Annotated in this window: 53 protein-coding genes, 1 tRNA gene and 1 other RNA gene (2 of these 55 cut by a window edge); 25 read left to right on the top strand and 30 right to left on the bottom strand. The window is 64.7% G+C overall.

Going from position 1 to position 57,671, the window contains the following annotated elements:
- The 6 genes from CH302_RS16360 to aceE form a co-directional block, all read right to left on the bottom strand.
- Positions 1-1,231, bottom strand: partial view of an acyl-CoA carboxylase subunit beta gene (locus CH302_RS16360; protein WP_037192988.1) — the 5' portion only. 203 nt of this gene lie to the left of the window's left edge; the window shows 1,231 of its 1,434 coding nt (coding positions 1-1,231); its start codon is at positions 1,229-1,231; its stop codon lies beyond the left edge, outside the window.
- Between the two features lie 128 nt (positions 1,232-1,359).
- Positions 1,360-2,610: a KasA/KasB family beta-ketoacyl-ACP synthase gene (locus CH302_RS16355; RefSeq protein ID WP_037192986.1), complete on the bottom strand. Its 1,251-nt coding sequence runs from the start codon at positions 2,608-2,610 to the stop codon at positions 1,360-1,362.
- Positions 2,611-2,618: 8 nt separating this feature from the next.
- A complete protein-coding gene (gene acpM, locus CH302_RS16350; protein WP_045199610.1) occupies positions 2,619-2,963 on the bottom strand; it encodes a meromycolate extension acyl carrier protein AcpM in 345 nt (114 codons plus the stop codon).
- Positions 2,964-3,052: 89 nt separating this feature from the next.
- A complete protein-coding gene (locus CH302_RS16345) occupies positions 3,053-3,961 on the bottom strand; it encodes an ACP S-malonyltransferase (protein WP_037192984.1) in 909 nt (302 codons plus the stop codon).
- 128 nt (positions 3,962-4,089) lie between these two features.
- A complete protein-coding gene (locus tag CH302_RS16340) occupies positions 4,090-5,469 on the bottom strand; it encodes a PucR family transcriptional regulator (RefSeq protein ID WP_230596340.1) in 1,380 nt (459 codons plus the stop codon).
- Between the two features lie 87 nt (positions 5,470-5,556).
- Positions 5,557-8,376 (bottom strand): pyruvate dehydrogenase (acetyl-transferring), homodimeric type, encoded by a 2,820-nt coding sequence (aceE, locus tag CH302_RS16335; RefSeq protein ID WP_037193545.1) that lies wholly within the window; start codon positions 8,374-8,376, stop codon positions 5,557-5,559.
- Positions 8,377-8,634: 258 nt separating this feature from the next.
- On the opposite strand from aceE, the gene CH302_RS16330 reads away from it, so the two are divergent.
- The 4 genes from CH302_RS16330 to CH302_RS16315 all read left to right on the top strand — a co-directional run bounded on the left by CH302_RS16330 (position 8,635) and on the right by CH302_RS16315 (position 10,928).
- On the top strand, positions 8,635-9,057 hold the full coding sequence (locus CH302_RS16330) for a DUF3052 domain-containing protein (protein ID WP_032379129.1): 423 nt from the start codon (positions 8,635-8,637) through the stop codon (positions 9,055-9,057).
- Between the two features lie 31 nt (positions 9,058-9,088).
- Positions 9,089-9,550 carry a peroxiredoxin gene (locus CH302_RS16325; RefSeq protein WP_032394459.1) on the top strand — a complete coding sequence of 154 codons (462 nt, stop codon included), beginning with the start codon at positions 9,089-9,091 and terminating at the stop codon, positions 9,548-9,550.
- Between the two features lie 87 nt (positions 9,551-9,637).
- A tRNA-Val gene (locus tag CH302_RS16320) sits at positions 9,638-9,709 on the top strand.
- 265 nt (positions 9,710-9,974) lie between these two features.
- Positions 9,975-10,928: a helix-turn-helix domain-containing protein gene (locus tag CH302_RS16315; RefSeq protein WP_176460717.1), complete on the top strand. Its 954-nt coding sequence runs from the start codon at positions 9,975-9,977 to the stop codon at positions 10,926-10,928.
- A 61-nt stretch (positions 10,929-10,989) separates the two neighbouring features.
- On the opposite strand, the gene CH302_RS16310 is transcribed toward CH302_RS16315, so the two are convergent.
- The 3 genes from CH302_RS16310 to CH302_RS16300 form a co-directional block, all read right to left on the bottom strand.
- Entirely contained in the window at positions 10,990-11,760 is a 771-nt protein-coding gene (locus tag CH302_RS16310) for an SDR family NAD(P)-dependent oxidoreductase (RefSeq protein ID WP_037192979.1), read from the bottom strand.
- A gap of 26 nt (positions 11,761-11,786) precedes the next feature.
- Positions 11,787-12,218 carry a nuclear transport factor 2 family protein gene (locus CH302_RS16305; protein ID WP_037192977.1) on the bottom strand — a complete coding sequence of 144 codons (432 nt, stop codon included), beginning with the start codon at positions 12,216-12,218 and terminating at the stop codon, positions 11,787-11,789.
- Positions 12,219-12,453: 235 nt separating this feature from the next.
- Positions 12,454-13,845, bottom strand: coding sequence for an LLM class flavin-dependent oxidoreductase (locus CH302_RS16300; RefSeq protein ID WP_037192974.1), 1,392 nt, complete (start codon positions 13,843-13,845; stop codon positions 12,454-12,456).
- 168 nt (positions 13,846-14,013) lie between these two features.
- Between CH302_RS16300 and CH302_RS16295 the strand changes: the two genes are divergently transcribed.
- From CH302_RS16295 to CH302_RS16280, 4 genes are all read left to right on the top strand, one after another.
- Positions 14,014-15,021 carry a methionine ABC transporter ATP-binding protein gene (locus tag CH302_RS16295; RefSeq protein ID WP_037192972.1) on the top strand — a complete coding sequence of 336 codons (1,008 nt, stop codon included), beginning with the start codon at positions 14,014-14,016 and terminating at the stop codon, positions 15,019-15,021.
- An 83-nt stretch (positions 15,022-15,104) separates the two neighbouring features.
- Positions 15,105-15,722 carry a methionine ABC transporter permease gene (locus tag CH302_RS16290; RefSeq protein ID WP_082323754.1) on the top strand — a complete coding sequence of 206 codons (618 nt, stop codon included), beginning with the start codon at positions 15,105-15,107 and terminating at the stop codon, positions 15,720-15,722.
- A gap of 25 nt (positions 15,723-15,747) precedes the next feature.
- On the top strand, positions 15,748-16,635 hold the full coding sequence (locus CH302_RS16285; protein ID WP_037192966.1) for a MetQ/NlpA family ABC transporter substrate-binding protein: 888 nt from the start codon (positions 15,748-15,750) through the stop codon (positions 16,633-16,635).
- Between the two features lie 98 nt (positions 16,636-16,733).
- Complete coding sequence (locus CH302_RS16280) at positions 16,734-17,408, top strand: nitroreductase (RefSeq protein ID WP_037192964.1); 675 nt, start codon at positions 16,734-16,736, stop codon at positions 17,406-17,408.
- Here CH302_RS16280 and CH302_RS16275 read toward each other — a convergent pair.
- Both CH302_RS16275 and CH302_RS16270 read right to left on the bottom strand, forming a co-directional pair.
- Positions 17,389-18,744, bottom strand: a complete 1,356-nt coding sequence (locus CH302_RS16275) for an MFS transporter (RefSeq protein WP_094649983.1) — start codon at positions 18,742-18,744, stop codon at positions 17,389-17,391. The genes CH302_RS16280 and CH302_RS16275 overlap by 20 nt on opposite strands.
- A gap of 283 nt (positions 18,745-19,027) precedes the next feature.
- A complete protein-coding gene (locus CH302_RS16270; protein ID WP_037192962.1) occupies positions 19,028-19,969 on the bottom strand; it encodes an NAD(P)/FAD-dependent oxidoreductase in 942 nt (313 codons plus the stop codon).
- A 104-nt stretch (positions 19,970-20,073) separates the two neighbouring features.
- Here CH302_RS16270 and CH302_RS16265 point away from each other — a divergent pair, with 104 nt between their 5' ends.
- Positions 20,074-21,474 carry an amino acid permease gene (locus CH302_RS16265; protein ID WP_052047845.1) on the top strand — a complete coding sequence of 467 codons (1,401 nt, stop codon included), beginning with the start codon at positions 20,074-20,076 and terminating at the stop codon, positions 21,472-21,474.
- A gap of 6 nt (positions 21,475-21,480) precedes the next feature.
- Here CH302_RS16265 and CH302_RS16260 read toward each other — a convergent pair whose 3' ends face one another.
- Positions 21,481-22,647 carry an iron-containing alcohol dehydrogenase gene (locus CH302_RS16260; protein WP_037192960.1) on the bottom strand — a complete coding sequence of 389 codons (1,167 nt, stop codon included), beginning with the start codon at positions 22,645-22,647 and terminating at the stop codon, positions 21,481-21,483.
- Between the two features lie 29 nt (positions 22,648-22,676).
- Positions 22,677-24,170: a CoA-acylating methylmalonate-semialdehyde dehydrogenase gene (locus CH302_RS16255; RefSeq protein ID WP_037193538.1), complete on the bottom strand. Its 1,494-nt coding sequence runs from the start codon at positions 24,168-24,170 to the stop codon at positions 22,677-22,679.
- A gap of 112 nt (positions 24,171-24,282) precedes the next feature.
- Between CH302_RS16255 and CH302_RS16250 the strand changes: the two genes are divergently transcribed.
- Both CH302_RS16250 and CH302_RS16245 read left to right on the top strand, forming a co-directional pair.
- On the top strand, positions 24,283-25,179 hold the full coding sequence (locus CH302_RS16250) for a LysR family transcriptional regulator (RefSeq protein WP_037192958.1): 897 nt from the start codon (positions 24,283-24,285) through the stop codon (positions 25,177-25,179).
- A 364-nt stretch (positions 25,180-25,543) separates the two neighbouring features.
- Positions 25,544-26,512, top strand: coding sequence for a cobalamin biosynthesis protein (locus CH302_RS16245; protein ID WP_037192956.1), 969 nt, complete (start codon positions 25,544-25,546; stop codon positions 26,510-26,512).
- Here CH302_RS16245 and CH302_RS16240 read toward each other — a convergent pair.
- From CH302_RS16240 to CH302_RS16230, 3 genes are read right to left on the bottom strand one after another with little or no spacing between them, the layout of a single operon-like run.
- On the bottom strand, positions 26,453-27,370 hold the full coding sequence (locus tag CH302_RS16240) for an SURF1 family cytochrome oxidase biogenesis protein (RefSeq protein ID WP_037192954.1): 918 nt from the start codon (positions 27,368-27,370) through the stop codon (positions 26,453-26,455). The genes CH302_RS16245 and CH302_RS16240 overlap by 60 nt on opposite strands.
- 18 nt (positions 27,371-27,388) lie before the next feature.
- A complete protein-coding gene (locus CH302_RS16235; protein WP_170945988.1) occupies positions 27,389-27,862 on the bottom strand; it encodes a low molecular weight protein-tyrosine-phosphatase in 474 nt (157 codons plus the stop codon).
- The gene (locus tag CH302_RS16230) at positions 27,859-28,551 is read right to left on the bottom strand and encodes an HAD-IA family hydrolase (protein ID WP_037192952.1); all 693 of its coding nucleotides are present in this window, start codon (positions 28,549-28,551) and stop codon (positions 27,859-27,861) included. The genes CH302_RS16235 and CH302_RS16230 overlap by 4 nt, the downstream gene beginning before the upstream one ends.
- A 55-nt stretch (positions 28,552-28,606) precedes the next feature.
- On the opposite strand from CH302_RS16230, the gene cobC reads away from it, so the two are divergent.
- The 5 genes from cobC to CH302_RS16205 all read left to right on the top strand — a co-directional run bounded on the left by cobC (position 28,607) and on the right by CH302_RS16205 (position 33,376).
- On the top strand, positions 28,607-29,644 hold the full coding sequence (gene cobC / locus CH302_RS16225) for an Rv2231c family pyridoxal phosphate-dependent protein CobC (protein WP_037193534.1): 1,038 nt from the start codon (positions 28,607-28,609) through the stop codon (positions 29,642-29,644).
- A gap of 14 nt (positions 29,645-29,658) precedes the next feature.
- Entirely contained in the window at positions 29,659-30,780 is a 1,122-nt protein-coding gene (locus tag CH302_RS16220; RefSeq protein ID WP_037192950.1) for a Nif3-like dinuclear metal center hexameric protein, read from the top strand.
- Positions 30,781-30,886: 106 nt separating this feature from the next.
- Entirely contained in the window at positions 30,887-31,624 is a 738-nt protein-coding gene (locus tag CH302_RS16215; RefSeq protein WP_032394446.1) for a zinc ribbon domain-containing protein, read from the top strand.
- Complete coding sequence (locus tag CH302_RS16210) at positions 31,621-32,739, top strand: bifunctional RNase H/acid phosphatase (protein ID WP_037192948.1); 1,119 nt, start codon at positions 31,621-31,623, stop codon at positions 32,737-32,739. Before CH302_RS16215 ends, CH302_RS16210 begins: the two co-directional genes overlap by 4 nt.
- Positions 32,740-32,773: 34 nt before the next feature.
- Positions 32,774-33,376, top strand: coding sequence for a hypothetical protein (locus tag CH302_RS16205; protein ID WP_037192946.1), 603 nt, complete (start codon positions 32,774-32,776; stop codon positions 33,374-33,376).
- Between the two features lie 92 nt (positions 33,377-33,468).
- Here CH302_RS16205 and CH302_RS16200 read toward each other — a convergent pair whose 3' ends face one another.
- Together CH302_RS16200 and CH302_RS16195 are read right to left on the bottom strand one after the other, a co-directional pair.
- Positions 33,469-34,719: an SLC13 family permease gene (locus tag CH302_RS16200; RefSeq protein ID WP_037192944.1), complete on the bottom strand. Its 1,251-nt coding sequence runs from the start codon at positions 34,717-34,719 to the stop codon at positions 33,469-33,471.
- A complete protein-coding gene (locus CH302_RS16195) occupies positions 34,716-35,240 on the bottom strand; it encodes a DUF1697 domain-containing protein (protein ID WP_037192942.1) in 525 nt (174 codons plus the stop codon). The genes CH302_RS16200 and CH302_RS16195 overlap by 4 nt, the downstream gene beginning before the upstream one ends.
- Positions 35,241-35,332: 92 nt before the next feature.
- On the opposite strand from CH302_RS16195, the gene CH302_RS16190 reads away from it, so the two are divergent.
- The 5 genes from CH302_RS16190 to CH302_RS16170 all read left to right on the top strand — a co-directional run bounded on the left by CH302_RS16190 (position 35,333) and on the right by CH302_RS16170 (position 39,436).
- A complete protein-coding gene (locus CH302_RS16190) occupies positions 35,333-35,893 on the top strand; it encodes a TetR/AcrR family transcriptional regulator (RefSeq protein WP_037192940.1) in 561 nt (186 codons plus the stop codon).
- Positions 35,890-37,287 carry an MFS transporter gene (locus tag CH302_RS16185; RefSeq protein WP_037192938.1) on the top strand — a complete coding sequence of 466 codons (1,398 nt, stop codon included), beginning with the start codon at positions 35,890-35,892 and terminating at the stop codon, positions 37,285-37,287. Before CH302_RS16190 ends, CH302_RS16185 begins: the two co-directional genes overlap by 4 nt.
- 31 nt (positions 37,288-37,318) lie before the next feature.
- Positions 37,319-37,760, top strand: an RNA gene (gene rnpB / locus CH302_RS16180) — RNase P RNA component class A.
- A 60-nt stretch (positions 37,761-37,820) separates the two neighbouring features.
- A complete protein-coding gene (locus tag CH302_RS16175) occupies positions 37,821-38,003 on the top strand; it encodes a hypothetical protein (RefSeq protein WP_037192936.1) in 183 nt (60 codons plus the stop codon).
- 2 nt (positions 38,004-38,005) lie between these two features.
- Positions 38,006-39,436, top strand: a complete 1,431-nt coding sequence (locus CH302_RS16170; RefSeq protein WP_037192934.1) for an RNB domain-containing ribonuclease — start codon at positions 38,006-38,008, stop codon at positions 39,434-39,436.
- Here CH302_RS16170 and pip read toward each other — a convergent pair.
- The 4 genes from pip to CH302_RS16150 form a co-directional block, all read right to left on the bottom strand.
- Positions 39,426-40,382 (bottom strand): prolyl aminopeptidase, encoded by a 957-nt coding sequence (pip, locus tag CH302_RS16165; RefSeq protein WP_037192932.1) that lies wholly within the window; start codon positions 40,380-40,382, stop codon positions 39,426-39,428. The genes CH302_RS16170 and pip overlap by 11 nt on opposite strands.
- Before the next feature lies 1 nt (position 40,383).
- Positions 40,384-40,830 (bottom strand): hypothetical protein, encoded by a 447-nt coding sequence (locus CH302_RS16160; RefSeq protein ID WP_052047844.1) that lies wholly within the window; start codon positions 40,828-40,830, stop codon positions 40,384-40,386.
- 41 nt (positions 40,831-40,871) lie between these two features.
- Positions 40,872-41,723, bottom strand: a complete 852-nt coding sequence (panB, locus tag CH302_RS16155) for a 3-methyl-2-oxobutanoate hydroxymethyltransferase (RefSeq protein WP_037192931.1) — start codon at positions 41,721-41,723, stop codon at positions 40,872-40,874.
- A gap of 118 nt (positions 41,724-41,841) precedes the next feature.
- Positions 41,842-43,572 carry an NAD+ synthase gene (locus tag CH302_RS16150; RefSeq protein WP_037192928.1) on the bottom strand — a complete coding sequence of 577 codons (1,731 nt, stop codon included), beginning with the start codon at positions 43,570-43,572 and terminating at the stop codon, positions 41,842-41,844.
- A gap of 80 nt (positions 43,573-43,652) precedes the next feature.
- Between CH302_RS16150 and CH302_RS16145 the strand changes: the two genes are divergently transcribed.
- From CH302_RS16145 to CH302_RS16135, 3 genes are all read left to right on the top strand, one after another.
- Positions 43,653-45,221, top strand: coding sequence for an alpha/beta hydrolase (locus tag CH302_RS16145; RefSeq protein WP_037192926.1), 1,569 nt, complete (start codon positions 43,653-43,655; stop codon positions 45,219-45,221).
- Positions 45,222-45,323: 102 nt separating this feature from the next.
- The gene (glnA, locus tag CH302_RS16140; RefSeq protein ID WP_032379097.1) at positions 45,324-46,664 is read left to right on the top strand and encodes a type I glutamate--ammonia ligase; all 1,341 of its coding nucleotides are present in this window, start codon (positions 45,324-45,326) and stop codon (positions 46,662-46,664) included.
- Positions 46,665-46,793: 129 nt separating this feature from the next.
- Complete coding sequence (locus CH302_RS16135) at positions 46,794-49,841, top strand: bifunctional [glutamine synthetase] adenylyltransferase/[glutamine synthetase]-adenylyl-L-tyrosine phosphorylase (protein WP_037192924.1); 3,048 nt, start codon at positions 46,794-46,796, stop codon at positions 49,839-49,841.
- 12 nt (positions 49,842-49,853) lie between these two features.
- Here the strand turns inward: CH302_RS16135 and CH302_RS16130 are convergent, their stop codons facing one another.
- The 5 genes from CH302_RS16130 to glnA (CH302_RS16110) form a co-directional block, all read right to left on the bottom strand.
- A complete protein-coding gene (locus CH302_RS16130; RefSeq protein WP_037192922.1) occupies positions 49,854-50,837 on the bottom strand; it encodes a glycine betaine ABC transporter substrate-binding protein in 984 nt (327 codons plus the stop codon).
- On the bottom strand, positions 50,837-51,622 hold the full coding sequence (locus CH302_RS16125) for an ABC transporter permease (RefSeq protein ID WP_037192920.1): 786 nt from the start codon (positions 51,620-51,622) through the stop codon (positions 50,837-50,839). The genes CH302_RS16130 and CH302_RS16125 overlap by 1 nt, the downstream gene beginning before the upstream one ends.
- A complete protein-coding gene (locus CH302_RS16120; RefSeq protein WP_037192918.1) occupies positions 51,619-52,815 on the bottom strand; it encodes an ABC transporter ATP-binding protein in 1,197 nt (398 codons plus the stop codon). The genes CH302_RS16125 and CH302_RS16120 overlap by 4 nt, the downstream gene beginning before the upstream one ends.
- Positions 52,808-53,458: an ABC transporter permease gene (locus tag CH302_RS16115; RefSeq protein WP_037192916.1), complete on the bottom strand. Its 651-nt coding sequence runs from the start codon at positions 53,456-53,458 to the stop codon at positions 52,808-52,810. Before CH302_RS16115 ends, CH302_RS16120 begins: the two co-directional genes overlap by 8 nt.
- 187 nt (positions 53,459-53,645) lie before the next feature.
- Positions 53,646-55,082, bottom strand: coding sequence for a type I glutamate--ammonia ligase (gene glnA, locus CH302_RS16110; RefSeq protein WP_032368128.1), 1,437 nt, complete (start codon positions 55,080-55,082; stop codon positions 53,646-53,648).
- Between the two features lie 167 nt (positions 55,083-55,249).
- Between glnA (CH302_RS16110) and CH302_RS16105 the strand changes: the two genes are divergently transcribed.
- The gene (locus CH302_RS16105; RefSeq protein ID WP_037192914.1) at positions 55,250-55,714 is read left to right on the top strand and encodes an RDD family protein; all 465 of its coding nucleotides are present in this window, start codon (positions 55,250-55,252) and stop codon (positions 55,712-55,714) included.
- Positions 55,715-55,754: 40 nt separating this feature from the next.
- Here CH302_RS16105 and CH302_RS16100 read toward each other — a convergent pair whose 3' ends face one another.
- The 3 genes in view from CH302_RS16100 to lipB are tightly spaced (at most 60 nt apart) and all read right to left on the bottom strand, a layout consistent with a single transcriptional unit that may run on beyond the window.
- Positions 55,755-56,510 carry a DUF4191 domain-containing protein gene (locus CH302_RS16100; protein WP_037192911.1) on the bottom strand — a complete coding sequence of 252 codons (756 nt, stop codon included), beginning with the start codon at positions 56,508-56,510 and terminating at the stop codon, positions 55,755-55,757.
- Positions 56,511-56,570: 60 nt separating this feature from the next.
- Positions 56,571-57,584: a lipoyl synthase gene (lipA, locus tag CH302_RS16095; protein ID WP_170945989.1), complete on the bottom strand. Its 1,014-nt coding sequence runs from the start codon at positions 57,582-57,584 to the stop codon at positions 56,571-56,573.
- Positions 57,585-57,594: 10 nt separating this feature from the next.
- Positions 57,595-57,671, bottom strand: partial view of a lipoyl(octanoyl) transferase LipB gene (gene lipB, locus CH302_RS16090; RefSeq protein ID WP_037192909.1) — the end only. Its footprint extends 703 nt past the window's final position; 77 of the gene's 780 nt are visible here — the last part of the coding sequence; its start codon lies off the right edge, out of view; the stop codon is at positions 57,595-57,597.

Here is a 57,671-nt window from a genome sequence, read left to right as displayed (position 1 = left end):
CGAGGGCCTTCTTGTGCAGGATGCCGACGGCTGCCTTCGCGCCCATCACGGCGACCTCGGAGCCGGGCCAGGCGTACACAGCAGTGGCACCGAGTGCGCGAGCGTTCATGGCAATGTATGCGCCGCCGTAGATCTTGCGCGTCACCAGGGTGACGCGGGGGACCTTGGCTTCGGCGAAAGCATGCAACAGTTTCGCTCCGCGGCGGACGACGCCTTCCCATTCCATGCTGACGCCGGGCAGGTATCCGGGAACGTCGACGACCACGATCAGCGGGATGCCGAATGCGTCGCACAGGCGCACGAAACGGGCTGCCTTCTCGGCACTTTCGGAGTTGAGGCAACCGCCGAGACGAATGGGGTTGTTGGCGATGACGCCGACGGTGCGGCCGCTGATGCGTCCGAGGCCGATGACGATGCTGCGGGCCCAGCCGCCCTGGAACTCCTCGAAGGTCGATTCCCCTTCGACGTTGTCCAGCAACTCGTGGACGATCGGATGGACATCGTATGCGCGACGGTTGGATTCGGGCATCAGAGCCCGAAGGTCGGTGTCTCCGTGCTCGGCGGCCGCGATGTCGAATTCGCCCTGCTCGCAGAACATGGACACCAGACGGCGGGCGCGGGTGAACGCGTCCATCTCGCTGTCGGCGACGATGTGGCACACGCCGGACTTCTTGTGGTGGGTATCGGGGCCGCCGAGCGAGGCCATGTCGACCTGCTCACCGGTGACGCTGCGGACGACGTCGGGACCGGTGACGAACACACGTCCCTCGGGAGCCATGATGACGACGTCGGTCAACGCAGGACCGTAGGCGGCACCGCCGGCTGCGAAGCCGAGGACGACGGAAACTTGGGGGACCAGGCCGGATGCTCGAACCATGGCCTCGAAGACGAGCCCGACGGCATGGAGGGCTTCGACGCCCTCGGCGAGGCGAGCGCCTCCGGAATGCCAGACGCCGACGATCGGAGCGCGCTGCTCGATGGCCGTGTCGATGGCGGCGACGATGTGCTTGCAGCCGTCGACGCCCATGGCACCGCCCATGACGGTGGCGTCGGAGCAATACGCGATGGTGTGGACGCCGTCGATCTCGCCGGATGCTGCGAGGATGCCGGATTTGTCCCGATCGTGCAGCGGCACAGTGGTTCCGGCGTCGAACAGATTCTCGAGGCGGGCGAGTGGATCGCGGGGATCGGTGGACGTACCGGATCGTGTGACAGGGGCCAGAATAGTCATCGCTTGTCCTTCTTCAGGGCCCCTGAGGGGGCGAGGCCCGGACCGGAACCGTTCCCTGGGAACGGCCCCGGTCCGGATCATGCACTGCGAGAGCGAGATTCGCTGAGTCGAGGAGACGACTCAGGCCATCACGCCTTTCCGAAGGCGAGCGCTACGTTGTGCCCACCGAATCCGAACGAGTTGTTGATCGCGTAATCGATCTGTCCGACGCGGGGCTCGCCCTTGACGACGTCGAGATCGATCTGGGGATCCTGATTCTCCAAATTCAGTGTGGGAGGGATGATTCCCTCGCGCACTGCCAGCACCGTCAGTACCGACTCGAGGGCGCCGACGGCACCGATCGAGTGGCCCAGAGCGGATTTCGGTGCGTACACCGCTGCGTGATTTCCGACGGCCTTGTTGATCGCCAGCGCCTCGGCGGTGTCTCCGATGGGAGTTGCCGTTGCATGGGCGTTCACGTGGGTGATGTCGGACTTCTGCAATCCTGCGGTCTCGATCGCACGCTTCATGGCGCGCGCGGCACCTGTGCCCTCCGGGTCGGGAGCCACGAGGTGGAACCCGTCGGAGGTGATTCCGGCACCGAGCAGGCGGGCGTGGATCGTTGCGCCGCGTGCCTTGGCGTGCTCCTCGGTCTCGATGACCATGAGCGCACCCGCTTCACCGAAGACGAAGCCGTCACGATCCTTGTCGAACGGACGTGACGCACCCTTCGGATTGTCGTTGTTGGTGCTCATCGCCCGCATCATGGAGAAGCTGGCGATCGGAACCGCGTCGATGTAACCCTCGACGCCGCCGGTGACGACCATGTCCGCGTCGCCCATCACGATCATCCGCCACGCGTGTGCGATGGCTTCCGATCCCGAGGAGCAGGCAGAGACAGGAGTGATGACACCGGCCTGTGCTTTGAGCTCGAGTCCGACGACCGCTGCGGGGCCGTTCGGCATGACCATCTGAACGGCGAGCGGAGACACCTTGCGGTAGCCGCCGGCCTTCATCTTGTCGTTGGCGTCGATGAGAGAATCGCCGCCACCGAGGCCGGTGCCGATCGACACGCCGAGGCGGAGGGGATCGACGTCGGGAGTCCCGGCGTTCTTCCAGACCTCACGACCGAGCACGGTGGCCAGCTGCTCCACGTAGCTCAGGCGTCGAATCTCGACCCGCGAGAGCAGGGTCTGCGGGTTCACCGCGAGGTGGCCGCCGATCCGCACGGGCAGGTCGTACTCGGCGACGAAATCGTCTTCCAGAGTTGCGATTCCGCTGTCGCCGTTCAGCAGACCCTTCCACGTGGCATCGACGTCACCCGCAAGTGACGTGGTCGCAGCGAGGCTGGTGACGACGACACTGGGGAAGCGTCCGTTGGCGGTGGATGGGTTGGTCATGGGCCGTGTCACTCGCTCGCGGAGTCGTCGAGCTTGGCCTTGATAGCTTCTGCGGCTTCGGGGTTCTCCGCTTCGAGCTTCTGGATGTAGTTGACGGCGTCGCCGACGGTGCGCAGACCTGCGAGGTCCTCGTCGGGGATCTTCACGCCGTACTTGTCCTCGGTCTGCACTGCGATCTCGACCATGGAGAGCGAGTCGATGTCGAGGTCGTCCACGAAGGACTTCTCGATGGTCACCTCGGACGGTTCGATGCCCGTGACCTCCTCGATGATCTCTGCAAGTCCGGCGATGAGGTCTTCCTGGCTGGCCACTGTTGTGGCTCCCTTCTCTTCTGTGTAGAACGCCGAAGTCATGTGCTTCGAGACGCGATTGTGCATTTCTGCCACTCGGGGAGTGGAAGTGTGATCCGCAGTTCTGTGACTGCGGGGTGTGTGGGGTCGAGCTAACCGAGCTCGGCCATTGCGGAAATGTCCGCCGGTGTCTTCAGGCCGAGGTTGGCGACGCCACGCAGTTCGCGTTTGGCGATGCCGACCAGCGCGCCTGCCGGGGGCAGTTCCACAAGTCCGGTGACCTGCGCGGTACGCAGGTAGGCATTGCACAGATCCCATCGCACGGGGCGAGTGACCTGAGCAGCAAGCTTGTTCAGTGCGTCGGCACCCGAGGCCACGGGCTGACCGTCCGAATTGGACAGCAGCGTCCGCGTCGGTTCCGACGGGGTGATGGCGGCAGCGGCTGCGGCGACGGTATCGCCCGCGGACGCCATGTACTTGGTGTGGAACGCGCCTGCGACCGGCAGTGCGCGAACCCGAGCCTTCTCGGGTGCGCTCTCGGCCAACTCGGCAAGCTTGGTGAGCAGTCCGGCCGCAACGATCTGACCGGCAGCGTTGACGTTGGCCGGAGCGAGGTCCAGCTCTTCGAGGCGGGCCAGGACAGCAGCTTCGTCGCCGCCGAGAACGGCGGACATGCCGGTCGGCTCGAGTGCGCATGCCTTGGCCATTGCTGCGCCGCGGACGGCGGCGAGCGACACGGCGTCGTCGGAGGAGATGACGCCTGCGATTGCGGCAGCGGCGAGTTCGCCCACCGAGTGTCCGGCGACGATGGTGTCTTCGGGGAACAGGCCGCGCGAGGCGATCTCTTCGAATGCGAGCAAGGCGGATGCCACGACCAGGGGCTGGGTCACCGCGGTATCGGTGATCTCCTCGGCGGTAGCAGTGGTACCGAGACGGACGAGATCGAGACCGGAGGCCTTCGACCACAACGCGAGTCGGTCTGCTGCACCCGGCAATTCGAGCCAAGGCAGCAGCATGCCGGGAGTCTGGGAGCCCTGACCGGGCGCAAGCAACGCAATCACAGGGTTAAGAGAACACCGTCGGGTGCCGAATGGGTGATGTCGCGCTCGATGAACTCTCGACAAGCAATTTGTGGGAACCCTACAAATTGCCTCGTGGGGAACCGCTATCGCCGGAGGGTGGTTCGGCGTTACGTGACTACTTCTCCGAATGTGACCTGTGTGACATATGGGGCAGGATGGGGCGGTTCGTGATGCGTTCGAGCCAACCTACCTACCGTTGCTGCAACTCTGAGCACGTACGCATCCCGCGGGTGAGTGGGGTCGCGACCGGTGACCTCGGCGATGCGCTTGAGCCGATACCGGACGGTATTTGGATGAACAAACAGCTGCCGTGCGCAGGTTTCTACAGCTCCGCCACAGTCGAGATACGCATCGAGGGTGTCGGCCAATCCCGAACCTGCCGCCGCCAACGGAACGACCACGTGATCGTTCAACGCCGATATCGCTGCACCGTCGTTGAGCAGTGCCCGTTCGGGCAACAGCTCACCGGCGTGCACCGGACGCGGCGCACCCCGCCAGCCGGCCACGGCCTGCATACCCGCGAACGCCTCCACCGCGCTCGAATGCGCCGCCCCGAGAGTCCGAGTGGTCGGGCCGATGACGACGGGTCCGTCCGAGAAGTTCTGCAGCATGTCGTCGATGAAGGCGCGATGGGTGGCAGTGTCGTCGAGTTGACCACTGACCACCATCACCAACCGCGTGCCCTGCACGACGGCCAACGCGGCGCGGCCGTGCTTCTGCGCGACGGCGTGCACGGTTCCGACCACCGACACGCCCCGATCGTCCGGGGGAGTGCCGACCAACACCGTGGCGGGCGCAGTGGCGTCCCAGTTCAACGTGGCGGCGCGCGAGAGCATGTCCGAGCCGGTGTCTCCGCGCACGACGGCGTCGACCACGAGGGCTTCGAGGCGGGTGTCCCAGGCTCCGCGTGATTCGGCGGCGCTGGCGTAGACCGACGCTGCAGCGAAACCGAGCTCGCGTCCGTAGCGCAACACGGCCTCGGTCAGGGCCACCAACTGCTGATCGTTGCGTGCCAGCGCCGGGAGCCATTGCTCGAAGAACTCCATCGCCACCCGGACCATGTCGACGGTCTGGCGCAGAGTGAGGCGTCGGGCAAGGTCTTGCGGAATGACCTGGAAGGCATCGAGCGAGAAGCGAATATCGCTGTTGGGGTTCTTGAGCCACTCGAGGAAGTTGTCGACGGCTGTCTGAATCAACAACTGCACACTTGCGCGTTGGGCGGCGTCGAGATCACCGAAGAACGGCAGTTGGCCCTGCATCGTCGTCACGGCCTCGGTCGAGAGTCGGCCGGAGAACTGTTTGACGCGACGCAGCAGGGCATCGGGCAGGGGATCGCGCTTCTGGCGCGAGGGTGCCAACGAGGCGACCGGAAGGTGCACTTCGTTGTCCGAGGTCAACGATTCGCGCAACGCCTCACGGTAGGCGTCGCGTCGGGACACATCACGTGCGGACGCACTGTCCGGTGAACCGGGTTTCGCATCGGACATAAGGAGAACCTACGCCCGACCCCCGCCCCTATCGCGATGGACGTACTTCGCGACGTGGGACGGGGGTCGGTCGAACAAGGGTGGAACCTACGCGGAACCGGTGTCGGCGAACGACGTCGGCGCAGCGGTGACGTCGTCGATCTTGTACTTCTCCGCGGCCTCGACGGCCTTGGACTTGTCGATCTCACCGGAGTCCGCGAGCGCGGACAGCGTGGCGACGACGATCGACTCGGCGTCGACGTTGAACACCCGTCGCGCGGCCGGACGCGTATCGGAGAATCCGAAGCCGTCGGTGCCGAGGGTGACGTAATCGCCCGGAACCCACTGACGGATCTGGTCCGGAACCGCCCGCATCCAATCCGAGGATGCGACGACCGGACCGTGCGCGTCGGCCAGTGCCGAGGTGACGAACGGAACGCGCTTGTCGGCACCGGGATTGCGCAGAGATTCCTTCTCGGCCTCGACGCCGTCGCGGCGCAGCTCGCCCCACGAGGTCACCGACCACACGGCCGAACGAACGCCCCATTCCTCGAACAGCAGCTCACGGGCCTTGCGGGCCGAGACCATGCCGACGCCGGACGCCAACAGCTGTGCCTCGGGTCCGTCGCCCTCCTGCGGAGCCGCGAACCGGTAGATGCCCTTGAGCAGACCCTCGACGTCGAGGTTCTCCGGCTCGGCCGGCTGTACGTACGGCTCGTTGTAGAGGGTGATGTAGTAGAAGATGTTCTCGCCGCCGAAGCCTTCCACGCCCTCGGTGCCGCCGTACATCCGGCGCAGACCGTCCTTGACGATGTGTGCGATCTCGTACGAGAACGCCGGGTCGTAGGCCACGGCCGCCGGGTTGGTCGACGCCAGCAGCAGCGAGTGACCGTCGGCGTGCTGCAGACCCTCACCGGTCAGGGTGGTGCGGCCGGCGGTGGCACCGAGGACGAATCCGCGAGCCATCTGGTCCGCGGCAGCCCAGAGACCGTCGCCGGTGCGCTGGAATCCGAACATCGAGTAGAAGATGTACAGCGGGATCATGACCTCGCCGTGCGTGGCGTACGAGGTACCGACCGCGGTGAACGACGACGTGGAACCGGCCTCGTTGATGCCCTCGTGCAGGATCTGGCCGACCGAGCTCTCCTTGTAGGCGAGCATCAGCTCCGAGTCCACCGAGGTGTAGAGCTGGCCGTTGCGGTTGTAGATCTTGAGCGACGGGAACCACGAGTCCATACCGAACGTGCGGGCCTCATCGGGGATGATCGGCACGATTCGGTGGCCGATCTCCTTGTCGCGCAACAGCTCCTTCATGACGCGCACGAGTGCCATGGTGGTGGCGACTTCCTGCTTGCCGGAACCCTTGCGGAGCGTCTTGTACGTGTCGTCGCCGGGCTGTGGCAGCGGCTTGACGTCCACTCGCCGCTCCGGAACGAATCCGCCGAGCTTGTTACGACGATCGAGCATGTACTGGATCTCGGGAGCGTCCGCACCGGGGTGGTAGTACGGCGGCATGTACGGATCCTTCTCGAGCTCCTCGTCGGAGATCGGGATGTGCTGGAGATCGCGGAACGTCTTGAGATCGTCGAGCGTCAGCTTCTTCATCTGGTGCGTGGCGTTACGGCCCTCGAAGTGCTTGCCGAGGGTGTAGCCCTTGATGGTGTGCGCCAAGATGACCGTCGGCTGGCCCTTGTGCGACATCGCGGCCGCGTAGGCAGCGTGCACCTTGCGGTAGTCGTGGCCGCCGCGCTTGAGGTTCCAGATCTCGTCGTCCGAGAGATCCTTGACGAGCTCCTTGGTGCGCGGATCGCGGCCGAAGAAGTGATCGCGGACGTAGCTGCCGTCGTTGGCCTTGTAGGTCTGGAAGTCGCCGTCGGGCGTGGTGTTCATGAGGTTCACCAGCGCGCCGTCGCGGTCCTTGTGCAGCAGCGAGTCCCACTCGCGGCCCCAGACGACCTTGATGACGTTCCAGCCGGCTCCGCGGAAGAACGACTCCAGTTCTTGGATGATCTTGCCGTTACCGCGCACCGGGCCGTCGAGACGCTGCAGGTTGCAGTTGACGACGAAGGTGAGGTTGTCGAGGCCCTCGGTGGCGGCCACGTGCGCGAGTCCACGCGATTCCGGCTCGTCCATCTCGCCGTCGCCGAGGTACGCCCACACGTGCTGATCGGAGGTGTCCTTGATGCCGCGATCGTTGAGGTAATGGTTGAAGCGCGCCTGGTAGATGGCGTTCATCGGGCCGAGACCCATCGACACCGTCGGGAACTCCCAGAAGTCCTGCATCAGACGCGGGTGCGGGTACGACGGCAGTCCGCCGCCCTCGTTCACGTGGCTGGCTTCCTGGCGGAAGCCGTCCATGCGCTCGGCCGGGATGCGACCTTCGAGGAAGGCGCGGGCGTAGATACCGGGGGAGGCGTGGCCCTGGATGAAGATGTGGTCGCCGCCGCCCGGGTGGTCCTTGCCACGGAAGAAGTGGTTGAAGCCGACCTCGTACAGAGCAGCCGACGAGGCGTACGTGGAGATGTGGCCACCGACGCCGACGCCGGGACGCTGCGCGCGGTGCACCATGATCGCGGCGTTCCAACGAATCCAGGCACGGTAGCGACGTTCCATCGACTCGTCGCCGGGGAACCACGGCTCGTTCTCGGTGGGAATGGTGTTGACGTAATCCGTCGACGTCAGCGACGGCAGCGCCACGCGGCGCTCACCGGCGCGCTCGAGCAACCTGAGCATCAGGTAGCGAGCGCGGTTGGGACCGGACCTCTCCAGCAAGCCGTCGAACGACTCGATCCATTCGTTGGTCTCGTCGTTGTCGATATCGGGCAGGTACGACGCGACACCCTCGCGGATGACGCGGACCCGGCCGTCCGAGCCCTTCTTGCCTGCAGACGATGTGTTCTGCCGTTCGCCGCTGTTCACTTCGGACAACGTGTGCACTCCTCAATGTGGCGGACGCTCGGTGTGGCGCCCGGTCCCGGTAGACCCGCCCCTGTGACGGCGGTCTACTTTCCTCGTTCTCGTGATTCCTCCCCAATCCTGCCGCATCTCGTCGGTTCTGGTAGTACAGAGGTCCAATACCCACCAGTAGAAATTTATGTACTCAATTTCGGCGCGGTCAGCTTGCGCGAACGGCTTCAACACTGTTCGCTTTGACTACTGCACCCACAATTCAAGGAGGTCACCACCGTGGTCGCCGCGGCGGACGCTCAGAACTACGCTCAGAAACTTGGCATCACTCGCGACATGGTCGTACAGGAGCTGGGCTGGGACGAGGACACCGACGATGATCTGCGCGCCGACGTAGAAGATGCGATCGGTGGCGAGACCCTCGACGAGGATTCCGACGAGGTGATCGACGTTGTACTGCTGTGGTGGCGCGACGGAGACGGTGACCTGGTCGATGCACTCATGGATGCCATCGGTCCGCTCTCGGACGACGGCATCGTGTGGGTCCTCAGCCCCAAGACCGGCATGTCCGGTCACGTCGAACCCAGTGAGATTGCCGAGTCCGCCCCGACCGCAGGATTGACGCAGACCTCTGCGGCAAACCTCGGTGACTGGATCGGAAGTCGATTGGTTCAGCCCAAAACCCCTGCCACCAAGCGGTAGGCCGATTCTCGACACAGGAAGACGGTTCTAGATGCCGATCGAGGTTGGCGCGGTTGCGCCCGACTTCACCCTCAAAGACCAGAACAACCAGCTGGTCACGTTGTCGTCGTACAGGAACGTGAAAAACGTTCTGCTCGTGTTCTATCCACTGGCCTTCACCGGCACGTGCCAGGGCGAGCTGTGCAAAGTGCGCGACGAGTTACCGACCTTCGAGAACGACGAGACTGCCATCCTGGCAATCTCGGTCGGTCCGCCTCCGACCCACAAGATCTGGGCTGCAGAACAGGGTTACACCTTTCCGCTGCTGTCGGACTTCTGGCCGCACGGCGAGGTTGCTCAGGCGTACGGCGTGTTCAACGACAGCGCCGGGTTCGCCAATCGTGGAACGTTCGTGGTCGACAAATCCGGAATCATCCGGTTCGCCGAAATGAACGGACCCGGCGAGGCTCGCGACAGTTCATCGTGGGCCGAGGCTCTCGCACAAGTGAGCTGACCTGCGGAATTGTAGTTAGAGATCAGACACGATAAATTTCTCCAAGCGTTCCGGTGGCCCGGGGTTGTCCCTAGGCCACCGGTACTCGGGCGTATAGCTCAGCGGTAGAGCTCTGGTTTTACACACCAGCGGTCGGGGGTTCGAACCCCTCTGCGCCCACCCTCGATCGAATTGCCACAGGTGTCGTCGTCCCTGATTCGGCCCGCCGGTCATCATCGGTCACAGTCGACCTCGTCCGTATCTGCCCGTCCATGCTCACGGCGCTTCACATCCGGTTCGTCGGCTGCGTGAGGTGACGGTTACGCGTCGACTCCTCACGTGCAACGGCTCGGAAACGACTGCCCAGCATCATCGGTGGGACGAGCGCGAACTTCGATACGGGCGAGGCTTGACCATGGAGCATTGGACGACGGAAGACCTGCCGGTGACCGACCAATTCGGCTACTGGCGCGACGCGATCTGCGACGCGTTCACACCGTTGTTCCCCCGCCGCCCGGCCGCAGACCCGACAGCCTCGTCGACACCCGGCGCGATGAGCGGGTGGGTTCGCGCTGCACCGGTTGGATCCATTCGGCTTGCGGAAATCGCGTCGGAGCCTCAACTCCACATTCACGGGCGTTCAGAGGTAGCGAGAACCACGGAGGACGTGACGTTCGTGAATCTGGTCTTGGAGGGCACCTGTGTCGGGAGTCAGGCAGGCCGGACGTGTGTCGTGAACGCAGGCGATTTCGCGTTGTTCGATGCCACTCGACCGTTCGGACTCGATTACCGGAGCAGGTGGAGAGTGCTGTCGATGAAGGTCCCCAACGGCATGTTGAAACCGTTGATCACGGACTCGAACGGGAGAACCGCAGTATCTTTCTCGCCGGCCAATGCGTCCGCGCACGTAGCCGGCGCCGCGATGACTGCGGTGTGGCAGCGCGCCGATCGAATGGGGCGCGCGGATGTCCTTGCCACCAATTCGGCACTGCTCACTCTCATCGCATCAGCGGCCGGATCGAGCAGAGAAGAAGGGGCCGTCGACGGCCGGAGCATCCGAGCCGAGACGAGAGCCGCCATCAACACCTATGTGGCAGAACAGATTCGATTTGGATCGGTGCCTGCCGAGCACACCGCGCGGCGCTTTTCCATCTCCGTACGCAAGCTCCACCAGCTGTACGAGGAGACCGACCTCTCGTATGCCCGAACTGTCATGAAGTCGCGAGTCGAGGCGTGCGCCGCAGATCTCGACTCGGCGACCCGGCCGACGTCGATGTCCACCCTCGCAGCTCGGTGGGGTTTCGCGGACCTGTCGCATCTCAATCGTGTCTTCAGAACGCACAAAGGCTGTCTGCCTTCGGAATACCTCGGTCGACGAGCTGCGTCTCCGTCGTCATGACACCGACGGACGTGCTCACCGCCCGGTGCACTGTCTGCTTCGGGGCGGTGAGCGCCGACGATCACATTCCGGTCATGCCGCCGTCCGCGGTGAAGATGCTTCCGGTGACGTAGGACGCCTTGTCCGAGGCCAGGAAGAGCACGACATTTGCGATCTCCTCGGGCTCGGCGTACCGCTTGATCGCGGTGCTGTCGGCGAACTGAGACTTCGCTGCCTCGGGGTTGTCGGCCGACAGGCCGTTTTCGATTCCGCGCATCATGCGAGTGTTCACCGGACCGGGACACACTGCGTTCACTCGAACACCGCTGTCTGCTGCTTCCAACGCAGCCACGCGCGTCAGGCCGATCACAGCGTGCTTCGAGGCGGTGTACACACCGAGGGCGGGAAAGCCGATCAACCCGGCCATCGACGACGTGTTGACGATGGCACCCGACTTCTGTGTGATCATCGTCGACAGAACGTGTTTGATGCCGAAGAACGATCCCTTGACGTTCACGTCGAGGATCGTGTCCACGGTCTCGGCGTCGGTATCGACCAGGGCTCCGGTCTTACCTTCCACGCCCGCATTGTTGAAGAAGACGTCGATCCTGCCGAACCGCGTTGTGGCACCGGCGACGTATCCCTCGACCTCACTTTCGCTCCTGACATCGGCTGCGACGAGTAGCAGTCGGTTCTCGGGGAGGCCCAGATCGGCGGCGATCTTCTCGAGCGCCGACAGTGACAGATCCACCAACACCAACGTCGCACCTTGTTCGGCGAACGCCTTTGTCGCAGCGTGGCCGATGCCGCCGGCTGCACCGGTGATCAGAACTACCTTGTCTTCGAAATCCATGATTGCCTTCTTCGTTTCGCGAGTGGTCAGACGGGTTCGGTGACGGCGGTGAAGTCAGCGATCTTGGTGTGCGCGGTGACGTCCCTGCGCGAGTACTTCCACCCGCTGTTCGTCTTTTCGAGCGCGTCGTTGTACTCGCAGATGGTCCCTTCGGTACGTCCGTCTTTCGCCGAGAAGAAGAGGAGATAGCACTTCTGAGTGGCTTCGTTGCCGCTCACCGTGATGATCTCGTTGGTCGTGAGGTGGTGCATTCGCCCGAACGCCTCGGTGACGATGGGCATGAAGCGAACCAGTTCCTCTGTGCCAGTCGGGGTCTGGCCCGGAAGGAGGGCGTTGAAGACGCCCGTGGACGTGAAACAGTCGGCCCAGGCAGGACCGTCGGTTTCGTCCACCGCGAAGTTGTAACGAGCGTTGAGTTCTTGGATGGCGTGTACGTCTTCCACCGGTGAGTCGGTCATGGCGCTCCTGTCGAAATGGCTGAGCCGCCGATGTACAGCGGCACTGATACTCGGAGGGCGACAGTGACCTCGCGAGGTACCCCACGGACGAGAGTCGTTCTCGGTCGAGTGGGGCGACAGAATTCATCCAAGCGCGAGACGGTTCGGCTGCATCGAACCAGCGTGCACATGTTCTGGTACGGATGCGCACACATGACGGAGTCAGAGGGTATTCAGGGCCGCGTCCGATCGGGGGTCACGCCTGCGTGCGATGGCTCTCGACCTCCCGAACGATCTGCTGTGCCCGGTGTTCCTCGGGCAGTCGATCGCCCTTGCCGAAGAGCTTGTGGCGCAATGTGCCCGGCGTGTATTCGGTGCGATAGACGCCGCGGCGCTGCAATTCGGGTACGACGTAGTGCACGACGTCCTCGAAGGTTCCCGGTGTGATGGCGTAGGCGAGATTGAAGCCGTCCACGTCGGTCTCGTCCACCCACTCCTGCAACTGATCCGCGACCTCGCCGGGGGAGCCGACGATGCGCGGACCGGCACCTCCGATACCGCCCCACTCGGCGATGTCGCGGACCGTCCACTCTTTGCCATCGGCTCCAATGGACTGGAACGACGCAACAAACGACTGAATGGCATTGCTCTCGACGTTGCCGAGCGGCTCGTCCAGTGCATACCGCGACAGGTCGACGCCCATCCAGCCCGACATGAACACCAACGCACCCTCCGCGCTGGCATACGACCGATACTCGTCGTGCTTGGCGTGAGCGAGTTCTGATGTCTCATCGGTGACGATGGTGAGCAGCTGATAGATACGCGCGGAATACGGATCACGGCCGGCATCGCGCAACGCTCGACGGATACTCGAAACCGTCTGCGCCAGAATCTCCTTGGTGGGCGCGCCGACGAAGATCGCCTCCGCATTCTGCGCGGCGAACCGCACCCCACGCGGCGATGCGCCGGCCTGAAAGATCACCGGCGTCCGCTGCGGCGACGGCTCCGCCAGATGGATTCCGGGCACCGTGAAGTGCTTGCCGCGGTGATCGATTCGATGCACCTTGGCGGGGTCGGTGAACACGCCGGTTTCGCGATCGCGGACCACCGCGTCGTCGTCCCACGACGCCTCCCACAACTTGTACAGCACCTCGAGATATTCGTCGGCATGGTCGTAACGATCGTCGTGCTTCAGCTGATCGTCGTGGCCCATGTTCTGCGCCGCCGACGGCAGATACCCGGTCACGACGTTCCATCCGATCCGGCCGTTCGTCAGATGATCGAGTGTGGAAAGTCTGCGCGCGAACGGATACGGGTGCTCGAAGCCGGTACCCGCAGTGATGCCGAAGCCCAGATGCTCGGTGACGGCAGCCTGCGCACTGACGAGCAGGAGTGGGTCCGACACCGGTATCTGCGCACCGTGCCGGATGGCGGCGTCGTGATTGCCGCCGTACACGTCGTAGGTGCCGAGGACGTCGGCGACGAACAATCCGTCGAACAGGCCTCGTTCCAACAACTTAGCCAGGTCGGTCCAATAGCCGAGTTCCTTGTATCGCCACGACTGATCGAGCGGATGACGCCACAGACCGGGGGACTGATGCGCGACGCAATTCATGTCGAAGGCATTGAAACGAATCTCGCGTGACACGGGGTAACTCCTTCGGCGGGACGACCTGTCTGGATTCGACAGCGGTGCGACGCTACCGACGACCCAGGCCGGTGGGAACAGTTCGGATCGTGATGAGTCGATAGCTGGTCATCGAGCCGCCGACACCTCAGTGTTGCGCCGTCACATCACTGAAAAGAGCGTCGGAGCATGATCGAAATAGCGCAGTTGACCAAGACCTACGGGACGGGGAAGAACACAACCGTCGTACTCGACCGGCTGGATTTCTCGGTTCGGTCCGGCGAGATTCTCGCCGTGGTCGGCCCCAGTGGTGCCGGCAAGAGCACGCTGGCCCAATGCATCAACTTGCTCGCCCGGCCCACCTCGGGCTCGGTAATCGTCAACGGGGACGACCTGACGGCGTTGAATGCCAAGCAACTTCGGGTGGCGCGGCGGCGCATCGGTACCGTGTTTCAGTCTTCGAGTCTGCTCTCGCGTCGAACCGTGGCGGAGAACGTCGCCTTGCCATTGGACTTCCTCGGGGCCACGAAAGCCGAGACGGCCAGGAGAGTGGGTGAGCTTCTCGACCGAGTCGGTTTGTCCGACAAAGCCGCTCGCTATCCCTTTCAACTCTCGGGCGGACAGCGTCAACGAGTGGGAATTGCGCGAGCGTTGGCGCTTCGACCGTCGGTGCTGCTCTCCGACGAGGCCACCTCCGGCTTGGATCCGCAGACCACCGAATCGGTGGTCGAGTTGCTGCGAGAACTGCGCCAGGACCTCGACCTTGCCATCGTGTTCATCACCCATGAAATGGATACCGTTCTGCGAGCCGCGGATTCGGTAGCTCGACTCGATCACGGACGTATCGTCGAATCCGGGAACCTCGTCGATCTGCTGACCGACCACACGTCGGCGCTCGGTTACGAGCTGCGCCCCAGGCGTGAGGACGCACAGGCCGCGGCCGGCGACGTGCAATGGAACGTTACCTATGACTCGCCCGAGGTTCCGCAGGACTGGATCGGCCGGTTGGGCCAGGACCTGGGCTCACCGGTCGCGCTACTCGGGGCATCGGTCCAGGTTGTCGCCGGAGTAGCTGTCGGCAGCGCGTCACTCGGCATCGGTGCCCACCTGAGTGCACGCGTTCCCGGTGCACTGGAAGCGCTGGGGTTGTCCGGTTCGCCGCTCACCGAGCAGCCCATCCTCGAGGCCGCGTCGTGATCGCAATTGTGGCCGCAGGCAACAAGGTTCCGGTCGATGAACTGCCCGCACTGCTGTTGCCCGCATTGGGCGACACACTGACGATGGTCGGGATAGTGATGTTCATCGTGGTGCTCGTCGGTGTACCGCTGGGTTCGGCGCTGTTCAACCTGGGCCCCGGCGGGCTGTTCGAGAACCCGGTGCTCCATGCGCCCATCAGCTGGATCGTCAGTATCGGGCGGTCGTTGCCGTTTCTGATCTTGATGGCAGCACTGGTTCCGGTCACGCGATGGATCACCGGAACCAACATCGGTATCGCGGCCGCTGTGGTGCCGATGTCGTTGGCGGGCATCGCGTTCTTCACCCGCATCGTCGAGAACTCTCTGCGCTCGGTCCCGACGTCGGTGGTCGACGTCGCCCGGGCGTCGGGTGGCTCCACATTGCAGGTCACCACCACGCAGTTGTCCGAGGCGGTGCCGTCGATCATCGGTGGATTGACCATCAACGTCATCGCCATGATCGAATACTCGGCCATCGCCGGAACGATCGGTGCGGGCGGAATCGGTTATGTCGCAGTCACATACGGATACCAAAGATTCGATCACACCGTCATGATCGCAACGATCGTCATCCTGATTCTCACCGTCGCCGCCGTCCAGCTCGTCGGCGACGCGCTCGTTCGCTACGCCACACCTCATCAACGCGCTGTGCGCACTGTCTGAACCACATTCGAGAGGTCCATCCACCATGACAACGTCCACCGAAGCACACGGCTTCGAGCTGAAGAACCGTCGAAAGGCGCCCTGGATCATCGCGGCCGTCGTACTGCTGATCGCCCTAGCGGGGGTTGTCCGCATCGCGTTCTTCGGCGACACGGCCTCGGCCAACGAGACCGAGGGCGCAACCCTTGTTGTCGCCACTGCCGAAGGCAATGCATCCGAGCAGGCCCTGGTCGAATTCGTCGCTGACCAGGTTGCCCCCGAGTACGGCATCACAGTCGCATTCCGCGGACTCGCCGACAGCAACACCATCAACCGCGCGGTGAGTGAGGGCGAAGTGGCCGCCACGGTCTACCAGCACAAGCTGTGGCTCGGCCAGGTCCTCGAATCCAACCCGGACTTCCAGGAGGAAGCCGCAACTCCGGTGTTTCGCTGGGGCTTCGGACTCTGGTCCGACAAGTACTCCGACCCGGCCCAATTGCCGGACGGCGCTACAGTGTCGCTGTACTCCGACCCGGCCAACGAAGCCCAGGGCCTGTGGGTACTCGAACGAGCAGGTCTGATCACTCTCGACCCCGCGGTCGACAAGTCGACGGCCACGCAGAAGGACATTGTCGGAAACCCGAAGAACCTGCAGTTCACGCTGCTGGACTTCGCAGCGCAATCGCGGGCGCTGCCGGATCTCGATGCAGCAGTGGGCTACACCGAGTACTACCTCGCCGCAGGCATCCCCGTCGAGAAGCAGATCTTCGCGCCGCCTGCACCGGACGAGTTCGCCGGCCAGCTCACCATCGGTAGCCGCTGGGCCGATACCGACAACATCAAGAATCTCGTTGCGGCCTTCAGGGATCCTGCGGTGCAGGAATTCCTGGCCACCGACCCGCGAGTGAAAGACATCCTGCTACCCCTGCAGTAGCAGCACCCTGCGCCCGACGGTCCAGCAGCCGACCGTCGGGCGCAGCCGTGGTGTTACGTTCGACCCGCACCCGATGGCACCGACACGAGGCGGACGATGTGACCCGGTACGACGCGCTGACAGAACTACTCGACGAGAGGTACTCGTGCCGGCAGTTCCTGCCGAAGCAGGTCTCGCGCGAGGTACTCGAACAGCTCCTGTCAGCCGCCCGGCGCACACCGTCTTGGTCCAACACCCAGTCGTGGCAGATCATCGTGACCGAAGGCGATGCCACCCGGAAGTTCTCCGACGCCTTGGTGGAGCACGTGGCGTCCGGTGTGCCGCAACCGGACTTTCCGTTCCCGGCGAATTACAACGCTCTGCACCGTGCACGGCGACGTGAATGCGGCGGAGCACTGTACGAGAGCATCGGGGTGGTCAAGTCCGACACCGAGGCGACGACGCGTCAATTCATTCGCAACTACGAGCTGTTCGACGCGCCGCATGCAGCCATCATCACCACCGACGCCGACCTGGGTGTGTACGGCGCGGTCGATTGCGGGTTGTATCTGCAGACTTTCCTGCTGGCCGCCCAGAGTCTCGGTCTCGGAGCCATTGCACAAGCAGCCCTGGCCGCGTACTCACCGTTCCTGCACGAGTGGTTCGACATCCCGGACACTCGAAAAGTGGTGGCCGGCATCTCCTTCGGCTACCCGGACGAGACACACTCGATCAACGGATTTCGTACCGGCCGAGCGCCTCTGGACGAGACGGTCACCTTCGTCGGACGCTGACGTCGTTGTCGAGCGCACTCGTCGACGGCAGTACGTCTGCGGCTCGGCTGGCTGTCCGCAACCCGCCGTAGGTCTTCTGACGAATGGTCGCCAGAGTGATCATTCCGATCACGGCGGAGCCGATGACGAAGTACGCAGGTGACACCGAGCTTCCGGTGCGGTCGATGAGCCACGTCGCAATGTAGGCGGCGGCCCCACCCGTGGCGATCGTCGCAATGTTGAATCCGAGAGCGACGCCGGTCAGTCGAACTCGCGAGTCGAACAACGACGGGAACAGGGGAGCGGTTGCCGTCTGGATCAAGGGTGTGCCTACCGCGAAGAACATGAAAGCAATTGCAGCAACGAACAACCCGTGTCCACTCATCATCGACATTGCCGGGTACGCGAGCAGCGCCGAGGCGAGTAATCCGCTGGCCAGCACACGCACGCTGCCGAACCGATCGACCAGCAGCCCGGCGAGCGGCATGGACGCCGCGACGAGCACGATGACACCGGCCGCAGTCCAGGTGACCGAACTCTGACTGAATCCGCCTTCGCGCACCAGATGGATGCCGATGTAGGTGAGCACCATGTATCCGGTTGCGTTCTGAGCCACACCCAGTCCGAAAACCTGCAGAACCTGCTTGGGATGAGTGCGAAGTAGTTCGGTCAACGGTGCCTTCGCCACCTCGTTTTCCGCGGCTGCATGGACGAACTGCGGGGTGTCTTCGATTCGCGTGCGGGTCCAGAGACAGAACAGCACCAGGGGGATGCCGAGCAGGAACGGAATTCGCCAGCCCCAGCTGGTCATCTGCGCGTCGGTGGTGAGTGTGGAGGTGATCGCCACGGCGATGGCCGCGAGTGCGAAACCGCTGTTGCTACCCAGTGCGACGAAGGACGCACCGAGCCCCTTGCGTTTTTCGCCGACCGTCTCGTAGACGTATGTGAGCGCGCCTCCGAGTTCTCCACCGGCCGAGAAGCCCTGGACCAGACGGGCGATGACCAACAGGATCGGCGCGAGAACCCCCGCGTTCTCGTAGGTGGGGAGGAAGGCCATCAGTGCACTGCCGACGCCCATGAGCAGAACAGAGAACAACAAGGCGCGCTTGCGGCCGTGTCTGTCACCGAGGCGGCCGAAGAAGATTCCGCCGATCGGACGCATCAGGTAGGCAGATGCGAAGACGGCCAGACTCGCGAGCAACGACGCAGTCGGGTCGTCGCCGGGGAAGAACAATGGGCTGACGACGACCGCGAGGTAGGCGTAGACGGTGAGGTCGTAGTACTCGACGATGGTGCCGACCGTGGCAGCGAGTACGCCACGGCGTCTGGTCTGCTCAGGGGTGCGAATGGTGGCCACGGACTGCTCCGATTCTGTGTGCGACGGCGACGAGGGGGCGAGATCTGCACGTGTCGTCACACCTTAACCGGTTAAATGTGTACATACTTAGAAATAGTGAACAAGAATTAAAGTAACTATCCTACGGTCGACGTAGCTGCCGGCGATCCGGTTGAGAGATGTTCGCGCGCACTGTTTTCGGTGGCATCGGCGGGCATGAACACGGCAACGGTCCACGCCGATTGCGCTACCGCCACGAGGGAACCCGAGCGCACAAGGGAGTGGAGCAGTCGCGCCGCGAGGTTCAGTGCCGGAGGGCGTCGACCAGCGCACGCGCCATATCCGTGCCCGAACGCCAGGCGCTCTCCACTCGGGGCACTCCGGACTCGCACCACTGATCGCCCGCCGAACCGACGAAGCGTCCGTCCTGCTCGCGAAGCGCGAAGTTGGAATCGTGCTGCGCTGCGGGCTTGGCGAAGGTCCACCGATGAGCGTGGGTCCATGTGGGTTGCGTGGATGCGACGGACAATTCGCGAAGGGCGTCGACAACTGGGGCGATCGCACCGTCGGGGTCGTCGAGATGCTGCTGCGCTCGTTCCGACGTGGTGTGCACCACCAGAACCGGAGCGCCGTCTCCGCGGCGTGCACCGTCGTCGACGACAAAATCGATATCGGGATGATCGTTGACGAACGCTGCGTCCCGGAAGGGAATGTCGAGCACGTCGAACCCACACGCCACCGAGATGACGGGTACGTAGTCGACCGCATCGGGAATTGTGGTCAGTCGCATCGCCTGAGGATCCGGCATGGCGACCACGACGTGGCCGTCGGGCAATGCGGTCAACTCGGTGGAATGTTCGATGTCGAAGCCCTCGAGCATGTTTCGTACCAGCGATCGCAGCCCGTTCGGGGTAGCCCAGCGAACCGGTCCGGTCGTTGTGCACGGTGCAGTCTCGGGCTTGAGGATGCCGAACGTGTTGGCCCACTGGCGCGCCAATCCACCCGACTCCCACTCGGAGACCACCGTCGAGAATTCCTGATCTCGGACGGTGAAGTAGCCGGCACCCAGGTCGACGCGACGGCCGTGCAACTCCGGCGATGACATCCGCCCACCCGGAGCTCGGCCTCGGTCGACGATGCGGAACGGCACGTCTGCGTCGCGAAGAACCCGCGCGCAGGCCGCACCGGCTATGCCCGCACCGACGATGGTGACCGGATCGGTGATGCTGCCCGCTTCGGAGTTCATCGGTCCAGTATGCCCGGATTTGCGCCAATATCTCTGTACCACCGGCTGTCTGGACATATCGGTCACCCGCTGCGTCCGCGTTCACATTGTGTTCGACTACAGGGATGGCCATTACGGAGAAGCCGGACACCGGCGAGAACGGACTCGGTACCAGCCTGAAACCACGGCACGTGACGATGATTTCGATAGCCGGAGTCATCGGCGCGGGATTGTTCGTGGGTTCGGCCAACGCCATCGCCACGGCAGGCCCGGCAGTGCTGCTGGCGTACCTGTTCGCGGGCACGCTCGTGATCTTGGTGATGCGCATGCTGGGGGAGATGGCAACGGCCAATCCCGACACCGGCTCGTTCTCCACGTATGCCACACGCGCGCTCGGGCATTGGGCCGGATTCTCGGTCGGATGGCTCTACTGGTGGTTCTGGGTGTTGGTGATCCCGGTCGAAGCCACCGCGGCTGCATCCATTCTCACCAACTGGCTCGGCGGAGCCCAGTGGATGTGGGCACTACTCATCGTCATTGCCCTCACCGCGACCAACCTCATCAGCGTCGGAAACTACGGCGAATTCGAGTTCTGGTTCGCGCTGGTGAAGGTCGTGGCGATCATCGCGTTCATCGGCCTCGGAATCGCCGCCATCCTGGGGTGGCTACCCGATTCGGAAGTCAGTGGTGTGGACCAACTCTGGGCCTCGGGCGGCTTCATGCCCCTCGGGTTCGGCGCGGTGATCGCGGCCATGCTGACGACGATGTTCTCGTTCATGGGCTCGGAAATCGTCACCATCGCCGCTGCCGAATCCAAGGACCCGGCAAAGGGAATCACCCGCGCGACCAACTCGGTCATCTGGCGAATCTCGATCTTCTACTTCGGTTCCATCTTCGTCATCGTCGCGCTGGTGCCCTGGAACGAACTGGACCCCAATACGGGCTCGTACCAATTCGTGCTGTCCAAGATGGGAATCCCGCACGCCGAGACCATCATGGACATCGTCATCCTGACTGCCGTCGCGTCGTGCCTGAACTCTGCGCTCTACACCGCGTCGCGCATGCTGTATTCGCTCGGCGATCGAGGTGACGCACCCCGGGCGGTCAAGAAGATCACCACGAACGGGGTGCCGTGGGTCGCGGTGATCGCCTCGATGGTGCTCGGGTTCCTCGCCGTCATCGGAAACTACATCCTGCCCGAGAAACTCTTCACCTACCTGCTGGCGACCACCGGGGCCGTCGCGCTCTTCGTCTACCTCGCCATCGCCAGCAGTCAGCTGGTGCTGCGGCGTCAACTCGACCGCGACGACGAACGCCCTGCCGTTCGGATGTGGCTGTACCCGTGGTTGACCTACCTGGCCATCGGGTTCATCGTGTTCGTCCTGGTGATGATGGTGGTGCGGCCGGAGCAGCGGTCGTCGATCCTGCTCTCGGCCGTCCTCGCCGCAGTGACCGTGATCGGCGGAATCTTGGTGCAACGCCGAAATACGCGGCGCGACACTGTCGCCGCCCGCGCATCGGAGTGAGTGCAACTAGACCCCCGCGTACATCTGCCGGTACAGATCGACGATCTGTTCGGCGGTCGGCACGATCGGATTGTTTCCCGGGCTGCCCGACGCGAGTGCCTGCTCGGCCATGAGTGGCAGCAGTTCGTCCCACTTGGCCTTGTCGATACCGAAGGTCTCCGGAGTCGGAACCTCCACCTCACGACACAGTGTGACGATCGCATCCTGCAGCTTGCCACCGGCAACCTGATCCGAATCGCTTTCCGACGCCGCGCCCAGTGCGCGTGCGCAGTCGGCGTAACGCGTCGGTGCCCCGTCGATCGAGAATGCCGTGACGGCAGGCAACAGCATGGCGTTGGACAGCCCGTGTGCGACATGGAAGTGCGCGCCGATCGGTCGACTCATGCCGTGCACCAGACAGACGCTCGCATTGGAGAACGCCATGCCGGCCTGCGTCGAGGCATGCATCATCGCCTCGCGCGCCTGCCGGTCGTCGCCGTCGCGATACGCCCGCAGCAACGACGTCCCGATCGTGCGAATCGCACTGAGCGCCAGACCGTCGGAGATGGGGTTGGCCTTCTTGCTGACGTACGCCTCGATGGCGTGGGTCAGTGCATCGACACCGGTATCGGCCGTCAGACGCGCCGGCATCGACATGGTCAGCTCGAAGTCGATGATCGATGCGATCGGGAGAAACGACAGCCCGGGGCACAACATCTTCTCGTCCGAGGCGACGTCGGTGATGATGGTGAACTGAGTTGCCTCCGAACCACTTCCGGCCGTGGTGGGGATGGCGATGATCGGGAGGGCCGGGCCGGTCGACAGCACGGGAGCCTTGAAGTCCCGCATCGTTCCGCCCTGCACCGCGAGAATGGCCAACGCCTTGGCCGTGTCCATCGGACTGCCACCGCCGAAGCCGATGATCGAATCGGCCGAATGCTGCTGCACCGCTTCGAGACCGGCGACCAACGAATCGGTCGTCGGATCCGGAACGGTGCCCGAGAACAATGCAGGCGTCTTACCGGCCTCGGTCATGATCTTCATCAAACGATCCGCCGAGCCGTTGCCGGCCATGAACGCGTCGGTGACGAGTAGCGGTCGTGACACGTCGAGGTCGGTCAGAACGGTCCCCAGATCCTCGACAGCACCGCCGCCCAGCTTGAGGAACCGAGGAAACGAAATATTGGCAACCATGGTGTGCTCCTTCGTGGTGTCTTCGGAACTCAGCTGTTTTCGGGGAAGCCGAGGTTGATGCCGCCGTGGCTGGGGTCGAGCCAGCGACTGGTGACGGCTTTGCCGCGGGTGAAGAAGTGGACGCCCTCGGTGCCGTGGGCGTGGCTGTCGCCGAAGAGGGAGTTCTTCCACCCGCCGAAGCTGTAGTACGCCATGGGAACCGGGATCGGCACGTTGATACCGACCATGCCGACCTCGACCTCGTTCTGGAAGCGTCGGGCCGCCCCACCATCGTTGGTGAAGATGGCGGTGCCATTGCCGTACGGGTTCTCGTTGATCAGTCGAAGGGCGTCGTCGTAGGTCTCGACGCGGACGACCGAGAGGACCGGTCCGAAGATCTCGTCGGTGTAGACGCTCATGTCGGGAGTCACGTTGTCGATGAGGGTGGGCCCGAGCCAGAATCCGTCGGTGCCGCCGTCGGGCTGGACGGTACGTCCGTCGACGACGAGGGTGGCCCCGGCTGCTTCGCCTGCATCGACGTACGAGGCGACCTTGTCACGGTGGGCCTTGGTGACGAGCGGTCCCATGTCTGCCCCGCGGGTTCCGTCACCGGTGACCAGCGGACTGGTGCGCTCGGCGATCTTCGCGACGAGTTCGTCGGCGATGTTCCCGACAGCGACGAGTGCGGAGATGGCCATGCATCGTTCGCCTGCGGAGCCGAAGCCGGCATTGACCATGGCGTCGGCGGCGAGGTCGAGATCTGCATCGGGGAGCACGACGGCGTGGTTCTTGGCGCCGCCGAGGGCTTGGACGCGCTTTCCGTTGGCGGTACCGGTGGAGTAGACGTACTGGGCGATGGGGGTGGAGCCGACGAAGGAGACCGACTTGATCTTCTTGTTCTCGAGGAGCTCGTCGACGGCCACCTTGTCGCCCTGAAGGACGTTGAACACGCCGTCGGGCAGGCCCGCCTCGGCCCAGAGCCGGGCGAGCCAAATGCTGGCGCTCGGGTCTTTCTCCGACGGCTTGAGTACCACGGTGTTACCGGCCGCGATGGCGATGGGGAAGAACCACATCGGGACCATGGCGGGAAAGTTGAAGGGGGAGATGATCGCTACCGGTCCGAGCGGCTGACGGATGGAGTAGACGTCGACGCCGGTCGACGCGTTCTCGGTGTACCCACCCTTGAGCAGATGTGCCATGCCGCAGGCGAATTCGACGACTTCCTGGCCGCGGGAGATCTCGCCGAGTGCATCGGAGAGGACCTTCCCGTGCTCGGCGGTGATGATCTCGGCGAGCTCGTTCTTACGCGCGTTCAACAGCTCTCGGAACGAGAACAGGACAGACGTCCGCTTGGCGAGGGAGGTATCGCGCCACGCCGGGAATGCGGCTGCAGCCGCGTCGATGACCGCGCGGGCGTCGCCGCGATCGGCCAGGGTGAGCGTGCCGGTGACCTCGCCGGTAGCGGGGTTCGTGACGGGGGCGGTCCGGTCGGAGCTACCGGAATAAGTCTTTCCATCGAGCCAGTGCGCAATGACGTCGGTCAACGTTCGATCCTTCCATCGGTGTGTCTCGAGTCTCACTTGTACGGATGCACATGTCAAAGGCCAAAACCGCAGATCGCTGTGCAGAAATGCACACTGGCGATAGTCTCGGTTGGTGTTCAACGCAGACCATCTCCGCTACTTCCTCGAAGTGTCGAGGACGGGGCGTCTGACCGACGCCTCGCACACTCTCGGTGTGGACCACACCACCGTCGGTCGGCGCATCACGGCGCTCGAGAAATCGGCCGGGCAGCGACTGTTCGACAGAACGCCGTCGGGCTGGCGACTCACCGAGGCGGGTCGACGGCTCGTCGGATACGCAGAGACCGTCGAATCGACACTCATCGCCGCCTTCGAGGATCAGACCTCCGACACCGGCTCCCTGCGAGGGACCGTGCGCATCGCGGCCCCCGACGGTTTCGGAGCGTTCGTCCTGACGGCGAAGCTCGGCGTACTGCGAGACAAGCATCCGGATCTCGACATCGAACTGGTCACCGCCACCGAGCACAACTCGTTGGCCACCAGGGAATTCGATATCGCAATCACGTTGGAGCGGCCGTCGCCGCGATTCGTCGTTACTCGCAGGTTGGCGACGTACTCCCTCGAGCTCTACGCCGCCGCCGAGTATCTCGCCGCGATGTCGCCGATCCGGACTGTCGACGATCTGCGAGAACACACGCTGATCTCGTACGTCGACGCGCTGCTCGACGTGGCGCCGCTGCGAATCCTGGATTCGATCCTGCCGGAGGGCCGCGCGCAGATTCAGACCAACAACATCACCGGGCAGTGGATCGCGGCGAGATCCGGGGTGGGAATTGCGCCCCTGCCCAGCTACATCGGCGAGCCCGACGAGGCCCTCGCGTCGGTGTTGCCCGGCGTCGTCTCGGTCGAACGGACCTATTGGACGGTGGTGCCGCGAGAGCTGACCGGTCTGGCTCGGGTGAAGGCCGTCGACGAATTTCTCCGGTCGGTGGTGACCGACGAACAGCATCTATTTCCTGTGCCGCAGTAACGACGAGAGAAGTGCACAGTCCGAGAGTGTCGGTGGCCGTTGACATTTGGACGTTCCGATGAGACGAGCGTCTCGTGATGACGGACACACGTGACGCCGACCTCAAAGAAGTGGGAAACAGCGGAGATAGGGGTAACAATCTGTTCCAGACACATCCGCGGTCGCGGATCCACTCGAGATTCTGGGGGAATCATGACACTGTTCGTAATGGCAACGGTCGGCTTCGTCGGTATGGCAATCGCACTGCTCAACGACGGAAGCGACATGAATTTCCGTGGTCGCCAGCTGGCGGGCGCGTACCGCCAGCGCTGAGTCCGGCACACCGAATTCCTGCGCCGGGTGCGCAGTTGGCAAGATTCGTGGGATGCGGACACACGCCCGGGCGATCGGACTACTGGTCGGCTACGGCCTCGATCGAGTATTCGCAGATCCACGACGCTGGCACCCGGTGGCAGGATTCGGCACGACGGCGCTGCGCGTCGAACACATCCTCTACCGCGACAGCCGAGCCCTGGGCGTCGTCCACGCAGTCGCGCTGATCGGCTCGGTGACCGCACTCGGTGTCGGGTCGAGTCGCATGGCCGGTCGTGTGGGCGCACCTGCCGAGGTCGCTCTGGTCGCGGCCGCTACGTGGGCCGCTCTGGGAGGTACGTCCCTGTCGAAGGTGGGCCGGCAGATGGCGGACCACCTCGACAACGACGACCTCGAGAGTGCACGAGCTCTGCTGCCGTCACTGTGCGGTCGGGATCCGGAACCACTCGATTCCGACGGCCTCGCGCGGGCCGCACTGGAGTCCATTGCGGAGAACACCTCCGACGCGACGGTCGGAGTGATGGTGTGGGGAGCACTGGCCGGGGTGCCGGGGATTCTGGCCTACCGAGCGAGCAACACGCTCGACGCGATGGTCGGGTACCGGTCTCCGAAGTATCTGCGTTTCGGTTGGGCCGCAGCACGAATCGACGACGTTCTGAACCTGCTACCGGCTCGCGTCACCGGCGTGGCGACGGTTGTCGCAGCGCCCTCGGTGCAGGGTTCGCCCGCCCGAGCCCTGAAGATGTGGCGACGCGACGCCGCGCAGCACCCCAGCCCCAACGCAGGTGTTGCGGAGGCGTCGGCTGCCGGGGCACTGGGGCTGCAGCTCGGCGGCAGAACGCAGTATCGACACGGCGTGGAGATCAGGCCGACACTCGGTGACGGCCACGCGCCGACAGCACGCGATCTTCGTCGATCGGTCGCACTGTCGAGCCGAGTGCAGGAACTGTCTGCGGTCGCGTCAGCGATTCTTGCCGTAGCGATCGGCCAGGCGAGGATCCGACGGCGTCGTCTCGCGTGACGCCGCGCGCGCCCGTGCTCGCTTCTCGCGGCGGGTGGGCAGCGTGAATTCTTCTTCGTCGTCGGGACCGGCCTCGTCCTCGGGCTCGGTGTCCGGCTCGCCGGACATCGCGTCCGCGAGTTCGGCACGTGAATTGCGGCGTTCCCGTATCTCCGCCCGGGCGAAATACGCCAGGCCCAGCGGTGCCATGATGCCGAACGCCAGCCACTGCAGACCGTAGGACAGATAGGGGCCTGCGTCGGTCTGCGGCAGTTCGATCAGGCCCAGACCGCCCGGCTGAGCGTCGTCGAGCTGTAGGTATCCGTCGATGGCGTCGACTCCCACCGCTGCGCCGATCTGTTCCGGATTGATGTTGTAGACCTGCAGCCGACCGTCGTCCTCGACGGGCTCGCGCGAGGTGCCTTCGGCTTGGCGTACCCGTGCGTTCAGCGTCACTTCACCGGCGGGTGCCGCCTCGAACTCCGGCGCTCTGGTTCCCTCCACCGGCAACACGTACCCGCGATTGACGAGCACGGTGGGCCCGCCTTCGATCACGAACGGGGTGATGACCTCGTAGGCGGGCTGATCACGGATGCTGCGCAGCCGCACCAGTACGTCGGAATCGGCGACATAGGACCCGGGAGCGATGACCCGACGCCACTCGTCCTCGGCCGGAAATCCGTTTGCGGTGAGAACATCGGAGATCGGCACCGGATCCGCGTCGACGGATCGGGTGATCAGATCGTTGCGCTCGGACGTCGAGGTGTTCTTCCCCAACTGCCACGGAGCGAGCACGCTGAAACACAGGAACGCGAAGGCCAGCACCACCGCAGCCAGCACCAACCATTTGGGTCGCAGCAAGAACGCTAACTTTCGCACTCCACCACGGTAGCCGGGTCAGTGAGAGAGTCGAGACCGTGCCCAGTCCAGCATGCCGGGAACGGCACTTTCGATCTGCTCGCGCACCTCGGTGAACGCCGAATCGGACGAGTAGTACGGATCGGCCACCGACGAGTCGTCGGCATCGGGATCGAACGACCGCAGCAGGGCGACACGATCTGCCGGAGCGCCGAGCTGCAGCAGGGCGCGCGCATGACCGGTATCGAGCGCGACGATCAGATCTGCCGCCAGGTGATCCGGCCCGACCTGCGCCGCCTCGTGCTCGCTGTCGTAGCCGTGGGCATCGAGCTCGGCGACGGTTCGTGGATCTGCGCCGTCGCCCACATGCCAACCGCCGGTCCCGGCGCTCGAGACACGCACCGCCTCGCCCAGACCGGCGTCGCGCAGATGCCCTGCGAAGACCTTCTCGGCCATCGGTGATCGGCAGATGTTGCCGGTGCACACGAAGGTCACATGCAGTGGCTCGTTCACTGCACGGCCGCCGTGTTCTGCTCCAACACGGTGGCCAGTTCGTCCATGCTCGACGCGGTGAACGCGGCGTCGTCGCTCTCGCCGTCGACGCCGTAGCCCCACTCCACGTACACCGTGGGAATGCCGAATCGAGCGGCACCGTGCACGTCGTGATCACGATCACCGATCATGATCACCCCGGCTGTGCCGCCGTCCGCGGACTCCACCGGATCGATGCCGAGGTTGGTCAGCGAATGCGCGATCACATCGGACTTCGCCCGTCGGGTGCCGTCGTTGCTGGCACCGCCGATGAACTCGAAGTACCGCGACAGACCGAAGTGGTCCAGAATCCGGACGGCGAATCGCTCCGACTTCGACGTCGCAACGCCGAGGCGCACGCCGCGTTCCTGCAATCGCGTCAACACCGTCTCGATGCCGTCGAACGCGGTGTTCTCGGCCCAGCCGCGCTCGTCGTAGCGTTGGAAGTACGCCGCCAGTGCGCGCTGCGCTGCATCCTCGTCCAGGCCGAGCCCGCGCAACGTGTCGATCAGAGGTGGTCCGACGACCATCGACAGCTGTTCCTCGGTCGGTTCGGGAGCCTCGACCGACGCCAGAGCGTGACGAAAACCGGCATGAATTCCCGGTGCGGAATCGGTCAACGTCCCATCGAGATCGAACAGGACAACGGACGCGGGAGCATCGACAGACATGGTCCAAGCCTATCGGTGCGGGCCGTTCGGTGACGGCGCGGCTACGCTCGTCGCGATGTCCGACACAGCTGCCGATCCCGATGCGCTACTCCGTCACCACGGCGACGTCGAGGTCGATTCCGGCTTCGTCGACTTCGCCGTCAATGTGCGCGGTGACGGACCGCCGGCATGGCTTCGCGATCGGCTGGCCGCGGCACTGAGTTCGTTGGGTTCGTACCCGAGCACGGCCGCCGACAAGGCCGCACGAGAACAGGTGGCCGAACACCACGGCCGCTCACCGGACGAGGTGCTGCTGCTCAGCGGCGGGGCCGAGGGGTTCTCGATGCTGCCGCGGCTCGGGCCCCAGCTCGTCGCGACGATCCACCCGTCGTTCACCGAGCCCGACTGGGTGCTGGAGCAGGCGGGCATTCCGGTGCACCGAGTGATCCTGCCGCCGCCCTTCGAGCTCGATCCGACGCTCGTGCCCGATGCCGCCGACATGGTGATCCTCGGCAACCCGACCAACCCCACGTCGGTTCTGCATCCCCGTGAGGCGGTACTGAGTCTGCGCGGATCCGGACGCACGCTGGTGATCGACGAGGCCTTCGCCGACGCAGTTCTCGGGTCGGGGGAATCGGTCGCCTCACAGAGCCTTCCCGACGTGCTGGTCCTGCGGAGCCTGACGAAGACGTGGGCGCTGGCAGGATTGCGATGCGGGTATGCGCTTGGCCACCCCGACGTCCTGGCACGGCTGCAGTACGGCCGCGCGCACTGGCCTCTGGGGAGTCTGCAGCTCGAAGCGATCCGCGCCTGCACCGAACCGTTCGCCGTCGATCGGGCACGCGCCGAGTCCGAGCGAATCCACCGCGAACGAACTGCGATGATCCCGCGACTCGAGGCTCTGGGCCTCGACGTCACCGGACCCGCACGCGCGCCGTTCCTGCTGCTGCGCGTCGACGGAGCCGATTCGGTTCGAGAACGCCTGCGCACGATGGGTATCGCGGTGCGGCGCGCAGACACGTTCCCGGGGCTCGACCGTCACCACCTGCGCGTCGCGGTACGGGACTCGCAGCAGGTCGACATACTGGTGGAAGCGTTGAACACCGTTCTGTGAGGAGAGTATCGACCATGGCAGTGACACTGGCGGACGTCATCGAGGTACTCGACGACGCGTACCCACCCCGTCTGGCGGAGAGCTGGGACTCGGTGGGCCTGGTGTGCGGAGATCCCGAAGCTGTTGTGCAGCAGGTCGTGTACACCGTCGACGTCACCGACGCCGTGGTCGACGACGCCATCGCTCGGGGTGCCGATCTCATCGTCGCCCACCATCCCTTACTGCTCAAAGGCGTCGACACCGTCGCGGCCGACACCGCGAAGGGCTCGGTGATCCATCGCCTGATCAAGGCCGACTGCGCGTTGTTCACCGCCCACACCAACGCCGACTCCGCCGATCCCGGTGTCTCCGACGCACTCGCGTCCGCCCTCGGAGTGATCGACACCAGACCGCTCGATCCCATTCCTGCTCCCGCACATGACAAGTGGGTGGTCTTCGTGCCGACCTCCGACTCCGCCGCAGTGCGACAGGCCATGTTCGACGCCGGAGCCGGACAGATCGGCGATTACAGCGAAGCCAGCTGGCAGAGCGCGGGTCTCGGCCAGTTCCGTCCGGGTCCGAACGCACACCCGACCCTCGGTGTTGCCGGAGAGGTGCACACCGAGGCGGAGGATCGCGTCGAAGTCGTTGCTCCCAAAGGACTACGTGCTGAGGTGCTTTCGGCAATGCGTCGGGCACACCCCTACGAGGAGCCCGCGTTCGACGTCTTCGAGTCCGCGGCTCTACCGTCGTGCACCGGCCTGGGGCGCATCGGTCGACTGCCGAATCCGATGCCCCTCGCCGAATTCACCGACGTCGTTCGCGAGGCGTTGCCCACCACGACGTGGGGAGTACGCGCCGCCGGAAACCCCGAGGCCACGGTCTCGGTGGTTGCGATGTGCGGGGGAGCGGGTGACTCGTTCCTTTCCGCGGTGGCGAGTACCGATGCCGATGTGTACGTCACCTCGGATCTGCGCCACCACCCGGTCGACGAGCATCTGCGGGCGGGTGGGCCTGCGGTGATCGACACCGCGCACTGGGCGTCGGAGTTCCCGTGGTGTGAACAGGCACGAGGCATCGTCGACGCCGCGTTCGGCGATACGGACGGCTGGAGCAGCCGCGTGACCGACGTGCGCACCGACCCGTGGACGCTGTGACCGTAGAACCCCGCGACCGGCTGTCGGGATGGATCCGGCGCTCTCGCCGTTGTGCAGCCGGTAGGGTGATCGGAACCAACTTCCATAGTCGCAGGAGTCATCAAGCGTGAACGTCGATCCCAAAGTCCAGGCCTCGCTGCTCGAATTGGCCGGTGTGGATACCGAACTCTCGCAGATCGCCCACCGCCGCAAGAGCCTCCCCGAGCAGCAGGAGGTGGACAAGCTCGAGACCGAGCGCACCACCCGCAAGGATGCCGCGGTGACGGTGCAGATCTCGATGGACGATCTCGACCGGGACATCCGCAAACTCGAAGGCGAGGTCGATGCGGTCCGGCAACGCGAGGCTCGCGACAAGAAGATGCTCGAGAGCGGCACCATCGCCCCCAAGCAGATGACCGAACTGCAGCACGAACTCGGCAGCCTCGAACGTCGCCAGGGCATTCTCGAGGAGGAACTGCTCGAGGTCATGGAGCAGCGCGAGGCCAGTGAGCGGGACTACGAGCACGCCGGCGCGCAGCTGACGCAGATCGAGGACGAGCTCGTCGACGCCGGTCGCCGCCGTGACGACGCCGTCGCAGACCTCGATGTCGCCGAGAAGCGCAGCGCCGAGCGCCGCGAATCGTTGGCCTCGGGATTGCCCGCGGACCTGCTGGCGCTCTACGAGAAGCAGCGAGCACTCACAGGCCGAGGTGCGGCACTGCTGCAGGCTCGCCGTTGTGGAGCGTGTCGTATCGAACTCGATCGCAACGAGATCGCCAGCATTGCCAACAAGCCGGCCGATGCGTTGATTCGCTGCTCCGAGTGCAACGCAATCCTGGTGCGCACCAAGGAATCCGGAATTTGAGTCAGGTATCGAGGGTCGTCGCCGAGGCCGACGGCGGATCGCGTGGTAACCCAGGCCCGGCCGGGTACGGCGCAGTGGTGTTCAGTGCCGATCGCTCGCAGGTTCTCGCCGAGCGTCGGGCATCGCTCGGCGTGGCCACGAACAACGTCGCCGAGTACAACGGACTGATCGCTGCGCTGAGCGCGGCCCGTGACGTCGGGGCCCGTGAGGTCGCAGTCCGCATGGACTCGAAACTCGTCGTCGAACAGATGTCCGGGCGCTGGAAAGTGAAGCATCCGGACATGATTCCGCTTCAGCGAAAAGCGGCCCAACTTGCTCGCGAATTCGATTCCGTCACCTACGAGTGGATTCCGCGCGCGCAGAACTCGCACGCCGACGCACTGGCGAACGAGGCGATGGACGCCGCGGCCGAGGGCGTGGACCTGTCGGAATTGCCCGATGCCGAGCCGGTTCCGAAGAAGACCGAGTCGCCCGGGTGGACCGGTGCCATGGGAGAACCCACCCGACTGCTGCTGTTGCGCCATGGACAGACCCCGATGTCGGTCGACCGTCGCTACTCCGGTCGCGGCAATCCGGATCTGACCGAATTGGGTCGACGTCAAGCCGATTCTGCCGCAACGGTTCTCGGCTCACGAACAGATATCGATGCCATCGTGGCCTCGCCACTGGCGCGCGCGCAACAGACCGCCTCGGCGACAGCCGACCGCTTGGGATTGCCCGTCACCACAGTCGACGGTCTCATCGAGACCGACTTCGGTGACTGGGAAGGACTGACGTTCACCGAGGCCATGGAACGTCACCCCGAGGGCCACAAGGCGTGGCGTGGCGACACCTCCGTCGCACCGCCGAACGGGGAGAGCTTCGACGCGGTGCGCGTGCGCATCGAAGCGACCCGCGACCAGTTGCTCACCGAGTACGCCGGAAAAACCCTGCTGGTGGTCACCCATGTCACCCCGATCAAGATGCTGCTGCAACTTGCACTCGACGTCGGCCCGTCGCTGCTGTATCGACTGCACCTCGACCTCGCGTCGCTGAGCATCGCCGAGTTCTACCCCGACGGCGGGGCCTCGGTGCGATTGGTGAACGACACCTCGCACCTGGGGCGACTGGCCTGATCTTTTCGGAGCATCGACGGAAGACGCGGTTCGCATGTCCGAGAACAGTATTCGCGAGCCTGCGGCGGCGCGCTGGATTGTCTTGGCATCGTTCGCATCGGCCGTTGCCGGTCTGGCAGTCGCATTCGGGTGGCGGTACGGGGTGACGCGGACGTGGATCGATGCGGATTCACCACCGCCTGTGGCTTCGGGTGACACCGGGTACTTTCGCGTGTACGACTACGTGCAGTACGTGTCGGGTCCGCCGTGGTGGCCGGTTACGTGGGTCGCTCCGGTTGCCGCTCTTGTGATCGGCACCGTCGTGTCGGTCGCTATCGGATGGTTCCGTCTCGGCCGAAAGACCGGTCGGCTGACGCTTGTGGTGGCCCCACTCGTGGCGGGAAGCATCGTCGGCGCGGGGGCAGCATGGTGGGCACGAAGCCAACCTCCCGAAATCCGCATCAGGATGGTCACGGATCCCTATTTCGACGACCTCGGGCCGACCGGCGCAGCGCGTCTGGACATCTACGGCGGTCCGCCGTTGTTCGATACCGTGCATGCGGGGCTGCTGTTGCCGGTGATGGGAGCGGCGATAGGTGCCGCAGTGTTCGGTGTGGGCCTGGCGGTCTCGACACTCCGCGCACGACGCTGCACCTGACTCCGCACAGATATGCCGAGCAGGTTCGCCGACGGCCTTACCCGGCAGCTGTCGGGACTCGCTTGTTCGATTCACGAGCCGCATGGCAAGGGTCAGATCTGCAGCGCAAGCCACAGGCCCGCGACGGCCCCGACAATGGTCAGCGGCGTCGTGATTGCGCCCAAGACCGTGAAAGTGCGCAGATCTGCCGGCTCGTCGTTGGCCGATGCGACGCGTCGCCACAGCATGATCGCCAGCGACCCGACGTAGGTCAGGTTGGGTCCGAGGTTCACGCCGATCACCATGGCCAACAGCAACGCCGGGGGAGCGTCGGCTCCGAAGGCGGCCAGTAGCAGCAGCGTCGCGGGCAAATTGTTGACGATGTTCGACGCCACCGCCGCGATGGCTGCGGCTGCCAGGAGCGACGCGAACGTGGTGTCGGACGGCAGGATTCGCGCCAGCCAGTCGCCGATCGGCCCTGTCGTGACGCCGAGAACGACGATGCCGAGCAGGAATACGAAGCCACAGAACGGTAGATCGGCACCACGCAGAATGGCGCGAGGCGTGGTGTGACGTCCGCGAAGTGCCGGGATCGCGAGCGCAATCGACCCCACTGCGGCCACCCAGAACGGTTCGATGTCGAACAGCCCTGCCACCGCGAAGCCGACGAGTGTCGCGGCGAGGATGGCGAGCGTGGTCCGCGGTGCGGGAACGTCGTCGGCGCTCTGCTGGGTGGAGTTCTCCGGCGGTGCGGCAGTGCGGCTCAGATCCTTGCGGAAGAAGATCAGGAATACCGCCAGCTCGATGACGACTGCGAAGATCCACGGTAGGGCCATCAAGGCAGTGAAGTGCAGGAAGGTCAGACCGGTCGCGGCGAATGCGAGAAGGTTGGTCAGGTTCGATACCGGCAGCAGCGTCGATGCCGAATTGGACAGATGCGCAGTGGCGTAACTGTGTGGACGCGGCGACATTCTCAGAATCCGCGCAGCACCGATGATGGCCGGCGTCAGGAGAACCACGGTGGCGTCGAGACTGAGGACTGCGGTGGTCGACGCCGCCGCTGCGAACACGAGAGTCAGTAGTCTGCGTGGGCTGCCCTTCGCGCCTCGTCGTAGCTTCGCCGCTATCCAGGTGAACACGCCGAGTGCGTCCGAGAGGTGCGCCAGAATCAGAATGAACGCCAGAAAGACCACGGTCGGCGCGAGTTCGAGTACTTGCTCGCGTGCAGCGTCGAGGCTGACGAGGCCGACGAGAAGAACGACTGCTGCCGCTGGAAGAGCAGCGACGATCTCGGGGAGACCGCGCGGACGAACGATGGCGAAGACGAGAACGGCGGCGACCAATGCCGCAGCGAGAACGGTCACGCGAGAATCTTCACGAGAGTCCGAACGTTTCGAGTGGTGGTCGTGGCCTTGTACTTCGCCTTGGCCGTGGCTTTCCCGAACGTACTGTCGGTGGTGTTGCCCTTGCGCACCTCCCAGTAGAGCACGCTGTTCCCCTCGGCGATCCTTTCGAGCTCGGGGTCGAGTTCTCCTGCAAGAGCGGACAATTCGGTCAAATGTCTATCGTCGTTACCGAACACCACATAAGGATGCCAGCCCTCCCGTTCGGCGTCGAACGGGTAGGACTCCACTACCGCTCGAAGGGTCGGCACGTCCAGGACGACAACCCAGGCCTGGTAGCCGAACGTCTGAGCCAGCGCGCTCTCCACCTCCGTCTTCAACGCGGCGACGCTCAGTGAGGAGCTCAGCAGGACGTTGCCGGTCGCGAGGACCGTGCGGACATCGGTGAAGCCGGCCGCTGTCAGAGCCACGCGGAGATCGGCCATCTTGATGTTGATGCCACCGACGTTGATGCCGCGCAGCAACACGACCCATTCGCTCATGGAAGGAACTGTAGTGAAGTGCTCGGCAAACGCCCTTGAGTAAGTAGTTAGTAACCAGTAACTTCAACGCTATGGCTACGCAGTGAAGGCGGATGACCGGACCCGACCGTCGTGAGCAGATCTTGCGAATCGCAGCGGACGAATTTGCTACGGCCGGACTCCACGGCGGTTCGACCGAGGCGATCGCCCGCACAGCCGGGATCACCCAGGCCTACATCTTCCGGATATTCGGAACCAAGAAGGCGCTGTTCTCCGAACTGGTCGTCGCGTCCTTCGATCGGTTGGCAGACGGAATGCGTGAAGCGGCGGGTACGGAGACCGGGCAGCAGGCGTTGGCGTCGATGGGGGAGCGCTACTACACCATGCTCGAGGATCGAACCTCACTGTTGCTGCAACTCCAGGGGATCGCAGCATGTGGCGATCCCGAGGTCCGGGATGCGGTGCGGTCCGGCTTCGGCCGGATGTGGAACACCGTCTCCGACGTCACCGGCCTCGACGCCGTGACCGTCAAGGCGTTTCTCGCGTTCGGCATGCTGCTCAACAGTGGTGCGGCCCTGCAGATTCACGACGTCGACGCACCGTGGGCGAACGGGGTGGGCACTCGCATCCAGGCCGGATTGTTCGACCACATCACGAGCGATACGAACCGATGACCGCGAACGCCGGGACCTGCGACTCGCGACTGCTCGTGCCTGCGTTGGTGTTCGTAGGAGTGGTCGTGGCCGCCGTCGGCAGCCTCGGTGCTCCGTTGATCACCAGTGTTGCAACCACATTCGACGTCTCCCTGTCGAGCGCTCAGTGGACGTTGACGCTGGCATTGTTGACCGGTGCCGTCACGACACCGGTTCTGGGCCGCCTCGGATCGGGTCCGCATCGGCGGGCGGCCATCCTCGGGACACTCGGCGTCGTCTCCCTCGGTGGAGTTCTCACCGCACTCCCGTTGTCTTTCTCCTGGCTGCTCCTCGGCCGCGCAGCCCAGGGAGTGGGACTGGCTTTGACGTCGATGCTGATGGGCGTTGCGCGAGATCATTTGTCCGACAAACGGTCCGGATCGACCATCGCCCTGTTGTCGGTTGCGTCGACTGCAGGTGTCGGTGTGGGCTATCCCTTGTCGGGCTTTCTGACCGAGCACGGCGGTCTCCGCGTCGCATACGGGTTCGGTGCTGCGATGACGGTCATGGCGTTGGCAGTTGCTCTGAAGGTGATTCCTCCCTCGACTCATAAGCGCGCGATTCGCATCGACGTTCCCGGTGCAGTGCTGCTCGCGCTCGCTCTCTCCCTGGTGCTGATTCTCGTCAGTGAGACCGCGCTGTGGACGAGCGGCCCATGGACGGCGGGGATGCTGGCAACGGTCGCGGTCGTCAGCGCAGGCATGTGGGTCCGGGTCGAACTCAGGAGCTCCTCACCGCTCGTCGATCTTCGCTTGTTCCGCCACCGGGCCGTGGTCGGAGCGAACGGCGCAATGTTTCTCGGCGGCATCGGAATGTATCTGCTGCTGACCGTCGTCACGCGCTACGCGCAGACGCCTTCCGGTGCCGGATACGGCTTCGGCCTCGACATCTTCAGGGCGGGCCTCGTCCTGGTTCCGTTCTCGGTGTTCGGGTTTCTCGCCGGCAAGCTGTCGCCCACAGTGCTGCGCCGGGTGGGGTCGGGCAGCGCACTGACGGTCAGTGCCCTGATCGTTCTGGTGGCCCTCGCCCTGTTCGCCGGTACCCGCGCAGGCGTCGCGGAACTCTGTGCGGTGATGGCGATTCTCGGGTTCGGAGTCGGAAGCTTCTCGGCCGCGCTACCGGCCGTCGTGCTGCCGATGGTGCCATCCGAGGAGACCTCGAGTGCGATGAGTATCAACCAGGTGGTGCGCAGTGTGGGATTCTCCTTCGGAAGCGCGATCGGTGGTCTCGTACTCGCCGCCGGAACGAGCGCCGGCTCCATCTTTCCCTCGGAGGGGGCCTACTCGTCCGCCGCCTGGGTCGGGGTGGGGGTCACCGCCGCAGCAGCCGTCACGAGTGCAACCGTTCTTCGCAGACGGGGAGTCGCCGGCCCCTAGGTGTGAAACGGGTAGAGTTCGCAATCGCGAACGAGTTGGCCGGACGGCTGCGGCTCGGAGGACAGGCGAACGAGTGTCGTCGCGCTTCGGGCCGAGGAAAGTCCGGACTCCACAGAGCAGGGCGGTTGTTAACGGCAACCCGAGGTGACTCGCGGGACAGTGCCACAGAAAACAGACCGCCTGCGGATCGGTTCTTCGGAGTCGAACTGCAGGTCAGGGTGAAACGGTGCGGTAAGAGCGCACCAGCATCCCAGGTGACTGGGATGGCTAGGTAAACCCCGCCCGGAGCAAGGTCGAAGGCTGCACCGTTCAAGCGGTGCAGCTGCGCAGGTGCTCGAGGGCTGCTCGCCCGAGCCTGCGGGTGGACTGCTCGAGGTACCCGGCAACGGTGTGCCCAGATGGATGGTCGTCGAAGTCGAGCCTGCGAAAGCAGGAACGGCAGACAGGATCCGGCTTACAGGCCGACTCGTTCGCACTCATTATTTCTCCCGCAGTTCTCCTGCGGCGTCGTTCCATGGGGCACACTGGAAGTCATGACCGACGACGACACCTCCTGGTACTACGACATCAACACCAAGCAGGTCGTACAGGGCAAGCAGACCAACGCCCTCGACCGTATGGGCCCGTATCCGGACAAGGCCACCGCGGAGCAGGCGCTGAAGATCGCCGCGGCGCGCAACAAGGCCGCCGATTCCGACGACGACTGGAACAACTGACGGTGCTGCTCACCCGGCTCAGGGCTCCGGGCTTCGACTTCGAGGCCATCAGATCCGAGTTCGCTCTCACCGACGCTTTCGAGGCAGACGTGATGCGTGAAGCGATCGAAGCCCGAGACCTGCACGCCGACAGCAGAATCGACCGCACCGATATCCCGTTCGTCACCATCGACCCACCCGGCTCGAAGGACCTCGACCAAGCCGTACACATCGAGAAGACGTCCAACGGGTTGGTGGTGCACTACGCGATCGCCGACGTGGGCGCACTGGTGACGCCCGGGGGAGCGCTCGACACCGAGACCCGTCGACGCGGCCAGACGTTCTACCTCCCCGACGGATCCGTGCCGTTGCATCCACGGGAGCTGTCGGAGGGATCGGGCAGCCTGCTGGAGGGGCAGACTCGCTGCGCCGCGCTGTGGACCATCGAACTCGACGACGTCGGCGAGGCGGCCGCATGGACGGTCACCCGGGCGCTCGTTCGATCGACCGCCCGGCTCGACTACGCCGCCGTGCAAGCCGATGTGGACGCGGGGACACCGCATCCGTCCATCGCGGCGCTGGCCGAATTCGGGGCACAGCGCGCAGCCGCGGCCAGACGGCGCGGAGCCGTCGACATCACCCTGCCCGAGCAGGAAGTGGTGCCCGACGGGCAGGGCTGGCGCATCGTCCTGCAACCACGCACCGCAGTGGACGGGTGGAACGCCGACGTATCGCTGCTGACGGGAATGTGCGCCGCCAGAATCATGCTCGACGCCGGAATCGGCATCGTGCGCACCCTCCCGCCTGCCTCGTCCGAATCCGTGGACACACTGAAGAAAACGGCAGTGGCACTCGGAATCGACTGGCCCGCAGGAGCATCCGCCGGGTCTGTGCTGGCCGGCCTGCCCACCGACGAGCCGTCGACGCTGGCGATGATGACCCAGGCGACCGGTCTGCTGCGCGGCGCGGACTACCTCGCGTTCGACCGCACGACCAACCCAGTGGACAGTGACACTTCGGTCGAGCATTCGGGAATCGGCGCGCCGTACGCGCACGTGACGGCACCCCTGCGTCGGCTGTCCGATCGCTTCGCCACCGAGGTGTGCCTGGCGGTCGTAGCCGGAGCGCCGGTACCGGACTGGGCGGCGCAGGCATTGCCGGAACTGCCCGCCATCATGCGTGGATCGGATTCCGCAGCGTCGAAAGTGGACCGCGCCTGCATCGACCTCACCGAAGCGCACGTACTGAAAGATCGAGTGGGCGAGCAGTTCTCGGCTGTCGTACTGCGTGGCGCAGAGGGCAAGCGGGATGCCGAGGTGCTGGTGTCACAGCCGATCGTTCTGGGAAAGTGCGACGGGGAACCGCCCGCGGGGGAGTCGGTGAAGGTCCGGTTGACCCGGGCCGACACCGACTCGCGCGCAGTCCGATTCGACTACGAGGCCGTCACGGCCTGAAACGATCCGTGGCCTCGACGAGGTGATGCACGATGCCGGGCTCGGCCGCAGAATGGCCGGCATCGTCGACGATCACCAGATCGGCCGAAGGCCAGGCCTTGTGCAGCGCCCACGCGCTCGTGGCAGGGCACACGACGTCGTAACGGCCCTGCACGATGACACCAGGAATGCCGTCGAGCAGAGGGGCGTCACGCAGCAGTTGATTCTCTTCGAGAAAGCAGTTGTTGCGGAAGTAGTGGTTCTCGATACCGGCGAATGCCAGGGCGAACCGCGCATCCGAGTTGTTCTGCACCGCATCCGGTTTGGGTAGCAGGTAACTCGTTGCCGCTTCCCAGGTCGACCAGGCCACCGCTGCTCGCGTCGCGGCTTCGTGGTCCTCGGACATCAGCTGCCGGTGATACGCCTCGACGAGATTGCCGTCGCGCTCGTCCTCCGGAATGGGTTCGAGAAATTTGTCCCACAGGTCGGGGAAGATGTGGCCTGCCCCGCCGCCGTAGTACCAGTCGATCTCCGACGGCCGCACCAGGAATATCCCCCGCAGTATCAGCCCCAGTACGCGATCGCGGTGCGACTGCGCGTAGGCCAGGGACAGCGTCGAGCCCCACGAACCGCCGAACACCAACCACGTGTCGATACTCAGGTGCTCCCGGAGCGTCTCCATGTCCGAGATCAACCGGTCGGTGGTGTTGACCGACAGATCGGCACCGTCGGCGATGTGCGGGGTCGACTGCCCGCAGCCTCGCTGATCGAACAACACGATTCGATAGGCCTGCGGGTCGAAATATCTGCGCTGCAACGGATTGGTGGCACCGCCCGGACCGCCGTGCACGAACACCACGGGCGCACCATCGGGGTTGCCCGATACCTCCCAGTAGATCTGTTGGCCGTCGCCCACGTCGAGGTGCCCGGTCTCGGCAGGCGCGATCTCGGGGTAGAGGGTCCGCATCCTAGAAGCCAACCAGACCGGACGCGAGGTCCGGAATGTCGAGAGATCGGATGGCCTCGTCTCGTACGTCCGAGCACGTTTCCGTCGTGATGTCGTCGACGATCGCTCGGTTCTGCACCACCTGCAGGTTGATGACGCCGCTCTGCGCCGCCCAGGTCTGCACCAGGATGTTCAGCCCGCCGCGGCCCAGAGTGGGCCCCTGAACGCGCCAATTGGACAGCTGCGCCTCGAGATCGGTGCACAGCTGCTGCTTCTGGGCATCGGTGATCACTGCGTCCGCAGGCGGTGCGGTGACCGTGGTGGTCGGTGCGACCGTCGTGGTGGACGACGAACCGGTGTTGCTGGTGTCGGTGCTGCATGCAGTTGCCACGACGAGAAGCGCAGCCGCGCCTGCCAAGCCGACTGCGCCTCTGCCGAGAATGGAGATCGAACCCCGTCTGAGTTTCATGGTCCGAGTGTGCCACCCGAACCTGGACGAGGCGAGGACGGTCAGTAGCTGTGCTCGGGCCCGGGGAAGACTCCCGATCGCACCTCGGACAGGTACGTGGTTGCCGCGGTGCGCAGTGAATCGCCGACGTCGGCGAACTTCTTCACGAACTTGGCGGTCTTGCCATTGGTGTATCCGGCCATGTCCTGCCACACCAGAACCTGCGCGTCGCATTCGTTGCCCGCGCCGATACCGACCGTCGGAATGGTCAGCTTGCGGGTCACCTGGCCGGCGATGTCGGCCGGAACCATCTCCATGACGACGGCGAATGCTCCCGCCTCCTGGACTGCGATGGCATCGGCCACCAGCTGCTCGGACGCGTCTCCGCGACCCTGCACGCGGAATCCACCCAAAGTGTTGACGCTCTGCGGGGTGAAGCCGACGTGAGCCATCACCGGGATGCCTGCGGCAGTGATCGCGGCGATCTGAGCGGCCACGCGCTCGCCGCCCTCGAGCTTCACTGCGCCCGCGAGCCCTTCCTTCATGAACCGAACGGCGGTTTCGAGTGCCTGCTGCGGGGAGGCCTCGTAGGTGCCGAAGGGCAGATCTGCGACGACGAGGGCGTGCGGTGCGCCGCGGACCACTCCGCGGACCAGCGGAAGGAGTTCGTCGACGGTGATCGGCACGGTGGTGTCGTAGCCGTAGACGACGTTGGCCGCCGAATCGCCGACGAGCAGAACAGGAACTCCGGCTTCCTCGAAAATGCGAGCGCTGGAGTAGTCGTAGGCGGTGAGCATTCCCCAGCGCTCACCGTCGGCCTTCATCTGAAGAAGGTGGTGGGTGCGGGTCTTGCGGGTCAACGCGGTGGATGATGCTTCCTGAGCAGATCCGCCGTACACAGCAGTTTCGGACATCTTTGTCCCTTTCTGGTCCTCGAGGCCCGCTCGGCGGGTCCCCGGGATGGGGTGTGATGACGTGGGCAAGTCTGCCACTGCGCGCGACCTGCCGGAGCGCTACCGGCAGTGCAATTGGTCACATCCCGTGGGGCGTCGAGTAGTCCCGCCAGCCATTGGTGATCGGCATGCGGCGGTCACGTCCGAACGCACGAGAGGTGACCTTGGTGCCGATCGGATATTGACGCCGCTTGTACTCCGACGCGTCGACCTTGCGCAGAATGTCCGCGACCACCGCCGCGTCGAACCCGGCCGCCACGATGTCCGCGAAGCCTTGATCGTGGTCGACGTAGCGAAACACGATGGCGTCCAGTTCGTCGTAGTCGGGCAACGAGTCGGTATCAAGTTGGCCCGGCCGAAGCTCGGCGGACGGAGGCTTGTCGATGCTCGACTCGGGGATGGGAGGGACGTCCCCACGATCGGCAGCGGACTTGTTTCGCCAGCGCGCCAGATCCCACACGAGCGACTTCGGCACGTCCTTGATCGGCGCGAAGCCGCCGACGGCATCCCCATATATCGTCGAATAGCCAACGGCCAGTTCGGATTTGTTGCCGGTGGCCAGCACCAGATGGCCGAAGCTGTTCGACAGTGCCATCAACACCATGCCCCGGCAGCGGGCCTGGATGTTCTCCTCGGCCAAGCCGGTCAGATGCAGCTGGTCGACGTAACAGGCCACCATGTCCGCAATGGGTTCGGTACGGAAATGGATACCGGTGCGCGACGCGAAATCCTCTGCGTCGGTGCGGGAGTGATCCGACGAGTACGTCGAGGGCATCGACACTCCGTGTACCGCATCGTGGCCCAAGGCGTCGACGGCGATGGCGGCGACCACTGCCGAATCGATACCACCGGACAATCCGAGAGCCACCGAACGAAAACCGTTCTTGTGCACATAGTCTCGTAGTCCGGTCACCAGTGCGCCCCACACCTGTTCCTCGGTGCTCGCGATGTCTGCGAGGGACGGCTCGGCTCGTTGCCAGCCGGTGACCGCGACGTCGGGGAGCGTCACCCGATCGATGGTCCAGCCGGGTACCTCGGCGGCATCCGGATGTGGTGTCGTCGGGGCATCGACGTCGACGATCAGCAGATGCTCGACGAATTGAGGGGAGCGGCCCCACATCGAACCGTCCGGCCCGACGACGAAGCTCGCCCCGTCGAACACCAGCTCGTCCTGTCCACCGACGACGTTCACGTAGGCGATCGGAGCGCCGATCTCGGTGGCCCGTCGCAGGGCGATGGAGCGCCGCACCTCGTCCTTGCCCTGCTCGAAGGGACTGGCATTGAGGCAGAGCAACATGTCGACCCCGGCCGCGGCATAGGCGGGCACGGACCCGCCCGGTTGCCAGATGTCCTCGCAGACAACGACACCGAGCCGCAGGCCGTTCACCGTCGTGATACTCAGGCCGGATCCCGGAGCGAAGTAGCGGGCCTCGTCGAACACTCGGTAGGTGGGGAGCGAGTGCTTGTCGTATCGAGTCGTCACCCGTCCGTCGGCGATGACCGCCGCGCTGTTCCGCGAGCCCTCGGCGTCGCGATCGAGGTAGCCGACCACCACGATGCGGTCGCCGCACCCGGCACTGTCCAAGGCGGTCGCCAATTCGGTGAGGGCGTGAGCCGATGCGGCGGCGAACGACGGCCGCAGAGCCAGATCCTCGACGGGATATCCCGTCAGCGCCATCTCGGGAAACACCACCACGTTGGCACCGTCGTGGGCTGCGCGGACCGTCCACTCGACGATCGCGGCTGAATTCGCTGCGAGATCGCCGACGACGGAGTTGATCTGGGCCAGGGCGAGTCGAAGTGCCTGCACTGCGCCCACGCTAGTGCTCGGACGACGTCCCCGCCGGGCAGCGGGAGCGGAGCGCCCGAAAGACCTGGCACGATCGTGCCATGAGAACGCGCACCAGGAGCACGGCCGTGGCACTGTCCACGGTCGCCGTGTTGGCCGTCGGCTGCTCGAACTCCGAGCCGACTGCCACTCCCGAGAACTCCGCCGCGCCCGACAGTTCGTCGTCGGCATCGGCCGTCGGTCCGATCCCCTCGGGGCTCGAAGCGTTCTACACCCAGACTCCGGAGTGGGAATCCTGCGACCGGTACAACACCGACGGCAGCGAACTCGGAAGTGCTGTCGAATGCGCGATGGTGACAGTGCCGTTGGACTACGCCGACCCCGAGGGCACAACGATCGAGGTCGCCATCTCGCGGACGAAGGCAACGGGCGAGAAGATCGGATCGGTACTGATGAACCCGGGCGGGCCCGGCTCGTCGGGGCTCTACCTCGCCGGGCAGGCCGAAGGCACCGCGATCGCAGAGCGCTTCGATCGGATCGGCTTCGACCCACGCGGTATCGGAGCATCCGAGCCGGAGGTGCGGTGCCTGACATCCGACGAAGTCGACCAGGAACGTAGCGAACCAGACGTGGACGTCAGCCCCGAGGGCATCGCGGCGACCGAGGCCGAACATCGGGAGTACGCCGCGCAGTGCGTCGAGCGCACCGGGGCGGACGTGCTCGAGCACGTCGGCACCCGGGAAGTGGTGCGCGACATGGACGTCATTCGCGCAGTTCTCGGCGACGAGAAGATGACCTACATCGGCTACTCCTACGGCACCCGGATCGGGACCGCGTACGCCGAGGAGTTCCCGTCGAACGTGCGCGCGATGGTGCTCGACGGTGCGCTCGATCCGGACCAGTCACCCGTCGACGAGGCAGTCGCCCAGGGTGCGGCGTTCCAGACCGCGTTCGATCAGTTCGCGGCGGACTGCGCACAGACCGACACCTGCCCGCTCGGAACCGATCCGGCGCAGGCCGTCGAGCAGTTCCGATCGCTGGTGGAACCGCTGATCGACCGGCCGGCCGAGACGACCGATCCCCGCGGTCTCAGCTACGACGACGCGATCACCGGTACGCAGCAGGCGCTGTACTCACAGCAGCTGTGGCGTCTGCTGCGAGCCGGATTGAACGAACTGCGCGACGGCAGGGGCGACACCCTGCTCCGGCTGGCCGACACCTACTCCGGACGGCTCGAGGACGGCAGCTACACCAACATCGACGACGCGTTCAACGCCGTTCGGTGCGTCGACGGCCCGCCGACCACCGATCGCGCAGCGGCCGACGAGGCAGACGTCAGGTTCCGTGCCGCCGCGCCGTATCTGGACGACGGCCGGGCGACGGGCAATGCGCCGCTCGATCTGTGTGCTTTCTGGCCGGTGCCGAACACCAGCGATCCGCACATCGTCGACGTCGAGGGACTGCCGACGTTGGTGGTGGTCTCGACGACCAACGATCCGGCCACGCCCTACCAGGCAGGTGTGGAGTTGGCCGCTCAGCTGCGTGGCGATCTGGTGACCTACGAGGGCACCCAGCACACGGTCGCCTTCTCGGGGGTCGAGTGCATCGACGATCCGTTGGTGAACTACCTCGTCGATCTGGTTCCGCCGGGGGACGGATTGCGGTGCTGACGTGCTACCTCACGACCCGGGAAGAGTGCTGAGAGTTTCACGAAGTGAGACCGAATTCACGATGTAACACAGATTTAACTCCGTTTGCTTACTCTCGCGTTCATGGATCGTCAAAAGGAATTCGTGCTCCGGACCCTCGAAGAGCGCGACATTCGTTTCGTCCGCCTCTGGTTCACCGACGTCCTCGGGTACCTCAAGTCGGTGGCCATCGCCCCCGCCGAGCTCGAAGGGGCATTCGACGAGGGAATCGGTTTCGACGGTAGCGCCATCGAAGGATTCGCCCGCGTGTCCGAGGCCGACACCGTGGCCAAGCCCGATCCGTCGACGTTCCAGATTCTGCCGTGGTCCACCAGCAAGGGGCACCAGCACTCGGCGCGGATGTTCTGCGACATCGCCATGCCCGACGGCTCGCCGTCCTGGGCCGACTCACGCCACGTGCTGCGTCGCCAGTTGAGCAAGGCCGCGGACCTCGGATTCAGCTGCTACGTGCACCCCGAGATCGAATTCTTCCTGCTCAAGGACGCCCCGCAGGACGGCTCACCGCCGACCCCGGCCGACAACGGCGGTTACTTCGACCAGGCCGTACACGACTCGGCCCCGAACTTCCGCAGGCACGCCATCGACGCGCTCGAGTCGATGGGAATCTCGGTCGAGTTCAGCCACCACGAGGCCGCACCCGGCCAGCAGGAGATCGACCTCCGCTACGCCGACGCATTGTCGATGGCCGACAACATCATGACCTTCCGCTATGTGGTCAAGGAAGTCGCCATCGAAGAGGGTGTGCGCGCGACGTTCATGCCCAAGCCGTTCAGCGATCAGGCCGGTTCGGCGATGCACACGCACATGAGCCTGTTCGAGGGCGACGCCAACGCGTTCCACAACCCGGACGACCCGATGCAGCTCTCGGAGACCGGCAAGTCGTTCATCGCCGGCATCCTCGAACACGCCAACGAGATCAGCGCCGTGACCAACCAGTGGGTCAACTCCTACAAGCGACTCGTGCGCGGCGGCGAAGCACCGACCGCAGCGTCGTGGGGACCGGCGAACCGCTCGGCACTGATCCGCGTGCCGATGTACACCCCGAACAAGGCATCCTCGCGTCGCGTCGAGATCCGGAGCCCCGACTCGGCCTGCAACCCGTACCTGGCGTTCGCGGTGCTGCTCGCTGCCGGTCTGCGCGGAATCGAGAAGGGCTACACCCTGCCGCCCGAGGCCGAGGAAGACGTGTGGGCTCTGACCTCCGCGGAGCGTCGCGCCATGGGCTACAAGGAATTGCCGGGCAACCTCGATCAGGCACTGAACGCGATGGAAGGCTCCGAACTGGTCGCCGAAGCACTGGGCGAGCACGTCTTCGACTTCTTCCTCCGCAACAAGCGTCGCGAGTGGGAGGAGTACCGCAGTCACGTCACGCCGTACGAGCTGAAGGCCTACCTGGGTCTTTAACAGCACGGCGTCGTCATGGGCTACGTTCTAGTCGATCCTTCAATGGTAGTTCCGATGCCGACGCGAGCACCCTCGCGCCGCTGTGTACTGACGACGAGGTAATTCTGTGGCACCCCGAGGTGGATTCTGATGGTGCGTCCTCCGACCTCCAGATCCGTCGTTCCCGGACCGGGCCGTCTCGGCCTCGTCGAAGAAACTGCGCCGTCCGATCTGCGCACCCTCGGCTGGACGGGGGAGGAAAGCCTCGAGCTGCTGTGGTCGCTCTCCCGTGCGCCCAACGCTGACCTCGCTCTGCGCACCCTGGTGCGGATGTACGAACTGCTCGGTGCCGGGTGGGCGGAGTTCGACTCGGCACTACGCACCGACAAGGGATTCCGCGGGCGCATCCTCGGTCTCGTCGGTGCGTCGAGTGCGCTCGCCGATCACCTGGTAGCCGACGACAGCACCTGGCGTCTGCTGCTGACCAAGGCGGGTCAGAGCAGCGGGGTCTCGGCCAAGATCGAGCTCCCCACCAAGGCCACCCTGGTTGCGGAACTGCTCGAGGTCGTCGGGGCCGAGCCCGAGACCGGCCCCAATGCCGCCCCCGCCCTGTATCGCGCGTCCGTCATCGGGCCGCCCGCCGTGATCGCGCTGCGCAAGAAGTACCGCGACCAGATCATGGTGCTGGCGGCGTACGACCTCGCCGCGACCGTCGAGAACGAACCCGTCCTGCCGTACACGGTGGTCGGTTCGCAACTGTCCGACATGGCCGACGCTGCGCTCACTGCTGCGCTGGCCGTTGCCGTGGCCACCGTGTGCCCTGACGCTCCGTGTCCGACGCGTCTGGCCGTTGTCGCGATGGGCAAATGCGGTGCGCGCGAACTCAATTACGTCTCCGACGTCGATGTCGTGTTCGTCGCCGAGCCCGCCGACTCGCAAGCGAGCCGCATCGCCGGTGAGATGATGCGCATCGGATCCTCGGCGTTCTTCGAGGTGGACGCGGCACTGCGGCCCGAGGGCAAGCGCGGCGAGCTGGTCCGCACCCTGGATTCGCACGTCGCCTACTACAAGCGCTGGGCCAAGACCTGGGAGTTCCAGGCGTTGCTCAAAGCTCGCCCCATGACCGGCGACATCGCGCTCGGCAACGACTACGTCGACGCGGTCAACCCGATGGTGTGGTTGGCCAGCCAGCGCGAGGATTTCGTGCCCGAGGTGCGCGCCATGCGGCGTCGAGTCGAGGAGATGGTGCCGCCGGAGCTCCGCGAGCGCGAGATCAAACTCGGACGCGGCAGCCTGCGGGACGTCGAATTCGCCGTCCAGCTCCTGCAATTGGTGCACGGTCGCACCGACGAGTCGTTGCGCGTACTCGGCACGACCGACGCACTGACCGCACTCACCGAGGGCGGCTACGTCGGCCGCGACGACGCTGCGAACCTGACGGCCTCCTACGAGTTTCTTCGGCTGATCGAGCACCGCCTGCAGATGCAGCGGATGCGTCGCACACACACCCTGCCTCCTCAGGACGACGAGGAAGCCCTGCGGTGGCTCGCTCGTTCGGCGCACATGCGACCCGACGGCAACCGCGACGCCCTCGGCGTGCTCAACGCCGAGATCAAACGCAACGCGCAGCGCATCAGGCGGTTGCACGCGAAGCTCTTCTATCGGCCGTTGCTCGACTCGGTGGTCAAGTTCGACTCCGAGACAGTGCGTCTGACCCCCGACGCCGCGACGCGACAGCTCGCCGCACTCGGCTACGCGACCCCGCAGAACGCGTTGGGCCACCTGCGTGCGCTCGTCGGCTCGGGTACCCGCCGCGGTCAGATTCAGGCCGTGTTGCTTCCGACGCTGCTCGAATGGCTTGCCGACACCCCCGATCCCGACGCCGGACTGCTCAACTACCGCAGACTGTCCGAATCGGCGGGGGAGCAGACGTGGTTTCTGCGCGTGCTGCGCGACGAAGGCGCTGTGGCACAACGGCTGATGATCGTGCTCGGCTCCTCGGCCTACGTACCGGACCTGCTGATCAAGGCTCCGGAAGTCATTCGGTTGTTCGCCGATGGACCGACCGGCCCGCGACTGCTCGACGTCGAGCCGGAAGAGACCTACCGCGCCATCCTGTCGTCCTCGGCTCGGTACGAGGACCCGGTGCGAGCCATCAACGCGGCCAGGGCATTACGACGCCACGAACTGGCGCGGGTGGCCTCGGCGGACATTCTGGGAATGCTCGATGTGCCTCAGGTGTGCCGCGCGCTGTCCTCGGTCTGGGCCGCCGTCATCAATGCCGCTCTGGCAGCTGCCATTCGGGCCAGCGAGATCGAGCGCGGCGAACCGGCTCCGGCAACTCTCGCCGTCATCGGCATGGGACGGCTCGGCGGCGGTGAGCTCGGCTACGGCAGCGACGCGGACGTACTGTTCGTCTGCGATCCGGTGGACGGAGTCGACGAGACCGTTGCGGTCAAGTGGGCCAACACCATTGCCGACCGTATCCGGAAGCTGCTCGGTGCGCCCAGCACAGACCCACCCCTCGAGGTGGACACGGGTCTGCGGCCCGAAGGCCGCAACGGCCCGGTGGTGCGCACCCTGGCGTCCTACGCCGCGTACTACTCGCAGTGGGCACAGGCCTGGGAAGTGCAGGCGCTGCTGCGCGCACATCAGGTCGCCGGAGACCAGGATCTCGGAATCCGATTCCTGCTCATGGCCGACAAGGTGCGCTACCCCGAGGGCGGCGTGTCCGCCGACGCGGTCCGCGAAATTCGACGCATCAAGGCGCGCATCGACTCCGAGCGTCTGCCCAAGGGGGCCGACCCCGCCACCCACACCAAGCTCGGACGTGGCGGACTGGCAGACATCGAGTGGACCGTTCAGCTCATTCAGCTCAGGTACGCGCACAAAGTCCTGACGCTGCACAACACCTCGACCCTGCAGTCACTCGACGCCATCGGTGCGGCCGAGCTGATGAGCGAAACCGACGTCGAATTGCTCAGGGAGGCATGGATCCTGGCGACGAAGGCGCGCAACGCACTGGTACTGGTCCGCGGTAAGCCGACCGATCAGCTGCCGGCACCGGGAGCTGTGCTCTCCGCAGTCGCACAGGTGGCGGGCTGGGAGAACGGCGACGCCGGAGCGTTCCTCGACAACTACCTGCGCGTGACGCGTCGGGCAAAGGCAGTGGTGGAGCGGACCTTCGGCGGGAACTAGTCCCGTCTGTCTCTAATCACTGCCGACGGTGACGAACCCCTGCTGAACCATCCAGTCCCGTGCCACGTCCGCAGGCTCGCGCCCGTCGATGTCGACCTGCTTGTTCAGCTCGGAAATGGCCTCGTTGGTCAACGCAGCCGAGATCGGCGCGGTCACCTCGGCGATCTCGGGGTACTGATCGGCAACCTCCTGGCGGATGATGACGGTCGCGTTGTAGCGCGGGAAGAACGACTTGTCGTCCTCGACAACCGTCAGATTCAGGCCCTTGATACGTCCGTCGGTGGTGAACACCTCACCGAACCTGCACTGCGCGCCCTCGGCCGTGGCCTGATAGATGACGCCGGTCTGCAGAATCTGCACCGGCAACGTGCTCGCGTCGAACCCGTACGTGGCGGCGAGCCCGGGCAATCCGTCCTGGCGACTGTTGAATTCGGTCTCCACACACAGTGCGCCTGCGGCGGGGTCGCGGTTCACAAGAGCGGCGTAGTCGGACAGGGTGCGCACCCCGGTCTCCTGTGCAACCTGCTGATTCATGGCCAACGCATACGTGTTGTCCATCGGTGCCGGGTTGACCCAGTCGATGCCGTTGGCCTTGTCCGCGTCGCGCACGGCCTCGAACTGCTCGGTGGCGTCGGGAATGGGGGTTTCGTTGCCCAGGAAGTTGATCCAGCCGGTGCCGGTGTACTCGTAGGCAACGTCCACCTGGCCGCTCTGCATGGCCAGCCGCACGCTCTGCGAGCCGGCGATGTTGGTCAGGTCACGAACGTCGGCACCGGCCGCGCTCAACGCGAATTCGAGGATGTAGCCGAGGATGATCTGCTCGGTGAAGTCCTTGGAACCGACGGTGAACTGGGCACCTTCGAGGCCGGGGAGCGGGGTGATGCTTCCCGGTTCGACCGACAACGGCATGGCACCGCCGGATTGCAGTCCGCATCCCGAGAGCGCCAGTGTTGCCGCAGCGCACAGAGCCGCGAGTCGTCGAGTGGTGCGCCGCATCAGCGGAGTCCTTTCGGTCCGAGGAATGCCTCGGCGAGTGCGCCCAGCCAATCGACCAGAAGTGCGAGAGCGACGGCAAGAACCGCTCCCACCACCAGGATGATCGGTTGGTTGAGCTTGTAGCCGGTATCGATCAACACGCCCAGACCGCCCGCTCCGACGAGGAAGCTCAGGGTCGCGGTGCCCACGGCCAACACGAGTGAGGTACGCAGACCGGCGAGAATGAACGGAACCGCGAGGGGAAACTCGATGCGCCGCAGGATGCCCATGTTCGACATGCCCTGTCCGCGTGCGGCATCGATGTAGTTGGGATCGACTGTCTGGAAGCCCAACATGGTGTTCCGCAGCACCGGAAGCAGCGAGTAGAACGCGATGGGCAGAACGCCCGCAGTGAATCCGGTCCATCCGGTGGCCAGGAACAACAGCACGAGCAATCCGACTGCCGGCGCTGCCTGACCGATGTTGGCGATACCGATGAACAGCGGAGCCAGCTTTCGATACCCGGGCCGCGTCAGCAGAATCCCGAGCGGTACCGAGATGGCGAGTACGAGTGCCGTCACGACGAACGTGATCGCCACGTGCTCGCGGACGGCAGTGGTGATGCTGCCGGCGTTCAGGGTGCCCGACTGGGTGGCGGTGAGGTCCCGGCTGAACGTGTAGACCAGCAGCGCCGCCACGATGACGAGAACGACGACCGGCTGGATGAGAAGCCGTAGTCGCTCGGCGCGCTTGGCGGCTCGCGCGGTGTCTTTCGTGTCGTCGCCGGTATCTGCGAGTGTGGTCACGACGGCGTCCCGACGTCGCTGCGCGCCTCGTCGTGATCGTTCGCGTGCTGAGACCGCAGGGATTTGATGGTGTCGATCAGTACGTCGATCGTCACGGTGCCGACGTACTCGCCGCGGTTGCCGGTCACTGTGGCCGTCGCGTTGCCCTCGGACAGCAGCGCTTCCAGTGCGTCCTGCAGGGTGGATTGCGTCGAGACCATCTCACCCATCGGCACACCGACGTCGCGCAGGCTCCCCACTCCGACGAGGTGGCGTCGATCGGTCCAGCGGAGCGGGCGCTTCCGTGCGTCGAGGATGATTCCCCACGCCTCGGGATCGGAGCCCAGAGCGGTGTTCATCGTCTCCACCGAATCGTCCTCGCCGAAAACAGGGACGTCGGACAGTTCGATGTCGCGTACCCGCATCAAGGTCAACTGCTTCAATGCCGCTCCGGCACCGACGAAACCGGCGACGGTGTCGTCTGCGGGGTTGGCGAGAACGGCCTCCGGAGTGTCGTACTGGAGGATGGTCGACTGGTTGCCCAGAACGGCGATCCGGTCGCCGAGTTTCACGGCCTCGTCGAAGTCGTGGGTCACGAACACGATGGTCTTGCCCAGTTCCGCCTGCAGCCGCATCAACTCGTCCTGCAGCAGTCCTCGGGTGATCGGATCGACCGCGCCGAAGGGCTCGTCCATCAGCAACACCGGGGGATCGGCGGCGAGAGCGCGGGCGACGCCGACACGCTGCTGCTGGCCACCCGAGAGCTGGCGCGGATAGCGCTGCCGGTACACCGCCGGATCGAGCCCGACGAGATCGAGCATCTCGTCGGTGCGATCGTCGATGCGCTTCTTGTTCCACCCGATGAGCCCGGGCACCATGCCGACGTTCTGCGCGATCGTCATGTGCGGGAACAGACCCGCCTGCTGAATGGAGTAGCCGATGGTGCGACGCAACTCGTTGGGGTCGATCGAGAGCGCATCCTTGCCGCCGATGGTGATGCGGCCCGACGTCGGCTCGATCAGCCGGTTGATCATGCGCATCGTCGTCGTCTTGCCACAGCCCGAGGGCCCGACCAGAACGACGACCTCGCCGGCGGGAATCGTCATGGACACGTTGTCCACCGCCGCGAGCTTCTGGCCCGGGTAGCTCTTGGTCACGTTCTCGAGCACGATTTCCGCGCCGGAGACGTTCGATGTACGGGTCGAGTCACTCACGGATACCCCTCGAGGTGGTCAGTTTGCCGATCAACACGTAGATCCCGTCCAGGATCAACGCCAGCAGGACGATCAGGACAGTGCCGGTGAGGGCCTGCGGTAGGGCCGTTGGGCTGCCTACGCGTGCGAGCCCGGAGAACAACAGGTTGCCCAGGCCAGGGCCCTTCGCATACGCAGCGATGGCCAGGATGCCCATGGCCATCTGCGTGCTGATTCTCATCCCGGTGAGAATCGACGGCCAGGCGAGAGGGATTTCGATGCGCCGCAGCACCAGCGTGCGACTCATGCCGATACCGCGGGCGGCGTCGGCGACGGCCGGATCGACTGCCGCCAGCCCGACCACGGTGTTGCGAATGATGGGCAGCAGGGAATAGAGGACCAACGCAGTCACCGTGGGCCGCACGCCCAATCCCATGATGGGGATGAGAACACCCAGCAGCGCGAACGAGGGGATCGTCAGGATCGTGCTCGCGAGCGCCGTCGCGATCGCCGACCCAGCGGGGCTGCGGTAGACGAGAACTCCGATTGCGACCCCGATGACGGTGGCGATGACGACGCACTGCACGACCGCCGAGACATGCAGATAGGAGTCGATCGCCAGTTGCCTTCGCCGTCCGACGATGAATTCCCACAGTGCATCCATGCAGTTGTCGTCCTCTGTTCGCCGGTAGCGGATAAATACCTTTACCCCGCGTACCGACTATCAAACTCCGACCGGTACGAATTCTTTTGTCGCTTGCCCGAAACGACGCCGAACGGAAACAATCGAGAACGCGACAACGCCCGGCCGAAAAGATTCGGCCGGGCGTTGTCGGTGAGTAATCAGACGATCACACGTCGTAGTACAGCGAGAACTCGTACGGGTGCGGACGCAGGTTCACCGGAGCGATTTCCTGTTCGCGCTTGAGCGAGATCCAGGTCTCGATCAGGTCGGTGGTGAACACGCCACCCTCGGTGAGGTAGTCGTGATCGGCCTCGAGTCGGTCGATCACGGCATTCAGCGAGGTAGGTGCCTGAGGAATGTTCTTGGCTTCCTCGGGCGGCAACTCGTAGAGGTCCTTGTCGACCGGAGCCATCGGTTCGATCTTGTTCTTGATTCCGTCCAGACCAGCCATCATCTGAGCGGCGAAGTTCAGGTAGGGGTTACCCGAGGAGTCCGGCGCACGGAACTCGAGGCGCTTGGCCTTGGGGTTGTTGCCGGTGATCGGGATACGAACCGCGGCAGAGCGGTTGCGCTGGCTGTAGACCAAGTTGATGGGGGCCTCGTAGCCCGGCACCAAGCGGTGGTACGAGTTGATCGTCGGGTTGGTGAACGCCAACAGCGACGGCGCGTGGTGCAGGATGCCGCCGATGTAGTGGCGTGCGAGATCCGACAGTCCGGCGTATCCGGCCTCGTCGTGGAAGAGAGGCTTGCCGTCCTTCCACAGCGACTGGTGGACGTGCATACCCGAGCCGTTGTCGCCGAAGAGCGGCTTCGGCATGAATGTTGCCGACTTGCCGTTCTGCCACGCGGTGTTCTTGACGATGTACTTGAACAGCTGCAGGTCGTCCGCTGCGCGAAGCAGCGTGTTGAACTTGTAGTTGATCTCCTGCTGGCCGCCGGTGCCGACCTCGTGGTGCGCACGCTCGAGCTCGAAGCCCGCGTTCTGCAGGTTGGTCGAGATCTGGTCGCGCAGGTCGACGTAGTGGTCGTACGGAGCGACGGGGAAGTAGCCACCCTTGAAGCGCACCTTGTAGCCGAGGTTCGGGCTTCCGTCGGCCTCGGTCTCGGCTCCGGTGTTCCACCAACCCGAGGACGAATCGACCTCGTAGAACGCGCCGTTCGCCTGCGAATCGAAGCGCACGGAATCGAAGATGTAGAACTCGGCCTCGGCACCGAAGTACGCGGTGTCGGCGATGCCGGTGCTGGCCAAGTACTCCTCGGCCTTACGTGCGACGTTGCGCGGGTCGCGGCTGTAGGCCTCACGCGTGAACGGATCGTGAACGAAGAAGTCGATGTTCAGCGTCTTGGCATTGCGGAAGGGATCGACCTGAGCGGTGGCGTAGTCCGGAAGCAGAATCATGTCGGACTCGTGAATGGACTGGAAGCCGCGGACGGACGAGCCGTCGAACGCAAGGCCGTCTTCCAGCGTGTCCGCCGTGAACGCCTTGGCGGCGATCGAGAAGTGCTGCTGTGCACCCGGCAGATCCGTGAACCGGATGTCGACGTATTCGATTCCTTCATCCGCGATGAACTTGATGACCTCTTGGGCCGTGGAAAACGCCACGCTTTTGCTCCTTTGTTGAGTCCGTCGACCTGACGGTATGGACTTGGTGTTGCCCGCCCGTCAAGCTCGTGTTTCGCCCGTGTTACGCGTCCTGGTTCACGAGTGGCACGAACAACAGTACGTCCGCGTGTTTTCCCGTGTGCCCGTCCGCGCCTATCCTGGAAATCATGGCACGAATGACAGGGTCCTGGTTGTCCGGACCGGCGGCCGCGAACCCGCGTGAACCTCAGAACTTCCGCGGGGAGGAGTTGGGCCTTCCGAAGCAGGGCGTCGGCGCGCTGGCCGGCACGGGACGTCGAATCCTCGCGCTGGTGCTGGATTGGACGATGGCCACCGGCGTGGCGTCGCTGATTCTCGGTGGTTACACCACGAGCGGACTGATCTCGACGATCGTGCTCGCCGTGTGGTTCGGCGTCGGACTGGTGAGCGTCTCGCTGTTCTCGTTCACCCCTGGCCAGTTCATCGTCGGTATTCAGGTGGCACGCATCGACGCGCAGGCGCGGGTCGGCTTCGTGCGCGCGCTGGTGCGCCAGTTGATTCTGCTGTTCGTCGTCCCGGCCGTAGTCACGGACATGGACGGCCGAGGCATGCACGACCGCGCAACGGGAACAGCCCTGCTGCGGGCCCGCTGAGGGGTCGTCGCACCAGGGCTGTCCGAGTGATCGTGAGAGGCTAGCGGCGTTTCATGGTGCGCTGAACGCCCTTCATCTTGGCTCCGCCGGGAATGGGTCCCTTCGGCATCGCCGGGCCCCCCTTGGTGCCCAATGCGGAGAGCCGCGACTCGATGGTGTCCATGCGCTTGCCGTCGATGTTCTTCGGCAACTTGGACAGATACTTCTGCAGACCCGAGAGCGGAATCTGGTTCTCTTCGTTGCCGACGATGATGTCGTAGATCGGAGTGTCGCCCACCAGGCGGGCGGTCTTCTTCTTCTCCTGAGCCAACAGTGACTTCACGCGATGCGGTGCACCCTCGGCTACGAGAATGACACCGGGCTTGCCGATGACGCGATGCACCGCGTCGAGATGGGTGGTTCCGGCGATTGCGTTGGTCACCCGCCACGATCCCTGCAGATTGTCCAGGGCCCACGCGGCCGCGCCGGCCTGACCGTCGGCCTTCTTGTACACCGACTTCTGCACGCGGCGTCCGAAGATGATGAACGCGACCAGGACGCCCAGGAGCAGTCCGATGGGGAGCAGGAACCACTGGAAATCGAAGGCCAGGCCGATGAGGAATCCGAGGAGCCCCAGCCCGACCACCGCGCCGATCATCAGCGGAAGGAGAACCTTGTCGTCCTTGCGCTGCATCTGAAACGCCTGCCAGAGCTGCTTGCGCCGTTCCCTCGATGCCTGCTTGCGCGCTGCCTTGGCAGCCGCTTTTGCTTCCTTGCTGGGCTTTGCTGCTTTGCCAGCCTTACTGCCGTTCGCCATACCTCACAGGATACGTCCTGTGCCGGCGCTCACTCGCACCGCGCCGGGTTGAGGCGAGGATCAGCGAGCAGCCAGTCGTGCCATCAGCGAACTGGCCTCCTGTGACGCTTCGCCACCGTCGGTCAGGTGGCTCATGCTCTCGGGAAGCTGGCGGCCGTGATGTGCCATGGCCTGTGCGTAGAGGCGTCCGGCTCGGTAGGAGGAGCGGACCAACGGCCCGGCCAACACACCGGCAAAGCCGATTTCGGTCGCGTAATCGGAGTGCTCGACGAACTCCTCCGGCTTGACCCAACGCTCGACCGGATGGTGGCGCGGCGACGGGCGCAGGTACTGGGTGATGGTCAGGATGTCGCATCCGGCCTCGTGCAGGTCGCGAATGGCTTCCTGAACCTCTTCCGGGGTCTCACCCATGCCGAGGATCAGGTTGGACTTGGTGACCAGACCGTCGTCGCGGGCTGCGGTGATGACGTCCATCGACCGCTGGTATCGGAAGGCCGGACGGATGCGCTTGAAGATGCGCGGCACCGTCTCGACGTTGTGAGCCAACACCTCGGGCCGTGACGAGAAGACCTCGGCCAACTGATCGGGCTTGGCATTGAAGTCCGGGATGAGCAGCTCGACGCCGGTGTTCGGATTGAGCTTCTTGATGTACCGAACCGTCTCGGCGTACAGCCACGCGCCGCCGTCCTCCAGATCGTCCCGAGCGACTCCGGTGATCGTGGAGTAGCGCAGACCCATGGCCTGCACGCTCTCGGCCACCCGGCGCGGCTCGTCTCGATCGAGATCCTCCGGCTTGCCGGTGTCGATCTGACAGAAATCGCAACGGCGGGTGCATTGCTCACCGCCGATGAGGAAGGTCGCTTCGCGATCTTCCCAGCATTCGTAGATATTGGGGCAGCCGGCTTCCTCGCACACCGTGTGCAGACCTTCACGCTTCACAAGACCCTTGAGCTCGGTGTATTCCGGGCCCATCTTGGCTTTGGTCTTGATCCAGTTGGGTTTGCGTTCGATGGGGGTCTCCGCGTTTCGGATCTCGAGGCGGAGCAGCTTGCGTCCTTCTGGGGCCACAGTCACAGCTTCGATGCTACGCGCCGAAGCGGACCGTCGTGAACTGCGGGTTGATCGACGCCTCCGTGAGCGCCGGATGCTCGATCTCGTGAT

Source organism: Rhodococcus sp. 15-2388-1-1a, from assembly GCF_002259145.1.
GTDB lineage: Bacteria > Actinomycetota > Actinomycetes > Mycobacteriales > Mycobacteriaceae > Rhodococcoides.
This window is presented reverse-complemented; position numbering and strand designations above follow the sequence as displayed.

Coding starts and splice junctions, on each gene's coding strand:
- CH302_RS16355 (WP_037192986.1), bottom strand. CDS start 2,610: ATGACCAACCCATCCACCGCCAACGGACGCTTCCCCAGTGTCGTCGTC.
- acpM (WP_045199610.1), bottom strand. CDS start 2,963: ATGACTTCGGCGTTCTACACAGAAGAGAAGGGAGCCACAACAGTGGCC.
- CH302_RS16340 (WP_230596340.1), bottom strand. CDS start 5,469: ATGTCCGATGCGAAACCCGGTTCACCGGACAGTGCGTCCGCACGTGAT.
- CH302_RS16325 (WP_032394459.1), top strand. CDS start 9,089: ATGCCGATCGAGGTTGGCGCGGTTGCGCCCGACTTCACCCTCAAAGAC.
- CH302_RS16310 (WP_037192979.1), bottom strand. CDS start 11,760: ATGGATTTCGAAGACAAGGTAGTTCTGATCACCGGTGCAGCCGGCGGC.
- CH302_RS16305 (WP_037192977.1), bottom strand. CDS start 12,218: ATGACCGACTCACCGGTGGAAGACGTACACGCCATCCAAGAACTCAAC.
- CH302_RS16295 (WP_037192972.1), top strand. CDS start 14,014: ATGATCGAAATAGCGCAGTTGACCAAGACCTACGGGACGGGGAAGAAC.
- CH302_RS16290 (WP_082323754.1), top strand. CDS start 15,105: ATGGTCGGGATAGTGATGTTCATCGTGGTGCTCGTCGGTGTACCGCTG.
- CH302_RS16285 (WP_037192966.1), top strand. CDS start 15,748: ATGACAACGTCCACCGAAGCACACGGCTTCGAGCTGAAGAACCGTCGA.
- CH302_RS16270 (WP_037192962.1), bottom strand. CDS start 19,969: ATGAACTCCGAAGCGGGCAGCATCACCGATCCGGTCACCATCGTCGGT.
- CH302_RS16265 (WP_052047845.1), top strand. CDS start 20,074: ATGGCCATTACGGAGAAGCCGGACACCGGCGAGAACGGACTCGGTACC.
- CH302_RS16260 (WP_037192960.1), bottom strand. CDS start 22,647: ATGGTTGCCAATATTTCGTTTCCTCGGTTCCTCAAGCTGGGCGGCGGT.
- CH302_RS16245 (WP_037192956.1), top strand. CDS start 25,544: ATGCGGACACACGCCCGGGCGATCGGACTACTGGTCGGCTACGGCCTC.
- CH302_RS16230 (WP_037192952.1), bottom strand. CDS start 28,551: ATGTCTGTCGATGCTCCCGCGTCCGTTGTCCTGTTCGATCTCGATGGG.
- cobC (WP_037193534.1), top strand. CDS start 28,607: ATGTCCGACACAGCTGCCGATCCCGATGCGCTACTCCGTCACCACGGC.
- CH302_RS16220 (WP_037192950.1), top strand. CDS start 29,659: ATGGCAGTGACACTGGCGGACGTCATCGAGGTACTCGACGACGCGTAC.
- CH302_RS16205 (WP_037192946.1), top strand. CDS start 32,774: ATGTCCGAGAACAGTATTCGCGAGCCTGCGGCGGCGCGCTGGATTGTC.
- CH302_RS16195 (WP_037192942.1), bottom strand. CDS start 35,240: ATGAGCGAATGGGTCGTGTTGCTGCGCGGCATCAACGTCGGTGGCATC.
- CH302_RS16190 (WP_037192940.1), top strand. CDS start 35,333: ATGACCGGACCCGACCGTCGTGAGCAGATCTTGCGAATCGCAGCGGAC.
- CH302_RS16185 (WP_037192938.1), top strand. CDS start 35,890: ATGACCGCGAACGCCGGGACCTGCGACTCGCGACTGCTCGTGCCTGCG.
- CH302_RS16175 (WP_037192936.1), top strand. CDS start 37,821: ATGACCGACGACGACACCTCCTGGTACTACGACATCAACACCAAGCAG.
- pip (WP_037192932.1), bottom strand. CDS start 40,382: ATGCGGACCCTCTACCCCGAGATCGCGCCTGCCGAGACCGGGCACCTC.
- CH302_RS16160 (WP_052047844.1), bottom strand. CDS start 40,830: ATGAAACTCAGACGGGGTTCGATCTCCATTCTCGGCAGAGGCGCAGTC.
- panB (WP_037192931.1), bottom strand. CDS start 41,723: ATGTCCGAAACTGCTGTGTACGGCGGATCTGCTCAGGAAGCATCATCC.
- CH302_RS16145 (WP_037192926.1), top strand. CDS start 43,653: ATGAGAACGCGCACCAGGAGCACGGCCGTGGCACTGTCCACGGTCGCC.
- glnA (WP_032379097.1), top strand. CDS start 45,324: ATGGATCGTCAAAAGGAATTCGTGCTCCGGACCCTCGAAGAGCGCGAC.
- CH302_RS16135 (WP_037192924.1), top strand. CDS start 46,794: ATGGTGCGTCCTCCGACCTCCAGATCCGTCGTTCCCGGACCGGGCCGT.
- CH302_RS16130 (WP_037192922.1), bottom strand. CDS start 50,837: ATGCGGCGCACCACTCGACGACTCGCGGCTCTGTGCGCTGCGGCAACA.
- CH302_RS16115 (WP_037192916.1), bottom strand. CDS start 53,458: ATGGATGCACTGTGGGAATTCATCGTCGGACGGCGAAGGCAACTGGCG.
- CH302_RS16105 (WP_037192914.1), top strand. CDS start 55,250: ATGGCACGAATGACAGGGTCCTGGTTGTCCGGACCGGCGGCCGCGAAC.
- CH302_RS16100 (WP_037192911.1), bottom strand. CDS start 56,510: ATGGCGAACGGCAGTAAGGCTGGCAAAGCAGCAAAGCCCAGCAAGGAA.